Origin of the sequence: Ensifer sp. 22521 (genome assembly GCF_052044795.1) — a bacterium.
In the GTDB taxonomy this organism is placed as follows: Bacteria; Pseudomonadota; Alphaproteobacteria; order Rhizobiales; family Rhizobiaceae; genus Ensifer.
In genome coordinates, this window is sequence record NZ_JBQENM010000007.1 from 1 (window position 1) to 56,674 (window position 56,674).

51 protein-coding genes and 1 other RNA gene (1 of these 52 cut by a window edge) are annotated in these 56,674 nt (G+C 63.2%); 39 read left to right on the forward strand and 13 right to left on the reverse strand.

The genetic code is table 11. The features are described from left to right. Positions 1-282: hypothetical protein (locus ACTJKE_RS11485; RefSeq protein ID WP_440691839.1), on the forward strand; the 282-nt coding region annotated here is incomplete at its 5' end. Positions 283-525: 243 nt separating this feature from the next. Here the strand turns inward: ACTJKE_RS11485 and ACTJKE_RS11490 are convergent. From ACTJKE_RS11490 to ACTJKE_RS11510, 5 genes are all read right to left on the reverse strand, one after another. Further along, entirely contained in the window at positions 526-1,464 is a 939-nt protein-coding gene (locus ACTJKE_RS11490; RefSeq protein WP_113514411.1) for a DMT family transporter, read from the reverse strand. 514 nt (positions 1,465-1,978) lie between these two features. After that, positions 1,979-3,208, reverse strand: a complete 1,230-nt coding sequence (locus ACTJKE_RS11495) for a lytic murein transglycosylase (protein ID WP_440691840.1) — start codon at positions 3,206-3,208, stop codon at positions 1,979-1,981. 254 nt (positions 3,209-3,462) lie between these two features. Next, positions 3,463-4,248 carry a glycoside hydrolase family 25 protein gene (locus ACTJKE_RS11500; RefSeq protein ID WP_058321232.1) on the reverse strand — a complete coding sequence of 262 codons (786 nt, stop codon included), beginning with the start codon at positions 4,246-4,248 and terminating at the stop codon, positions 3,463-3,465. 252 nt (positions 4,249-4,500) lie between these two features. Continuing rightward, positions 4,501-5,169, reverse strand: coding sequence for a class I SAM-dependent methyltransferase (locus tag ACTJKE_RS11505; protein ID WP_058321233.1), 669 nt, complete (start codon positions 5,167-5,169; stop codon positions 4,501-4,503). A gap of 4 nt (positions 5,170-5,173) precedes the next feature. Continuing rightward, positions 5,174-6,424 (reverse strand): DUF3419 family protein, encoded by a 1,251-nt coding sequence (locus ACTJKE_RS11510; protein ID WP_057253435.1) that lies wholly within the window; start codon positions 6,422-6,424, stop codon positions 5,174-5,176. 176 nt (positions 6,425-6,600) lie between these two features. On the opposite strand from ACTJKE_RS11510, the gene ACTJKE_RS11515 reads away from it, so the two are divergent. Together ACTJKE_RS11515 and ACTJKE_RS11520 are read left to right on the forward strand one after the other, a co-directional pair. Beyond that, on the forward strand, positions 6,601-8,151 hold the full coding sequence (locus ACTJKE_RS11515) for a putative bifunctional diguanylate cyclase/phosphodiesterase (protein WP_440691841.1): 1,551 nt from the start codon (positions 6,601-6,603) through the stop codon (positions 8,149-8,151). 216 nt (positions 8,152-8,367) lie between these two features. Then, on the forward strand, positions 8,368-9,720 hold the full coding sequence (locus ACTJKE_RS11520; protein ID WP_113514409.1) for a serine hydrolase domain-containing protein: 1,353 nt from the start codon (positions 8,368-8,370) through the stop codon (positions 9,718-9,720). A gap of 42 nt (positions 9,721-9,762) precedes the next feature. On the opposite strand, the gene ACTJKE_RS11525 is transcribed toward ACTJKE_RS11520, so the two are convergent. The 3 genes from ACTJKE_RS11525 to ACTJKE_RS11535 form a co-directional block, all read right to left on the reverse strand. Further along, positions 9,763-10,809: a lytic transglycosylase domain-containing protein gene (locus tag ACTJKE_RS11525; protein WP_113514408.1), complete on the reverse strand. Its 1,047-nt coding sequence runs from the start codon at positions 10,807-10,809 to the stop codon at positions 9,763-9,765. Positions 10,810-10,925: 116 nt separating this feature from the next. Continuing rightward, on the reverse strand, positions 10,926-11,561 hold the full coding sequence (locus ACTJKE_RS11530; protein ID WP_113514407.1) for a LysE family translocator: 636 nt from the start codon (positions 11,559-11,561) through the stop codon (positions 10,926-10,928). Positions 11,562-11,691: 130 nt separating this feature from the next. Then, on the reverse strand, positions 11,692-12,909 hold the full coding sequence (locus tag ACTJKE_RS11535; protein WP_057253446.1) for a pyrophosphate--fructose-6-phosphate 1-phosphotransferase: 1,218 nt from the start codon (positions 12,907-12,909) through the stop codon (positions 11,692-11,694). A 429-nt stretch (positions 12,910-13,338) separates the two neighbouring features. Here ACTJKE_RS11535 and ACTJKE_RS11540 point away from each other — a divergent pair, with 429 nt between their 5' ends. The 18 genes from ACTJKE_RS11540 (at position 13,339) to ACTJKE_RS11625 (ending at position 32,816) form a co-directional block, all read left to right on the forward strand. Then, positions 13,339-14,046, forward strand: a complete 708-nt coding sequence (locus ACTJKE_RS11540; protein WP_058321238.1) for a J domain-containing protein — start codon at positions 13,339-13,341, stop codon at positions 14,044-14,046. Next, entirely contained in the window at positions 14,043-14,807 is a 765-nt protein-coding gene (locus tag ACTJKE_RS11545; RefSeq protein ID WP_058326758.1) for an N-acetylmuramoyl-L-alanine amidase, read from the forward strand. Before ACTJKE_RS11540 ends, ACTJKE_RS11545 begins: the two co-directional genes overlap by 4 nt. A gap of 223 nt (positions 14,808-15,030) precedes the next feature. Further along, positions 15,031-15,558, forward strand: a complete 528-nt coding sequence (locus ACTJKE_RS11550) for a lytic transglycosylase domain-containing protein (protein WP_057253452.1) — start codon at positions 15,031-15,033, stop codon at positions 15,556-15,558. 300 nt (positions 15,559-15,858) lie between these two features. Continuing rightward, positions 15,859-17,049 (forward strand): NAD(P)/FAD-dependent oxidoreductase, encoded by a 1,191-nt coding sequence (locus ACTJKE_RS11555; protein ID WP_058321239.1) that lies wholly within the window; start codon positions 15,859-15,861, stop codon positions 17,047-17,049. Positions 17,050-17,154: 105 nt separating this feature from the next. Further along, positions 17,155-17,555: RNase P RNA component class A (gene rnpB, locus ACTJKE_RS11560), an RNA gene on the forward strand. 609 nt (positions 17,556-18,164) lie between these two features. Continuing rightward, positions 18,165-18,605 carry a division/cell wall cluster transcriptional repressor MraZ gene (gene mraZ / locus ACTJKE_RS11565; protein WP_057253455.1) on the forward strand — a complete coding sequence of 147 codons (441 nt, stop codon included), beginning with the start codon at positions 18,165-18,167 and terminating at the stop codon, positions 18,603-18,605. 14 nt (positions 18,606-18,619) lie between these two features. After that, entirely contained in the window at positions 18,620-19,645 is a 1,026-nt protein-coding gene (rsmH, locus tag ACTJKE_RS11570; protein ID WP_057253457.1) for a 16S rRNA (cytosine(1402)-N(4))-methyltransferase RsmH, read from the forward strand. Positions 19,646-19,651: 6 nt separating this feature from the next. Beyond that, complete coding sequence (ftsL, locus tag ACTJKE_RS11575; RefSeq protein ID WP_057253459.1) at positions 19,652-20,035, forward strand: cell division protein FtsL; 384 nt, start codon at positions 19,652-19,654, stop codon at positions 20,033-20,035. Then, positions 20,035-21,783, forward strand: coding sequence for a peptidoglycan D,D-transpeptidase FtsI family protein (locus ACTJKE_RS11580; protein WP_057253461.1), 1,749 nt, complete (start codon positions 20,035-20,037; stop codon positions 21,781-21,783). Before ftsL ends, ACTJKE_RS11580 begins: the two co-directional genes overlap by 1 nt. 66 nt (positions 21,784-21,849) lie before the next feature. After that, positions 21,850-23,313, forward strand: coding sequence for a UDP-N-acetylmuramoyl-L-alanyl-D-glutamate--2,6-diaminopimelate ligase (locus ACTJKE_RS11585; RefSeq protein WP_440691842.1), 1,464 nt, complete (start codon positions 21,850-21,852; stop codon positions 23,311-23,313). Between the two features lies 1 nt (position 23,314). Next, positions 23,315-24,754 carry a UDP-N-acetylmuramoylalanyl-D-glutamyl-2,6-diaminopimelate--D-alanyl-D-alanine ligase gene (locus ACTJKE_RS11590; protein ID WP_112994790.1) on the forward strand — a complete coding sequence of 480 codons (1,440 nt, stop codon included), beginning with the start codon at positions 23,315-23,317 and terminating at the stop codon, positions 24,752-24,754. Positions 24,755-25,005: 251 nt separating this feature from the next. Then, a complete protein-coding gene (gene mraY, locus ACTJKE_RS11595; protein ID WP_057253465.1) occupies positions 25,006-26,106 on the forward strand; it encodes a phospho-N-acetylmuramoyl-pentapeptide-transferase in 1,101 nt (366 codons plus the stop codon). Positions 26,107-26,113: 7 nt separating this feature from the next. Beyond that, a complete protein-coding gene (murD, locus tag ACTJKE_RS11600) occupies positions 26,114-27,505 on the forward strand; it encodes a UDP-N-acetylmuramoyl-L-alanine--D-glutamate ligase (RefSeq protein WP_440691843.1) in 1,392 nt (463 codons plus the stop codon). Between the two features lie 104 nt (positions 27,506-27,609). Beyond that, positions 27,610-28,764 (forward strand): putative lipid II flippase FtsW, encoded by a 1,155-nt coding sequence (gene ftsW, locus ACTJKE_RS11605; RefSeq protein WP_057253468.1) that lies wholly within the window; start codon positions 27,610-27,612, stop codon positions 28,762-28,764. Between the two features lie 3 nt (positions 28,765-28,767). Next, positions 28,768-29,892 (forward strand): undecaprenyldiphospho-muramoylpentapeptide beta-N-acetylglucosaminyltransferase, encoded by a 1,125-nt coding sequence (gene murG / locus ACTJKE_RS11610; protein WP_058326755.1) that lies wholly within the window; start codon positions 28,768-28,770, stop codon positions 29,890-29,892. After that, on the forward strand, positions 29,889-31,298 hold the full coding sequence (murC, locus tag ACTJKE_RS11615; protein WP_113514406.1) for a UDP-N-acetylmuramate--L-alanine ligase: 1,410 nt from the start codon (positions 29,889-29,891) through the stop codon (positions 31,296-31,298). The genes murG and murC overlap by 4 nt, the downstream gene beginning before the upstream one ends. Before the next feature lie 2 nt (positions 31,299-31,300). Beyond that, complete coding sequence (gene murB / locus ACTJKE_RS11620; RefSeq protein WP_058321243.1) at positions 31,301-32,275, forward strand: UDP-N-acetylmuramate dehydrogenase; 975 nt, start codon at positions 31,301-31,303, stop codon at positions 32,273-32,275. Positions 32,276-32,369: 94 nt separating this feature from the next. Continuing rightward, on the forward strand, positions 32,370-32,816 hold the full coding sequence (locus ACTJKE_RS11625) for a hypothetical protein (protein WP_093233712.1): 447 nt from the start codon (positions 32,370-32,372) through the stop codon (positions 32,814-32,816). Positions 32,817-32,885: 69 nt separating this feature from the next. Here ACTJKE_RS11625 and ACTJKE_RS11630 read toward each other — a convergent pair whose 3' ends face one another. After that, positions 32,886-34,196 carry an MFS transporter gene (locus tag ACTJKE_RS11630; protein WP_057253476.1) on the reverse strand — a complete coding sequence of 437 codons (1,311 nt, stop codon included), beginning with the start codon at positions 34,194-34,196 and terminating at the stop codon, positions 32,886-32,888. Between the two features lie 323 nt (positions 34,197-34,519). Between ACTJKE_RS11630 and aqpZ the strand changes: the two genes are divergently transcribed. From aqpZ to ACTJKE_RS11680, 10 genes are all read left to right on the forward strand, one after another. Then, positions 34,520-35,206, forward strand: a complete 687-nt coding sequence (gene aqpZ, locus ACTJKE_RS11635; RefSeq protein ID WP_057253478.1) for an aquaporin Z — start codon at positions 34,520-34,522, stop codon at positions 35,204-35,206. A gap of 307 nt (positions 35,207-35,513) precedes the next feature. Beyond that, the gene (locus ACTJKE_RS11640; RefSeq protein ID WP_113514405.1) at positions 35,514-36,440 is read left to right on the forward strand and encodes a D-alanine--D-alanine ligase; all 927 of its coding nucleotides are present in this window, start codon (positions 35,514-35,516) and stop codon (positions 36,438-36,440) included. Further along, complete coding sequence (gene ftsQ, locus ACTJKE_RS11645; RefSeq protein WP_057253483.1) at positions 36,428-37,378, forward strand: cell division protein FtsQ; 951 nt, start codon at positions 36,428-36,430, stop codon at positions 37,376-37,378. Before ACTJKE_RS11640 ends, ftsQ begins: the two co-directional genes overlap by 13 nt. Beyond that, positions 37,375-38,706 (forward strand): cell division protein FtsA, encoded by a 1,332-nt coding sequence (ftsA, locus tag ACTJKE_RS11650; protein ID WP_057253485.1) that lies wholly within the window; start codon positions 37,375-37,377, stop codon positions 38,704-38,706. Before ftsQ ends, ftsA begins: the two co-directional genes overlap by 4 nt. Before the next feature lie 106 nt (positions 38,707-38,812). Continuing rightward, positions 38,813-40,600: a cell division protein FtsZ gene (gene ftsZ, locus ACTJKE_RS11655; RefSeq protein ID WP_093233707.1), complete on the forward strand. Its 1,788-nt coding sequence runs from the start codon at positions 38,813-38,815 to the stop codon at positions 40,598-40,600. A 334-nt stretch (positions 40,601-40,934) separates the two neighbouring features. Then, positions 40,935-41,888 (forward strand): UDP-3-O-acyl-N-acetylglucosamine deacetylase, encoded by a 954-nt coding sequence (gene lpxC, locus ACTJKE_RS11660; protein ID WP_058326752.1) that lies wholly within the window; start codon positions 40,935-40,937, stop codon positions 41,886-41,888. A gap of 174 nt (positions 41,889-42,062) precedes the next feature. Then, on the forward strand, positions 42,063-42,929 hold the full coding sequence (locus ACTJKE_RS11665) for an outer membrane protein assembly factor BamD (protein WP_057253491.1): 867 nt from the start codon (positions 42,063-42,065) through the stop codon (positions 42,927-42,929). Between the two features lie 37 nt (positions 42,930-42,966). Continuing rightward, positions 42,967-44,640 (forward strand): DNA repair protein RecN, encoded by a 1,674-nt coding sequence (gene recN, locus ACTJKE_RS11670; protein ID WP_057253493.1) that lies wholly within the window; start codon positions 42,967-42,969, stop codon positions 44,638-44,640. Positions 44,641-44,703: 63 nt separating this feature from the next. Then, positions 44,704-46,857 (forward strand): NAD-dependent DNA ligase LigA, encoded by a 2,154-nt coding sequence (gene ligA, locus ACTJKE_RS11675; protein WP_113514466.1) that lies wholly within the window; start codon positions 44,704-44,706, stop codon positions 46,855-46,857. 34 nt (positions 46,858-46,891) lie between these two features. Beyond that, positions 46,892-47,260, forward strand: coding sequence for a hypothetical protein (locus ACTJKE_RS11680; protein ID WP_057253497.1), 369 nt, complete (start codon positions 46,892-46,894; stop codon positions 47,258-47,260). Positions 47,261-47,353: 93 nt separating this feature from the next. On the opposite strand, the gene ACTJKE_RS11685 is transcribed toward ACTJKE_RS11680, so the two are convergent. Both ACTJKE_RS11685 and ACTJKE_RS11690 read right to left on the reverse strand, forming a co-directional pair. Next, positions 47,354-47,761, reverse strand: a complete 408-nt coding sequence (locus ACTJKE_RS11685) for a VOC family protein (protein WP_057253499.1) — start codon at positions 47,759-47,761, stop codon at positions 47,354-47,356. Between the two features lie 165 nt (positions 47,762-47,926). After that, entirely contained in the window at positions 47,927-48,820 is an 894-nt protein-coding gene (locus tag ACTJKE_RS11690) for a LysR family transcriptional regulator (protein ID WP_058321248.1), read from the reverse strand. A gap of 124 nt (positions 48,821-48,944) precedes the next feature. Between ACTJKE_RS11690 and ACTJKE_RS11695 the strand changes: the two genes are divergently transcribed. The 3 genes from ACTJKE_RS11695 to ACTJKE_RS11705 are packed head-to-tail and all read left to right on the forward strand — an operon-like array spanning position 48,945 to position 51,826. Next, the gene (locus tag ACTJKE_RS11695; protein WP_058321249.1) at positions 48,945-49,352 is read left to right on the forward strand and encodes a (R)-mandelonitrile lyase; all 408 of its coding nucleotides are present in this window, start codon (positions 48,945-48,947) and stop codon (positions 49,350-49,352) included. Between the two features lie 23 nt (positions 49,353-49,375). Next, on the forward strand, positions 49,376-50,833 hold the full coding sequence (locus ACTJKE_RS11700; protein ID WP_113133025.1) for an MFS transporter: 1,458 nt from the start codon (positions 49,376-49,378) through the stop codon (positions 50,831-50,833). 15 nt (positions 50,834-50,848) lie between these two features. After that, positions 50,849-51,826, forward strand: a complete 978-nt coding sequence (locus ACTJKE_RS11705) for an aldo/keto reductase (RefSeq protein ID WP_113514402.1) — start codon at positions 50,849-50,851, stop codon at positions 51,824-51,826. Positions 51,827-52,149: 323 nt separating this feature from the next. Here ACTJKE_RS11705 and ACTJKE_RS11710 read toward each other — a convergent pair whose 3' ends face one another. After that, complete coding sequence (locus ACTJKE_RS11710; RefSeq protein ID WP_440691844.1) at positions 52,150-52,515, reverse strand: hypothetical protein; 366 nt, start codon at positions 52,513-52,515, stop codon at positions 52,150-52,152. A gap of 182 nt (positions 52,516-52,697) precedes the next feature. On the opposite strand from ACTJKE_RS11710, the gene panC reads away from it, so the two are divergent. The 5 genes from panC (at position 52,698) to ACTJKE_RS11735 (ending at position 56,024) form a co-directional block, all read left to right on the forward strand. Next, positions 52,698-53,573, forward strand: a complete 876-nt coding sequence (gene panC, locus ACTJKE_RS11715; RefSeq protein ID WP_113514401.1) for a pantoate--beta-alanine ligase — start codon at positions 52,698-52,700, stop codon at positions 53,571-53,573. 1 nt (position 53,574) lies between these two features. Continuing rightward, complete coding sequence (gene panB, locus ACTJKE_RS11720; protein WP_112946578.1) at positions 53,575-54,396, forward strand: 3-methyl-2-oxobutanoate hydroxymethyltransferase; 822 nt, start codon at positions 53,575-53,577, stop codon at positions 54,394-54,396. A gap of 213 nt (positions 54,397-54,609) precedes the next feature. Continuing rightward, entirely contained in the window at positions 54,610-55,326 is a 717-nt protein-coding gene (locus tag ACTJKE_RS11725; RefSeq protein WP_113514400.1) for an AzlC family ABC transporter permease, read from the forward strand. A gap of 2 nt (positions 55,327-55,328) precedes the next feature. Further along, on the forward strand, positions 55,329-55,643 hold the full coding sequence (locus tag ACTJKE_RS11730; protein WP_057253515.1) for an AzlD family protein: 315 nt from the start codon (positions 55,329-55,331) through the stop codon (positions 55,641-55,643). Positions 55,644-55,784: 141 nt separating this feature from the next. Next, positions 55,785-56,024 carry a hypothetical protein gene (locus ACTJKE_RS11735; RefSeq protein WP_113514399.1) on the forward strand — a complete coding sequence of 80 codons (240 nt, stop codon included), beginning with the start codon at positions 55,785-55,787 and terminating at the stop codon, positions 56,022-56,024. 122 nt (positions 56,025-56,146) lie between these two features. Here the strand turns inward: ACTJKE_RS11735 and ACTJKE_RS11740 are convergent, their stop codons facing one another. Beyond that, positions 56,147-56,674, reverse strand: the 3' end of a protein-coding gene (locus ACTJKE_RS11740; protein WP_113514398.1) for an aminopeptidase P family protein. Its footprint extends 1,308 nt past the window's final position; the window shows 528 of its 1,836 coding nt (coding positions 1,309-1,836); its start codon lies beyond the right edge, outside the window; its stop codon occupies positions 56,147-56,149.

The window sequence follows — 56,674 nt, forward strand, 5'->3', positions numbered from 1 at the left end:
GCTGTAGATCCGAACCCGATTTCCCGGGCGGAAATACCATCAAAAAGAAAGCGCCTGAAGATCGATCTTCAGGCGCTTTCTTGTTTGTCGCAGCGATTAGACCCTTTGCTCTCTTGGCGGTCTAGTTTGCTTGGTGCTGCAAAATGGATTTCCGGAAATTTAAGTCCCTATTCGGTTTGGACTCTCAGCAGCCGCTCATCAGATGAAGAGCATCGTGGCCACGAATACGAACGCTGCACTGATCATGAGGACATTCAGCGAATGTGTAAGGCCCATGGATGACCCTCCCTGCGTTAACGCGTTAAAACATAGGGCGAAATCACGATGTGTTAAAGCGAAACTTGTGCTGCAGTGCGAAATCCGTGAGGGGGAGCGGCCTTATTCACAGGGCTATAATATTGAGATATTTATCTTTTTCAGGCTGCCACATTTTTTTCACAATCGCTTCCGCAAGGTTAATATAAACGTTTGTAACCGTGCGTGAGCGCTTCAGAAGGGCACGAATTCGGCGGTTCGATTCCCCGTTCAGACGGCACGTTTGAGCCGCAGAATGCGGCCGTCGAGCACGGCGAGCCCAAGGGCGATCAGCGCCATTCCGCCGACATCGGCCGCCTGCAGGGTTTCGCCGAGGAAGAGATAGCCGAGCAGGATCGCGCTTGGCGGCACCAGCAAGGTGACGAGCGAGGCGTTGGTGGCGCCGGCTTCCGCCATGATCCGGAAAAAGAGGATATATCCATAGGCGGTCGAGACGAGCGCGAGGCCGAGGATGGCAAGCGTTGCTTCCATTGGCGGCATCGGCAAGGTCCAGGGCGCATCCGTGAAGGCCGCAACGGGCAGCATCATCAGCGTTGAAGCGGTGAGCTGGCCGGCGGCCGTCACCGGCGGAGCGAGATTTCGGAAGCGCTTGCCGTAGGTTGCCGCAAGGCCATAGCTGACGGCGGCCAGCACCGGAAGGACGAGCGCCCAGAGCGGAACGCCGCCCGCCGTACCGACCAGGCCGGCGGCCGCACTCGGCCCGATCAGCACCACGGTACCGGCAAGGCCGAGCAGGCAGCCGGCGATCTTGGCAGAACTCAGCTTCTCGTCCTCGGTCGCCATGTTGGCGATAATGACGGTCCAGACCGGCGTCGTGGCGTTGAGGATCGCCGCCAGGCCGGCGCCGATCTGGGTCTGGCCGAGGAAAATGAAGGCGTGCGGAATGGCGTTGTTGATCAGTCCCATCAGCGCAAATTCACGCCAGCGTCCGGAAAGTGCCTGATACATGCCGAAGCGGCCGCGGATATAGAGATGCAGCGCAAGTGCCGCCAGGCCCAGACGCAGCACCACCAGCGTGAATGGCGGCACATGGGCAACGGCCACGCGGGCGAAGAAGAAGGACCCGCCCCAGATGAGACCGAGCAGGGCGAGCAGCGCCCAGGTTCTGACGCTCATCTGATGGCCGTCGACTGTGGCTCGCGCATTCATGGGTGTGCCTGTCCGTGCTGATTGAATCGTCCGTCAGCCTCGTCCAGGCGGAGAAGAGAGATCGTGGCGCAAAAGCTGCGCCCGACATTCCCGGACCGGTTGCGATCTGACGGCTATTTCATAGCCCGGCGTCTTCGCCGGGACCACCCGGTTCTTGTCGTATTCGCGAGCAAGAGGGCGTTCGGGCATGGGCGGTCCCACCGGTGGTCGTAGCGCCTGGACCGCAGATACAGAAACCCCGGAGATCGCTTCCGATCCCCGGGGTGATAGACCCTGCTTACGAGCCACATCGGTGGCCCGAGGTTCACCTAAAGCGCGTCGCGATTTTTCAGATTTGCTCCGTGCGCTTTAAGTTCTTGATATTTCGCATGTCGTTGTCGCAAAACCGCTGCGCACTTTTGCGCGACAGGCTTTAGAGCATTTCACTGTTTCATTGAAACGGCGAATTGCTCCAACTGTTTGAAATTGCGCAATTCCGGACGGAAAACCGTTTCACACTTTTCCTGGAATTGCTCTAGAGCGCGTTCAAGAGTTCCAACGTGGCCCAGCCGTCGGCGGGACGTCCGAGGCGGAGCTGCTCCTTCTGGAGTGCGGCGCGGGTGCCGGAGCCGAGGATGCCGTCGACCTTGCCGACGTCGTGGCCGAGCGTCTGGAGCTTGGTCTGCAGCGCCTTCATGGCGACATCGTCGAGGCCCGGTTCCGGGTTGCCGCCTTCATAGGTCGGCGCGCCGGCGAGGCGGGTTGCGAAGTAGGCGGCCGAGGTCGTGTAGATGAACGACTGGTTCCACTCGAGATAGACGTTGAAGTTCGGGTAGGTCAGGAAGGCCACACCCTTGCGGCCCTGCGGCAGCACCAGCGAGGCTTCGAGATTGCCGTTGGCGGTGTTGCCGTCGCGTGGGCTGACGTCGAGCGCGAACCAGTCCGAAGCCTTCATGCCTGTCTGCAGGCCGGTCTTTTCCCAGGGGAGTTCTTCGGGAACGCTGACTTCCTGGATCCAGGGCTGGCCAGCCTTGAAGCCGAGGCTCTGGATGAACTTGGCCGCGGTCAGGATCGCGTCAGGCGAGCTCTTCTTCAGGTTGACGTGGCCATCGCCGTCGCCATCGACGCCATAGGCGATAATGTCTTCCGGCAGCATCTGCACCTGGCCGATCTCGCCGGCCCAGGCGCCGGTGGTCGTTGCCGGGTCAAGATCGCCGTGCTGGACCATCTCGATGGCCGCGATCAGCTGCGGTCGGAACATTTCCGGGCGGCGGCAGTCGTGCGAGAGCGTCACCAAAGCATTGCGGGTGTTGAAGTCGCCCTGCACGGCACCAAAGTCGGTTTCCATCGCCCAGAAGGCGGTGATGACGGGGGCCGGCACGCCGAATTCCTTCTCGGCGCGGGCGAAGACGTCGGCATATTCCTTCATCTTCTGCTGGCCGATATCGAGGCGCGACTTGCTGACCGTGCGCTTGGAGAACTCGGTGAAGGTCTGCTTGAAGACGCCCTGGGTGCGGTCGCGGCTCAGCACCTTCTGGTCGATCACGGCGCCTGCGAGCGCACGATCGGCGACATCGGCCGGAACACCCTTGGCGACAGCTTCGGCCTTCACGCCCTGAAGAAACGCGCCGAGGTCGCCGCCGCAGGCAGCAGCCGGAGCGGCGCTCTGCGTGCCCGTCTGGGGCGCGGTCTGGGCGAAGGCGGTGGAGGCGGTAAGCGCCAGGAGGGCGACGGAGGCCAGGGCGTGCCGGGTAGTCCGGATCATCATAATTCCTTTCTTTGGCCGCGGGGTGCGGGAGACACCACCACGGGCAGCAAATTGCTGGATGACCTGCATAACGCCTTAAATCGTCACCGATTTAGGGACAAATCATGCAGCGGTTCAAAAATGTTACAGCGACCTTTGCGCGTCCTTGGAGATGTGCGGGCGCTGTAAATCTGCCTTTGCTCTTCCAGAGCATTATGACCGAAAGAAGAAAATGGGGTGCCTTGCCGCGGTTGCCGGCAAGAATGCCGGTCTTACTTCGGCTGTGAGACTGCTGCGACCCAGTTCTTCCAGTTTTTCGCCGAGCCGGCGAAGGCATTGATATCGGTACTGCCGTCGATGCCCGGGATAACGCCGGTGCTGGTGTACTGCCAGAAGGCCCAGCGGCGCTCGACATAGACGTCTTTCGGGTGCTTGGCGGTCGAGCGCACCCAGAAGTGATAGTCCTTGAACTGGTCGACGAGATTGTCCCGGTGGAAGTCGACCGAGGTGTAGATGATCGGGCGTTTGCCGTAATGGGCTTCGAGGCGATCCATGAAGTGCTTCATCTCGGCGCGGACTTCGCCTGGCGTCGGGCGGTGGCGGCAGGTCTTCGATTCGCCGTTCCATTCGACGTCGAGCACCGGAGGCAGATAGACCGCGCTTTTCGGCACATTGGCGATGAACCAGTCGGCCTGATCGTCGGCGGTCGAGCAGAAATAGTAGAAGTGATAGGGCGCGTAGGGGATGCCGGCGGCACGCGCCCGCTGCCAATATTCGTTGAAGCGCGTGTCGACCCTGTCCTTGCCCTCCGTCGCCTTGATGAAGGCGAAGGAGACGCCCGAATTCTTCACCTTCATCCAGTCGATATCACCATTCCATTTGGAGACGTCGATGCCGTGGATGTTGTGGTGCTGCGGGGTGCGGTCGCCGAAGTTCTGCGGGTCCGTATCCTGGAAACGCGGCGGGATCGATGCCGTCTGCATCAGGTCGTAATCGGTCGACGAACAGGCGGAAAGGAGGGTGGCGATGGGGAGCAGAGCCAGAAGAAGCCGGCGCATGAGGTACCTGTCTAGAGACGAGCGACGATCCTGCCTCACACGATGGCTTTCATATCGGTGATTTCCCCCGCGAGGCGTGAACCTCATCTTCACCATATCATCGTAAAAATTGGGTTAGCTCAAGCGGGAATTGCAGGTGGGCGGGAGTTCGCCGATTTCTACTCCAACGCGAAATCCCCTTGGTGATTTCGGTGCTCTCGGGCGACGTGAGATAGGGGCGATCCCTGCCGACCGCGCGACGGGTTCCCGGTTTCAGGCGGCGATTGCGACGGCCGGGCGGTGATAGACCGCAAGCCAGGCGTAGCCGCGACCGATCGCGCGGCGTTCGAGATCGGCGCCGTTTACTCTCGCCTTCTCGCGCAGAACCTCGAAGAGGTTTGCGCGTGGCGTGACATGGAAGCGATCGAGCCAGCCGTGCAGCGCGCGGCGGAAGCTCGCCGGCAGGCGCTCCTGCTGGCCGAAATCGGCGATGTGCAGCGAGCCGCCTGGATTGAGCGCGGCGATGGCCGCTTCGATCGCCTTCTGCCAATCGGGGATCATCGACAGCGAATAGGAGATGACGATGCGATCGAAGCCGCGCTCGCCGAAGATGGCGGGGTCGAAATCCGTGGCGTCGGCGACCTGAAGTTCGGCACGGCGCTTGCCGCTACGGTTGAGCTTTGCATCGGCGGAGGTCAGCATTTCCGAGGAAATGTCCAGGCCGAAGAGACGGGCCGAAGGGAAGCAGCGGCCGATCAGCGCCAGATTGCGCCCGGTGCCGCAGCCGACTTCGAGCACAGAGGCACCGGGGGCCGGGTTCATCTCCCGGATCAGCGTGTCGCGGCCGAAGAGATAGTACTTCCGCGTCAGATCGTAGAAATGCCGCTGGTAGCGGTACATGTGGTCCATGCGCCGCGCGTGCGAAATCCCGGCCTCACGCATCGGCTCAAGCCTTCTTCCGATAGATGTGGAAACCACCATAGATGGCGGAGCGGTCTTCGGCGCCGAGCTTGACCGATGCTTCGGCATCGTAGTGCCACTGGTCGAGCAGGGCCGAGGAGACACGGCCGGGCAGGATGCTGTCTTCTGCCGCCGTGCGGAAGATGACGATCGCGCCGGTATCGGCCGTGCGGGTGATCTCGGTCCAGAGATCGTTGAGCTGCTGGTCGGTCATCCAGTCCTGGGCATCGAGCAGGATGTAGCGGTCGACGGAAGCCGCCGGCTTGCTCGCCAGGAGCTCGGTGTAGCTTGCGTGGTGGACCTCGACACGCTCGGCATTGTTGCGGATCGCCTCGTAGGCGCGGGCATTGAGGTAGGGCGGCAGCTCGCCTTCGTGCGGCAGCGGATAGCGGCGGCCAAAAGCCTGCCAGGCGAAGTAGTTTTCCCGCAGCGGGAAGTGACAGGTGAGCTTTTCAAGCCGATGGCGCAGCACGGCTGCGAGCGATTTCTCGCTGCTGAGGCTTGCAAGCTCGTCGAATTGCTGCGGCGGAATGCCAAGCCCGAAGAGCGAGCTCTTGCGACCGGTGATCCAGCGGATAACGGGGCGGTCGAAAAGCGGCGCCAGGCGCTCGTCGAAGAACTGCCGCTGTTCGCGCATCGAGCCGGCCTGGACGAATTCTTCCGGGTTGACGCCGTGCAGGCGGGCGAGCAGGTGGCTTGCGGCAATGAAGCGGCCGAGCAGGCCGGTGCGATAGATGTTGCGGCCGAAGACGCCGATGCGGCGGCGGCCGGTCAGGTCGCGGCCGTTCCAGTAGCTGCGCGTGGCGGTGTCGAGCTTCGGCGCAATGAAGAGGTCGAAGGCCTGGACGTTGGTGGCCGTGCCCTGGGTCGCCAGGAAACGCGTGACATCCTTGTGGCTCGGCAGATGGCGGAAGGCCGCGAGCTTGAGGCGGTTAAGCGCGATGTGGTGTGGGTTGAGGTCGACGACGTCGATCTTGCGCGGGCCGGCCGACAGATAGGTCAGCATATTGCAGCCGCCGGAGCCGATGGTGACGATCCGGTGCTCCGGGCCGAGCTGCATCGCTTCCATGTCGACGATCGGATCTTCCCAGATCTGCGGGTAGACAAGACCGGAAAAAAGCAGGCCGAAGAGACGCTCCGAGAGGCCGGCAAGGGAAAAGGTCTTGTGCTGGAGCAGGGCGTTTTTCAGCTTCGGATTTTTTCTGCCAAAGCCGACGTCGGGGGCTAGTTCGGTCATCTCTGCCGGTCATCCAGTTGAAACTTAGCCGCTTCTAAAGTGACTCCGCTACACTTTGATGACGAGGTTTCCACAGCTCACAGAGCGCGCTCGAACGGCCGCCATACTATTTTTCACCCATAAGAAATCATTAAACCCTGGCGTGCTAGCACCGGCGTACATTCGGGGGCGTCGACATGATGTTAAGAACGTTTCTGCCGAAGCCCGAGCAGCGATTTGCGGCTGCCGGCGCGGCATTGGGGGCTCTGGTTTCCGCGGCGTGGCTGGCGACGGAAACCGTGCTCACAAAACAATCGCATTGGGATGTTCCGACAATGCTTGCGGCTGGCGCCATACCGTTCCTCCTCGGCGGGTCCTTCTATCGCTGGCGCTACTCGCGCCGCCTCGAACACGAGTTGCATGCAGCGCGCCGCGCCGAGCGGCGCTTGCGCCACGAGGTCCACCGCGACAAGCTCACAGGTCTCGCAAATCGCGCGGCGCTGGAAGCGGACATTCGTCAGGCGCTTTGTGCCGAAGGGCCGGCCTTCGAGCGCAATGCCCTGCTTCTACTTGATCTCGACCGGTTCAAGGCGATCAACGATACGATGGGTCACGATGCCGGCGACCGGTTGCTAGCACTCTTCGGCGCCCGGCTGAGGCGCGCCTTTTCCGGGGAGGCAACCATCTACCGGCTCGGGGGCGATGAGTTCGTGCTTGCAGCGGCCGATGCCGCGTCACAGGTCGAAGCGGAAATACTCGCAATGCGGGTAAAGGCATTGTTCGAAGCGCCGTTCGATCTTGGCGATGCACGGGTCGCATCCGGCTGCAGCATCGGCATCGCCTTCGTCGAGCGAAGCGATACGGCGACGGGCGACGTGCTGAAGCGTGCGGACCTGGCGCTCTACGAGGCGAAGGCGATGAGCGGCAACAGCCACGCCTTCCACTCGGAAACGCTGACCCACGCCGCCCGGCAGCGGGCGGAGGCCGAGCGCGATGTGGCACGCGGGCTCGAGGACGACGAATTCTTCCTCGAATTCCTGCCGATTGCCGGGACGGCAAGCGGAGCTATCCGCGCCTTCGAGGCGCTGCTGCGCTGGCGGCACCCGCTTCGCGGCGTCATCGGTGTGGAGGCCGTCATAGAGCCGTCTGAGCAGAGCACGAGTGCGCTTTCGCTTGGCTATTGGACACTTCAGGCGGCCTGCACGGAGGCTGCCCGCTGGGCTTCGCCGACCGGGCTGACTGTCGCGCCCTTCGCCCCGCAACTCAAGGATCGAGACTTTGTTGCGCAGGTCAGGCAATGCCTCGCCGAAGCGAGCTTGCCACCGGGACGTCTGACGATCGAGATCACCGGCGATTTTTCGACCGAGGATCTCGCCCTGATTTCCGAAAATCTCCAGGGGTTGCGCGCGCTTGGTGTGCGGATTGCGCTTGGCGGCGGTGCCGGTTCATCCTTGCCGTTGAACCTGATTGCCGAACTGCAGCCAGACCAGGTGACCATCGATCTTACCGCCATCCGGGCGACCCACGGCAGCGAGCGCAGCGTTGCGTTGCTCGCCTGCCTCATCAAGACCGGCCAGGTCCTGCGCCTGCCGATCGCCGTGCGCGGCATCGAAAAGGAAAGCGAGATGGATTGCGCGCGGGCAAGCGGCGCCGCGGAAGTTCGCGGTCCGTGGATATCGCCGGCGCTCACGGATGTGGCGGCATTGCCTGAGACAGGCGAAGCGGCGGATTTGCGACGCTCGGCCTAACGCCGCGGGACCAGTACTCCCCAGGGTCCCCATTCCCCAGAAATTGGAAACTTGCAGTCTGCGGGCTTTTCCTGTCGGCGAAATGCTGGTTCTCTCTGCAACTCGACAGCGACCGCGCGTCCCATCGGACCAGCACTACCGCTGTTTGAATTGCTGCATCTTTCTGTCCTTGGTCGGCATGACTCCAAGGATATTTGAGACGGCCGGAGGGAACGCATGAGACGCGTATTGAGGATATCAGGTGCGGCGCTGGTGTTGGGTGTCGTCGCGCTGTTCGGTTGGCTCGCGCTCGCGCCGCCGGAATTGCTCAAGGTCGGCGATGGGTACGCTGCGAAGATCGTCTGCTCCAATGTCTTCATCGCGCGACGCGATGCCCAGTCGGTGCTGGCCGATGATGTCCAGGCGCCGGGACACCCCTTGCTGAAGCTGGTGAAGGTTGCCGTCGAACCGGAAAAACAGATGGTGACCGCACGGATCCTCGGCTTTGCAGCGGCGGGCTACGCCGCCTACCGGCCGGGCGCAGGATGCACGAGCCTGCCGGATGGCGGCGGAACGAGCCTGCCGCCGATCACGACCGCGGCGGCTGTGGCGGCGCCGGCTTCCGAAGCACCTTGGCCGGAAGGCGAGGGAGCCGCGATCGATCCCGCCCTGCAGAGACTTATCGAAGATGCCGATCTCGCCGGTCCGGGCGCGCGGGCGATTGCCGTCATTCGCGATGGCCGCCTGGTCGCCGAGAACTATGGTCGGGGCTTTGACCGCTCGACGCCGTTGCTCGGCTGGTCGATGACGAAATCGGTCACGGCGGCGCTGATCGGACTGCGTGTGGCCGAGGGCCGAATGGAAGTGGCGCGTGCCGGGCTCCTGCCGGAGTGGGCGAGCGACGAACGGGCCAGCATCACGCTTGCCGATCTGATGGGCATGCAGAGCGGTCTCGAATTCAACGAGAACTATGGCGACGTCACCGACGTGACGCGCATGCTCTATCTCGAGAAGGACATGGCGGGTTATGCGGCCACCAAACCGCTGACGTCCGATCCCGGCGCGACGTTCAGCTATTCCAGCGGCACGAGCACGTTGCTGTCGCGTATCTGGATGCGGACCTTCGATGATCCAGCGGCCGCACTTGCCTTCCCGCATGACGCGCTGTTTGCGCCCTTGGGCATGAGCAGCGCCGTGCTCGAAACCGATGCGAGCGGCACCTTCGTCGGCTCGTCCTATATGTATGCCACCGCGCAGGACTGGGCGCGCTTCGCGCAGTTCCTATTGCAGGATGGCGTCTGGAAGGGGAGGGCCATGCTGCCGAAGGACTACGTCGCCTTCATGCGCGCGCCGGCCAAGGCTTCAGGTGGCAAATACGGCCAGGGCCAGGTGTGGCTGGAGGAAAACGGCGTGCGCGCCGGTTCCGGCAGTTTCCCGGCGGACGCCTTCTGGATGCTCGGCCATGACGGCCAGGCGATCATGCTGGTGCCTTCGCTGAAGCTCGCGGTGGTCCGGCTGGGGCTCACGCCTTCGAGGCTCGGCTACGACGTACAGAAGCTCAACGCCAAAATAATAGAGGCGCTCGATTGAGCGCCTCATAAAACGGTTCGAATATCAGTAAGCGGGCTTCGCTTACTTCATGCCGAGTTCGTCGAGAAGTCCCTTGCGCTTGGCGTGGTAGTAGTAGCCGCTGGCATAGAGCTTGACCGCGCCGTCGTGCTGGTTGTCGGCCACCATCCAGGCGCCGTGCAGATACTTCGTCGCGTATTTGAGGTTGGTTTCGGCGTCGAACAGGCCCTCCGCCGGACCGTCATAGCCGAGGCCCTTGGCGGTATTGTAGCGGATCTGCATCAGGCCGTAATTGCCCTTGCTGTAGGCGCGCGGATTGTAGTTGCTCTCGCGCTTGACGACGCGGTGAACCAGCTCGACCGGAATATCGTTCAGATCGGCATAATACTTGATCAGCTTGTCGAGGTCGGGACGCGAGCTGGTCGGCGCCTTGGTGAGCTTCATCGAATCCGGAATGACGCTGGCAACGGCTGCGACCGTCGAGCCGATGACACCGGTCTTCGGACGCTCGGTCGGCACGATCATGCGGTTGGCGACCAGCGTTTCGAGACCGACGGGCTCGCCGGTGTCGAAGTCCGATTCCATCGCGGCGGCAACTGCGAGCGTCGAAACCGGAAGATCCTGGACGCGGGCCGTCTTGGTCGCGGCGGGCGAAGCGGCCGCTGCCGCCAGTTGCGTCGCGTCGCCCGACAGCGGGGTTCCGGCGGCGGCGATGGCAGCGGTCGCATTCGTTTGCGTTGTCGGAGCAACCATGGCAAGCGCCATGGAGTCGCCCGGCTTGGCAGCGGGGACCGCGACCATCGAGGGGGCGGCTTCGGCGCCTTGCGCCAGGTCAGCCGCGACCGGATAGGTGACCGCGATGCCCGATGCCTGGGCTGCCGTCTGTGCCATAAGCGCAGCGCTCGTTGCGGTGGCCACACCATCAGGCGTGGGCAGCGCGTAGGCCGTCATTTCAGTGCCGGGCTTTGCGAGCGGGGTGACCGTCTGCACGGCCGTCAGTTCTTCGAGCGACGTGTGCTCTACCGTTGAGCATCCCGAGACGATGGTCGCCGACAGTATAGCTGCCACGCCAAACGTCTGTTTGGTAAGGGAAATACGGTACTTCGCCATTCTGTCACTTTCGTGCTTCTGGGCCCCGTAGCCCCTGCAAATCAGCGGTTGCCAGCCGCCAAGAGTGAATCTCCATTAACCTATGAGGCTGGCGGCGGCAAGCACGGGCGACGATTTCACGCCGAGGCGCGCTTCATCGTTGCCGTCAGAAGCCCCGCGCCGATGAGCATGGAGCCGCCGGCGCGGTTGACGATGCGGCGAATATTAGGCCGCGAGATCGTGCTGCGCGCCGCGGTCGCAAGGGCCGCGTAGAGGCTGGCATTGAGGATCGCGAGCGTCAGGAAAGTGAGCTCGAAAATCGCCATCTGGGTAAAGAGCGGCTGACCGAGGTCGAGGAACTGCGGCAGGAAGGCGACGAAGAAGACGATGCTCTTCGGATTGAGCGCGGTCACCGCATAGGTGTGGAAGAAGATGCGCAGCGGGCGCTCGGTGGGGGTGGTTTCGACGTCGGCGTCGCCACCGGCTGCGACCGGGGCGCGCCAGAGCTTGATGCCGAGCCAGATGAGATAGGCGGCACCCACCCATTTCAGCACGGTGAAGATCGCCGCCGAGGTGGCGAGGAGCGCGCCGAGGCCAAGCATGGAGGCGGTCATCGCGGTGAAATCGCCGAGCGCGACGCCGGCGACGGTGGCACCTGCGGTCTTGCGGCCGTGGCCGAGCGCATAGGAAATGACGAGAAGAATGGTGGGGCCGGGGATGGCGAGCAGCACGGCAGAGGCTGCGGCAAAAGCAAACCAATGTTCAAAGGACATGAAAAAGCTCCGCGTTTAACTAGATCTCGGCAATGAATTGGCCGAGCCAGCCATGGAAACGCGGAGCCGTCAATCTTTTAAATCAGGCGTTGTCGGCGGGCGGCATACGCATCCGCCGGGGTTCGCATGGTCAGTGCTTCTGCGCCTGCCACTTCTGGCCGATGACGTCCATCACGTCGCCGAACCACTTGACCGAGGTGTCGAACTGCTTGCCGCCCTTGATGCGCGGGAATTCGATCGTGCGCAGCTTGCCGCCCTGGTCCTCGTCGTGACCGGTGACGCCGGAGACCTTGTTGAGCGCGCTTTCGACGGCGAGGTCGACCATGCTCTGGATCAGGCGCAGGTCGTCGCCGTTGGCCGGTGCGGAGCGCGCGTAGTAGCCGGACTTCTGCACCATCGCGCGCTCGGCGCCGAGCAGTGCTGCGAACTGCTTCGAGAACCAGTTGCCGACATTGATCGTGTCGATCTTCACGTGGCCGAAGGCATCGCGCTTGATCGTTTCGCCGGCCGCTTCCCGCTCAGTGACGATCGCGTCGAGGCATGCGCCTTCACTGACGAACAGCGTCACGAAGCCGGTGCGGTCCATGATCTTACGCAGGCGATCGGCTTCGCCCTGCAGATCGAACTTCATCTCCGGCAGGTAGAGACCGTCGATGTTCTTCATCTGGCGGTTCATCATGAAACCGTCGACGAACTCCTTGTCGTCGATCGTCTGGATATAGGAGCGGGCGGTGGCCGCGGTCAGCCAGCCGCAATGGCGGCCCATGACCTCATGGACGACGAGCGTGCGTGGTGCGGCGCTCTGCTCGTTGCTGACATTGTCAAAGAAGCGGGCACCGTATTCGGCCGCCGTCCAGGCGCCAAGCGTCTGGCGGATCGGCACGACGTCGTTGTCGACGGTCTTCGGCAGGCCGACCACGGTCAGGTTGTAGCCGTTGGCGCCGAGATAGGCGGCAAGGTCGGCCGCCGTCGTGTTGGTGTCGTCGCCACCGATCGTGTGGAGGATCGAGATGCCGTCATTGGCAAGCCGCTCTGCGGCGATGCGCAGCGGGTTCTCGCCATCCTTGACGAGGCCGCGCTTGACGCAGTCGGCCGCGTTAGTGAGCTTGACGCGGCTGTTGCCGATCGGCGAGCCGCCATGGCGGTGCAGGAGATGCGCCTTCTCGCGCATGTCGCGGGTGATCTCGATGCGGTCGCCTAAGAGCACGCCCTGGTAGCCGGAGCGATAGGCGACCAGCTCATATTCGGGCGCGACGTCCGTGTAGCGCTCGATCAGTCCCCCAACGGCAGATGACAGACAGGGCGCGAGCCCGCCGGCCGTCAGCATTGCGACTTTTTTCTTGGCCATGTTTCCTCCTCGGGACTTTGGCATGCGATGGGTGGGGCCTCCATAACGCAAATCGGATGGAAATTAAATGACGGGTCTGTGGATGTTGTGTCGAGCTGCTGCCGAAAGGAGCCATTGAGCGCCGGAATGGCGGGCAGGGCAGGTGCGCGCGGATTGTCGCAGGGCGCGCTGCCCGCGGGCGCGCAGGCTGGCTGTTGCGAACGGTGGAATTGCTGCCTTTTCGGGCCGCGATGACATCTCTTTTTTATTTGATGGCTGTTCCCACGGGAACAGCTTTCCATCGGCTGACTGTCGCAAGTTCCAATCGATGGATTGACAATAGTGAGGGGCCATCACAAATTCGTCATCCTTGTGGTTCGGGCCGTCCACCGCTTGCAATTTGCCACCACATCGGTCCATGCTATAGAGTGGAGAGACAGGGAACCTCGCATGTCATTTTGGGACAGCCTCCTCAAGATCGTTATCGCCACCGGCAATGCGCTTGCCGGAGTGGTCGAGGCCGTGCGCACCCTGTTCGAGGGCGATCCGGAAACACGGCGCAAGGTGGCCTTCTCCGTCGCCATGATCGCGCTTTCGGCCAAGATGGCCAAGGCCGACGGCATCGTGACCGAGGCCGAGGTCGACGCCTTCCGCGACATCTTCCAGTTTCCGCCGGATCAGGCGCAGAACGTCGCGCGTCTCTATAACCTGGCGCGCCAGGACGTCGCCGGTTACGAGGCCTATGCGGAGAAGATGGCGTCGCTGTGTTCGTCCTGCGAAAAGAATTGCCCGATCCTCGAGGATATCGTCGACGGCCTGTTCCACATCGCCAAGTCGGATGGCGCCGTGCATGAGCGCGAGCTCGCCTTCCTGCTGCGCGTGGCAGACATCTTCGGCATGGACGAGGGACATTTCGAGCGCATCATGGCCCGACATGTCCATGGTGACGGCCGCGACCCCTACCAGGTGCTCGGCGTTTCGCGTAAGGATGATTTTGCCGATATCCGCAGGCGCTACCGGGTACTCGTTTCGGAGAACCACCCGGACATGCTGGTTGCGCGCGGCGTACCGCACGAATTCCACGCGATCGCCAATGATCGCATGGCGGCATTGAATGCCGCCTATGAGGCGATCGAGAAAGAACGCCGAGCCGCATGACCTCCAAATACTGCGACTATCCGGGTGCACGCTTCATGCCGTCGCCCAATTTCGGCGACCGCGTCGACCAGCGCGCCCCGGATATGATCGTTCTGCATTATACCGGCATGCCGACGGGCGCTTCGGCGCTCGAATGGCTTTGCCGCGAGGAAAGCCAGGTCTCCAGCCATTACTTCGTCCACGAGGATGGGCGCGTCGATCAACTCGTGCCGGAGGCGCGCCGTGCCTGGCATGCCGGCAAGAGCTATTGGAAGGGCGAGACCGACATCAATTCCTGTTCGATCGGAATAGAGATCGCCAACCCGGGTCACCCGGGCGGTCTGCCGGACTTTCCGGAAAAACAGATCGCGGCAGTTGTGGAATTGTGTCGGGACTGCGGCGACCGCTGGTCGATCGCGCCCGAGAGAGTGCTCGCACACAGCGATATCGCCCCCATTCGCAAGGTCGATCCGGGAGAAAAATTTCCCTGGCACATTCTTCATCGCGAAGGGGTCGGGCACTGGGTGGAACCGGCCCCGATCGGCGGCGGACGCTTTTTCCAGCGCGGCGACCAGGGCCAGCCGGTGGAGGCCATCCAGTCGATGCTGTCGCTCTACGGTTATGGCATTGATGTAACTGGCGAATTCTGTGAAAAGACCGAGGGCTCGGTCGCGGCGTTCCAGCGGCACTTCCGACAACAAAGGGTCGATGGCATCGCCGACATCTCAACCCTCGATACGCTTCACCGATTGCTTTCCGGCCTGCCGCAATTTACCGCCTGACGCGGAAGATTTTTTCGTCAAAACGGCACTTCTGCAGATATTCTTGGCATGTTTTTTTAGCTTTGCCACATGTTTACCATGATGCGGCATTCATTTCCGGCCCATTGGAACTGCAGGGGTATCAGGGCGCAACGCTCACTTCCTGTGAATGAAACGATCGGGAAGTGAGGTTCGAAGCGGGGTGCGCTTCGGTCCATTCCCCAGGCCGGAGAATTCAAACTAAATGAGAATATCGTCTGTTGCTGCGGTGGCGGCATGCCTTGGCATGTTCTTCGCCGGGATGGGTACGTCGTATGCGGGGAATGTCGATAAGACCATCAAGACCTCATCCATCCAGTCCGTCACCCGGACCACAGGCTATCCCAAGCCGGATCTCGTCTCGAACGTCCAGTACACGGGTCTGATCAAGTCCTACGCCAAGCAATACGGCGTTCCGGTCGATCTGGCGCATGCGATCGTCAAGGTCGAAAGCAATTTCAATCCCAAGGCACGCGGCAGCGCCGGCGAAATCGGCCTGATGCAGATCAAGCCTGCTACCGCTCGCATGATGGGCTATTCCGGTTCCTCCAAGGGTCTCTACGATCCGGAAACCAACATCAAGTTCGGCATGAAGTACCTCGCCATGGCGCATGAGCTCTCCGGCGGTACGACGTGCGGCACGGTTCTCAAGTACAATGCCGGCCACGGCGCCAAGCGCATGAACCCGGTTTCCAAGCGCTACTGCGGCAAGGTGCAGAACATCATCGACTGATCGATTGCATGACGAGCGCCGGCGCGTTCTTTCGCTTGGCGAAAGCGCCGCGCGTCTTATCAGACGCGCAAAGGTCGCTGTAGCACTTTGATTTTCTGCATGTTTTTGTCCGTTAACCGGCTACGATCAATGGAAACATGCAGTCAACGAAGAGCTTCATCCGCCAGCCATATCCGGCGATGGCGGATGCTCTAGCCGGACAGGTCTCGCGTTCCGGCGCACAGGGAAAAACCCTACAACCATCGTGTCATACAGGCGCAGGCATGCTATCTCCCTTGAGCAAAAGGGACGAGGACCGGCATGTCGGAAAGCTTTGATTTCATTGTCGTCGGCAAGGGCATGATGGGTGCTGCGGCCGCCCGCCACCTGGCGCTTTCGGGAGCCAAGGTCGCGCTGATCGGACCTGATGAGCCGACGGACTGGGCCAATCATACCGGCGTCTTTTCGAGCCACTACGACAATGCCCGCATCACCCGCACGATCGATGACGATCCAGTGTGGGCGCGGCTCGCCAGACGCTCGATCGAGCGTTACGGCGAAATCGAAGACGAAAGCGGCATCGGCTTCTACCACGAAGTCGGCTGCCTGATCGCCGGGCCGGCGCCCGGATCTTCCTACGACTATATCGAACAGGTCGAGAAGGCGCGCGACGCGCTTGGCGTCGAGGCGCCGCTCTACGATGGCGAGGCGCTGTCGCAGCGTTTTCCCTGGTTCCGTTTCCCCGATGGCACCGCTGGCGTTCACGAGAGGCGCGGGGCCGGCTACATCAACCCGCGGGCGCTGGTCGCGGCGCAGACGGTATGCGCCGAGAAGGCGGGAGCCCGGATCGTGCGCAGCGAGGTTGTGACCGTGGCGGAGGAGCGCGACCGTGTGGTTGTCGCGACCGTCGACGGAAAGCGTTTCGTGGCAGGCCGGGTGATCGTTGCCGCCGGCGGGTTCTCGATTTCCGCAGCACTCCTGCCGCGGCCGATCGATCTCACCGTTAAGGCGCGAACCGTATTCTTTGCCGAGGTGGCAAGCAGCGATCTGTCTGGTTTCGAGCGCATGCCGTCGCTGATCGGCGCGGCGCCGGAGCAGGAGAAAAGCTACTACCTGCTGCCACCGGTCGGCTATGCGGACGGCAAGCATCACATCAAGATCGGCGGCGATCCGACCGACAGGATCCTCGAGGGCGAAGCGGCGGTGCGGCAATGGTTCCGCGGGCCGGGCAGCGCGACAACGGCGGAGCATCTGCGCGGGCTGCTGGCCGAGGTGATGCCCGGCTTCCAGCCGGTCTCCACCCACTTTTCGCCCTGCGTCACCTCGTTCACCCGCCACGGGCTGCCCTATATCGGCTTTGCCGAGGGGAGCCGTATCGCCGTCGTCACCGGCGGCAACGGCCAGGCGGCGAAGAGCTCCGACGAGATCGGTCGGCTCGGCGCGGTCCTCGTGCTCAACGGCCGGATCGACGAGCCCGACTACGATGCGGATTTCTCCGTCGCGTTTCGCTAGATCGGGTGCGCCAGGACCGCCTTGCTCCGATCTGCCCTGTTGGCAGCTGAAAAACCCTGCCGTTTTTTCTGGCGCGCTGCGGCGGGCTGGTTTAAGGAGCGCGTGCCAGTTGGCCGGGCAGCCGCTCTCCGCAAGTGCCGAAAGGCCGCGGGGGGAGGAAAGTCCGGGCTCCACGGAAATACGGTGCCGGATAACGTCCGGCGAGGGCGACCTCAGGGAAAGTGCCACAGAAAGCAAACCGCTCCGCTTGGCGGAGTAAGGGTGAAAGGGTGGGGTAAGAGCCCACCGCGGACATGGCGACATGGACGGCACGGCAAACCCCACCGGGAGCAAGACCGAATAGGGATGACGCGGGCGCGCAAGCGTCCAGCCTGTTTCCGGGCCAGTCATCCGGGTGGGTTGCAAGAGGCTGCGTGCAAGCGCAGTCCCAGATGAATGGCTGCCACGTTCCGTTGCCTTCGGGCTGCGGGGCCATACAGAACCCGGCTTACAGGCCAACTGGCGATTTCTCCTTTGTTTTGTCCGGCACAGAGCCGTCTCGAATTCTCTTTCGAAGCGGACCCGAGGGTCGACGTCTGCCGGGGTAAGGCGTCGACGTTGCCGACGCCCGCAACATCAGGTCGGCCGACAGGCAAATCATGCGTTTCGGCTGCTTCGCGCCGGCTTGATCTGGCCCGCATTTTCCATGCGTGTCCGTTTGGAAATGAACCGGCCCGTCTCGGTGAGCTGTTTTTTCGCCCCGTGCCGGAGGCATAACTGCGCTCTTTCTCACATTCTGATTTTCCAACGATTTGAAGCCGTTCCGCTGTCGCATTCCCGGACGGTGGGGGTCTCTTCGTAACCCTTCGTTAAACTTAACAACCTATCAATATTTGATCAGCCCGACGGCTGTTTACGAGCTCATTCCCATTGACGCCCATATGGTCCCATGATATCCCATAATGGCACTGCGCAGGGGCTGCTTCGCGGCCCAACATCGCAAGAATCCAGTGCCTTCCGGCTTCGGAGGGTAGGCGGACATTCCGGTGTCCGGCAGGGGTGTCTTGTGTGTGCGGTTACGTGTTCTCGCGGGTCGATGATTGTGGCCCGTCAGTCTTGGGCGGCCGTTTCGCGTTATGAACCGCTTCTTGTCACATGCTGCCAATCGGATCGATGCGAAGGGGCGGGTTTCCGTTCCCTCGGCGTTTCGTTCCGTGCTGTCGGATGGGGGCGTCCGGGAGCTATACTGTTTTCAGGATTTCGTCTTCCCGGCGATCAGCGTCGGCGGGCCGGAGCTCCTGGATCGGTTCGAGAAGCAGATGGCGGCCGAGGATCCGTTTTCCTCGGAGGCCAACGAGATGTCGCTGCTCGTTCATGGGGGTGGCGTCTTCGTGAAGCTCGATCCGGAAGGCCGGTTGATGGTGACGGATTTCATCCGCGACTTCACCGGAATCTCGACCGACGTGATGTTCGTCGGGCGGGGCGATTATTTTCAGCTCTGGGAGCCGCAGGCCTTTGTCAAGGCGCAGGCGGTGGCCCGGGAAGGGCGCAAATCACGGGGGTTGCGTCCAGACTAGAATGGAGAGGCGGAATGGTGACGGAACAAGGCGGAGGTATTCCTGAAGCCGAAGGCGGACCGGTTCGTCACATTCCCGTCCTCCTGTCGGAGGTTCTCGCGGCGCTCGAGCCTGCGCCCGGCAAGGTCATCCTCGATGGCACCTTCGGTGCGGGCGGCTACAGCTCCGCAATCCTCAAGGCCGGCGCCGACGTCATCGCGCTCGACCGCGACCCGACGGCGATTGCCGCCGGCGAGAAGCAGGTCGCCGAGTGGGGCGGACGGCTGAAGCTTATTCATTCGCAGTTCTCCGAACTTGCCGCCTATGCGCCGGCCGAGGGGCTGGACGGCGTCGTGCTCGATATCGGCGTTTCCTCGATGCAGATCGATGAGGCAGAGCGCGGCTTCTCCTTCCAGAAGAAGGGGCCGCTCGACATGCGCATGTCGGCCTCGGGCGTTTCGGCCGCCGATGTCGTCAACCGTGCCAAGGTCTCCGATCTCATCCGCATCTTCGGTTTTCTCGGCGAAGAGAAGCAGGCGGGCCGCATTGCCCGCGCAATCGAGAAGCGCCGGGCCGAGCAGCCCTTCGAGACGACCCGCGACCTTGCGGGCCTGATCGAGGTGGTGACGCCGCGCAAGGCAAAAGACAAGATCCATCCGGCGACCCGCGTCTTCCAGGCGCTGCGCGTTTTCGTCAACGACGAACTCGGCGAGCTCGCTCAAGCGCTGTTTGCCGCCGAAAAGGCGCTGAAGCCAGGCGGCCGTCTTGTCGTTGTCACCTTCCATTCGCTCGAAGACCGCATCGTCAAGGCCTTCTTCCAGGATCGCTCCGGCAAGGCGAGCGGTTCGCGCCATCTGCCGATGGTTTCGGCGCGCGCGGCAACCTTCACGCCGGTTGGCAAGCCCATGGTGGCAGCCAGCGAGGAAGAAGCGTCCCTCAATCCGCGTGCCCGCTCTGCGAAGCTGCGCGCCGGCATCCGCACGCAAGCCGCGTCGCCGGGAAACGATCTATCCATTTTCAATCTGCCGGAACTGGCAAGCCTTGCACGGTTGGGGGGCTGACAAGACATGCTTCGAACGCTCGATATCGTTCTGATCGTCGTCATGACGGCCGCCGCGACGGTGACCTATACGATCAAGCATCGCGCCGAAAACAAGCTTGAGGAAGTCCGCAAGCTCGACGTGGCGATCAAGCTTGAAGAGGACACGATCGATCTGCTTCGCGCCGACTGGGCGCTCTTGACGCAGCCGAACCGGCTGGAGCGTCTGGTCGGTACCTTCGGTGCCGACCTGCAGCTTGCGCCGACGCCTTCCACACAGCTCGCCCAGCCGCAGGAACTGCCGATGCTGAAGGCGGATCTGCCGGTGCCGGAAGACAAGTCGGCGAAGGACGGTATCGCCTCGATCATCAACAAGACCGATAACATGGCAACTGGCTCGGTGGCGCGCTGATGTCGTTTCTCTCCCGCATCATGGTATTGAAGAGCAAGGCGCATTTCTCGGCAGGCGGCAACAACCGGCCGGCCGAAAGCGGCCTCAACGTCACCTTTCAAGGGACGCGCAAGAAGACCACCAATCAGGCGAAGAACCGCGTCGCCATCGTGATCGCGAGCTTCGGCATCGTCTATGCCGTCATCGGCGGGCGCCTGGTGCAATACGGCATGGCGCAGCCGGAAACGGTTTCCAGCATCGGCCGGGCCGACAACCTGATGGCCTCGCGTCCAGACATTCTCGACCGCAACGGCGAGATCCTCGCGACCGACATCCGCACCGTTTCGCTCTATGCCGAGCCGCACAAGATCGTCGATGCCGACGAGGCAGTCGAGCGCCTGTCGACGGTTCTGCCTGATATCAATGCGCGCGAAATCTACAACAAGCTGAAGTCGAAATCGCGCTTCCAGTGGCTGCGCCGCCAGTTGACCCCGAAGCAGCAGAGCGAGATCCTGGCGCTCGGCATTCCCGGCGTCGGCTTCCGTCCGGAAAAACGCCGCTTCTATCCCGGCGGCCACACCGCCGCGCATATTCTCGGCCACGTCAACATCGACAACCGCGGCGTTGCCGGCATGGAGCGCTACATCGACAGCCAGGGGCTCGCCGACCTTGCCGCGATCGGCATGACCAGCGACGCCAAGCTCGAGCCGGTGAAGCTCTCGATCGACGTGCGCGTGCAGAACATCGTGCGCGACGTTATCGACGCCGGTATGAAGAACTATCAGGCGCTGGCCGCCGGCGCCGTCGTGCTCGACGTCAACACCGGCGAAGTTCTGGCGATGGCGTCCGTTCCCGATTACGACCCGAACAAGCCGGCCGAAGGTGCGGAAGAGGGCTGGATGAACCGCATGTCGAACGGCACGTTCGAAATGGGCTCCACCTTCAAGACCTTCACCATCGCCATGGGGCTGGATTCCGGCAAGGTGACGCTCAACGACAGCTTCGACGCTTCGGCGCCGATCCGCATCGGCGGCTTCACCATCAAGGACTTCCACGGCAAGCGCCGCGTGCTGACCGTGCCTGAAATCTTCCAGTATTCGTCGAACATCGGCACGGCCAAGATCGCTGACCTCATCGGCATTCCCGGCCACAAGGAATTCCTGACGCGCATCGGTCTGCTTTCGAAGCTGCCGACCGAGCTGCCGGAGGTGAAAACCCCGACGCAGCCGCGCGAATGGAAGAAGATCAACTCGGTCACGATCTCCTTCGGCCACGGCGTCTCGACGACGCCGCTGCAGACGGCGGTTGCGGGTGCTGCACTCGTCAACGGCGGCAAGCTGATCGAGCCGACCTTCCTGCCGCGCACCGAGGAGCAGGCCAACGCAGTCGCCACGCCGGTGGTCAAGAAGAGCACTAGCGACGACATGCGCTTCCTCTTGCGCTGGAACGGCATTGCCGGCTCGGGCAAGCGTGCGCTGGTGCCGGGCTTCAACGTCGGTGGCAAGACCGGTACGGCCGACAAGGTGGTCAATGGCCGCTATGCCAGCGACCAGAACTTCAACGCCTTCCTCGCGGCCTTCCCGATCGACAACCCGAAATACATCGTGCTGACCTTCATCGACGCGCCGAAGACCGGCGAGGGTGGCGGGCGCACGGCAGGCTCGAACGCTGCTCCCATGGTTCGCGACATCATCAGCCGCTCCGCGCCGCTGCTCGGTGTCGAACCAAAGTTTGGAGAAGACGGTTCTGCCTTGCTTGTGTCTTATTAGACATGAAATGAGAAAGCGGACGATTCGCGATTCTTGCGGATCGAAATCGATGCGAGACGTGCGTTCATGAAGATCAAAGACCTGGCGGGATCGAACTTCCCGGAACTTTCGGCGCAACTGGGCGGCGCTGCCGCCGATATCGACGTTGCCGGACTGACGGCCGATAGTCGGCAGGTTCAGCCAGGGGATCTCTTCGTCGCAGTTACCGGCAGCAAGGCCAATGGCAGCACCTATATTGCCGACGCGCTGAAGCGCGGCGCGGTCGCCGTCGTCACCGAAGCGGGCTCGGACGCCGATGCCTCGTCGGCGCCGGTCCTGAAGCTCTCTGAACCCCGCGCTTTCCTGGCGCGCGCCGCTGCCGCCTTCTATGGCCGCCAGCCGGAAACCATGGTCGCCGTGACCGGCACCGCCGGCAAGACCTCGGTCGCCTCCTTCACCCGCCAGATCTGGGCGCATTCGGGCTTCGCGGCCGCGATGATCGGCACGACCGGTGTCGTCGCTCCAGGCCGCAACGATTACGGCTCGCTGACGACGCCCGACCCGGTGTCGCTGCACAAGCTCTTGGCCGAGCTTGCCGATGCCGGCGTCACCCATGCGGCGATGGAAGCCTCCAGCCATGGCCTCGACCAGAGCCGTCTCGACGGCGTTCGCCTTTCGGCCGCCGCCTTCACCAATCTCGGCCGCGACCACATGGACTATCATCCGACGGTCGAGCACTACATGGCCTCCAAGATGCGGCTGTTCAATGCCCTGCTGCCGAAGGGTGCGCCGGCGGTGATCTTTGCCGACGACCAATGGTCGGACCAGGCGATCGCCGCCGCCCGCAAGGCAAAGCTCGAAGTACGCACGGTCGGCCGCAAGGGCGACTACATTTCACTGAAGCGCGTCGAGCACTTCCGCCACAAGCAATCGGCCGAAGTGCATGTCGGCGACGACATCTTCGAAATCCACATTCCGCTCGCCGGCGATTTCCAGGTGGCGAACGCGCTGGTCGGGGCGGGTCTCGCCATGTCGACCGGCATCAGCCCCAAGGCCGCCTTCTCCGCGCTTGAAAAGCTGCAGGGCGCCTCCGGCCGCCTCGAACTGGTCGGCCAGACCAAGGACGGCGCGCTCGCCTATGTCGACTATGCCCACAAGCCGGATGCGCTGGAAAATGTGCTGGCCTCGGTGCGTCCGTTCACGACCGGCCGCGTCGTCGTGGTCTTCGGCTGCGGCGGCGACCGCGACAAGGGCAAGCGCCCGATCATGGGCGAGATCGCGACAAGGCTTGCCGATGTGACGATCGTGACCGACGACAATCCGCGTTCGGAGATCCCCGAGGTGATCCGCGCCGAAATCATGACTGCTGCCAAGGGCGCGATCGAGATCGGCGACCGCGCTCAGGCGATCCGCACGGCGGTCGGCATGCTGAAGACCGGCGACACGCTGATCGTTGCCGGGAAGGGACACGAGGAGGGTCAGACGATCGGCTCCGTGACGCTGCCCTTCTCGGATCATGCGGAGGTCCGCAAGGCATTGGGAGGCTTGTGATTTGAACTGGCTCTGGACAAGCAGCGATCTCCTGGCCGCGATGAACGGCCGGCCTGTCGGCAACCTGCCGGAAGGCATCAGCGGGATCTCCATCGACAGCCGCTCGATCGGCAAGGGCGAAGCCTTCTTCGCGATCAAGGGTGACCGCGTCGACGGCCACGACTATGCCGGCATTGCGCTCGCCAACGGCGCGGCGGTGCTGGTCGTCAGCGAAGGCAAGCTGCCGGCGCTCGGACGCCTCAACGCGCCGATGATCGTCGTCGACGATGTTCTCGAAGCGATGATCCGGCTGGGTTGCGCGGCGCGTGACCGCAGCGCCGCCAAGATCATCGCCGTCACCGGTTCGGTGGGCAAGACGACGACCAAGGAGATGCTGCGCCATGTGCTTAAGCCCCAGGGCCGCGTGCATGCTTCGGTCGCATCCTTCAACAATCACTGGGGCGTGCCGTTGACGCTCGCACGCATGCCCGAGGCAACCGACTTCGGCATCTTCGAGATCGGCATGAACCATCCGGGCGAGATCCGGCCGTTGACTGCCATGGTACGGCCGCACGTGGCCATGGTGACGAGCATCGCCGCCGCCCACCTCGGCAACTTCAAGAGCCTCGATGAGATCGCCGAGGCCAAGGCCGAGATCTTCGAAGGTGTCGTCAATGGCGGCCATGCGCTGATCATTCACGACAGCCCTCAATACAAGCTTCTGGAAAATGCCGCGGCTACGGCCGGCGTCAGCCACATCCATTCCTTCGGCGCCAATCCCAAGGCCGAATTCCGCCTGGTCGAATTCAGTGGCGGTCCGGAAGGCTCCATTCTCTGGGCCGGCATCGGTGGTCGGACGCTGGAAGTGGCGATCGGCGCGCCCGGACGGCACATTGCCGAGAACGCGGTGGCCGTTCTGGCAGCGGTGAAGCTTGCCGGCGGCGATCTCGACTATGCGGCTTCGGCCCTTGCGACCATGCAGGCGGAAACGGGCAGGGGGCGACGCCATACGCTAGTGATCGGCACCGGCACGCTGAAGGTGATCGACGAGAGCTACAATGCCAATCCGAGCTCGATGCGGGCGGCGATCGCGCTCCTGCGCGACAGCGAACCGCCGGTCGGCGGCCGCCGCATCGCCGTGCTCGGCGACATGCTGGAAATGGGCGAACACGCCGTCGAGGTGCATGCCGCACTCGCCCGTCCGCTCGTCGAAGCCGGTATCACCGATGTCTGGCTTGCCGGACCTTTGATGGCGCATCTCCGTGATGCGCTGCCTGCAGAAGTTTCGGTGATCTACCGCGAGAGCGTCGAGGACCTGAAGACGTATGCGTTGGCCGCCGTCGCGCCCGGCGATGTCATCATGATCAAGTCGTCGAAGGGGACCGGCTGCGCCAAGATCGTGCAGGCGCTGATCGAGACCTATCCAGCAGCGGATGCCGAGGGACCTGAAGCCGAGGAATAAGCCGGCGACACCACCCATGATGGGCGCGGTGGATACAGCCTGGGGTTAGGTGGGCGCGCCCGAACACTTTCGCATGCTGCTGCATACCTCCTTAAATCGGAATCGATTTAGGGGAAAAATTATGCAGCGGATCAAATTGTTACAGCGACCTTTGCGCGTCTAGTTAGACGCGCGGCGCTGTAATGCGTATCGTTTTTCAGATGATTCTGTTGGACGACGTCTATTGCTAAACCTTTGGGGAAAGGTCCCTTATGCTCATTTGGCTCGTGGAACTGGCGGACCACTTTCAGTTTTTCAATCTTTTTCGCTACATCACCTTCCGCACCGGCGCGGCGCTCTTCACCTCGGCCATGATCGTCTTCCTGTTCGGCCCTGCGATGATCGCTTCGCTGCGCATCCGCCAGGGCAAGGGCCAGCCGATCCGTGCCGACGGGCCGCAGACGCATTTCAAGAAGGCCGGCACGCCGACCATGGGCGGCCTGATGATTCTGGCCGGCATCGTCGTCTCGTCGCTGCTCTGGGCCGATCTTTCCAGCGTCTATGTGGTCTCGACCCTGCTCGTCACCCTCGGTTTCGGCGCCATCGGCTTCTATGACGACTACCTCAAGGTCACCAAGCAGTCGGACAAGGGCTTTTCCGGCAAGGCGCGCCTCGGCTTCGAATTCATCATCGCAGCGATTGCGGTGTTCTTCATGATGCAGGCTTCGCTTTCGAGCGGTACCGCCGGCTCGACCTTCGGCTCCTCGGTCACGTTCCCCTTCTTCAAGGACCTGGTGATCAATCTCGGCTATTTCTTCGTGCTGTTCGGTGGCTTCGTTATCGTCGGCGCCGGCAATGCCGTGAACCTGACCGACGGTCTCGACGGCCTTGCGATCGTGCCGGTCATGATCGCCGCCGCTGCCTTCGGCCTGATCGCCTATCTCGCCGGTAACGCGGTCTTTGCCAACTACCTACAGATCCATTTCGTGCCTGGTACCGGCGAGCTTGCCGTCATCCTCGGCGCCGTCATCGGCGCCGGCCTCGGCTTCCTCTGGTTCAACGCGCCGCCAGCCGCGATCTTCATGGGCGACACCGGGTCGCTCGCGCTCGGCGGCCTGATCGGCACCGTTGCCGTTGCCGTCAAGCATGAGATCGTCATGGTCATCATCGGCGGCCTCTTCGTGATGGAAACCCTGTCGGTGATCATCCAGGTGTTCTGGTTCAAGCGCACCGGCCGCCGCGTCTTCCTGATGGCGCCGATCCACCACCACTTCGAAAAGAAGGGCTGGACGGAAAGCCAGGTCGTGATCCGTTTCTGGATCATCGCCGTCATCCTGGCGATGGTCGGCCTCTCCACCCTCAAGCTGCGGTGAGCGGACGATGATCCCGGTCACCACATTCAGCGGTGGGAAGGTCGCTCTTTTCGGGCTCGGCGGCTCGGGGCTTGCGACAGCGCAGGCGTTGGTCGCGGGTGGCGCGGACGTCACCGCGTGGGACGACAACCCGGACAGCGTCGCCAAGGCTTCCGCCGCGGGGGTGCCGACGGCGGACCTGCGCACGGTCGAGTGGTCCGGCTTTGCCGCCTTCGTGCTTTCGCCGGGCGTGCCGCTCACCCATCCGAAGCCGCACTGGACGGTGGATCTCGCCCATGCTTCGGGCGTCGAGATCATCGGCGACGTCGAGCTCTTCGTGCGCGAACGCCGCGCCCATGCGCCCGATTGCCCGTTCATCGCGATTACCGGCACCAACGGCAAGTCGACGACAACGGCGCTGATCGCGCATATCCTGAAGGAAAGCGGTCGCGACACCCAGCTCGGCGGCAATATCGGCACGGCGGTTCTGACGCTCGATCCGCCCAAGGCCGGCCGCTTCTACGTGGTCGAGTGCTCGTCCTACCAGATCGATCTGGCGCCGACTCTCAACCCGAGCGCCGGCATTCTCCTGAACCTCACGCCCGACCACCTCGATCGCCACGGCACGATGCAGCACTACGCCGACATCAAGGAGCGGCTGGTCGCCGGCAGCGGCACGGCCACCGTCGGCGTCGACGACAGCTTCTCGGCCCTGATCGCCGACCGGGTGGAGCGCGCGGGCACGAAGACGGTCCGAATCTCGCGCCGCCATGTGCTTGCCAATGGTCTTTATGCCGAAGGCTCGCGCATCCTGAAGGCAGAAGGCGGCACGTCCAGCCTGTTCGTCGATCTCGACGGTATTCAGACTTTGCGCGGCGGCCACAACGCCCAGAACGCGGCGGCTGCCATTGCCGCCTGCCTCGCAGTTGGCGTCAGCGCGGTGGAGATCCGCGACGGGCTGAAGAGCTTCCCCGGTCTCAAGCACCGCATGCAGCCGGTTGGGCGTAAGGGCGCGGTCGTGTTCGTCAACGATAGCAAGGCGACCAATGCCGACGCGGCAGCGCCGGCGCTTTCGAGCTATGAGCGCATCTACTGGATTGCCGGCGGTCTACCGAAGGAAGGGGGCATCACGACGCTTGCGCCCTTCTTCCCGAAGATCGTCAAGGCCTATCTGATCGGCGAGGCGGCGCCTGCCTTTGCGGCGACGCTCGGCGAGGCGGTTCCTTACGAAATTTCGGGCACGCTGGAGCAGGCGGTGGCGCATGCGGCCGCAGAGGCAGGCAAGGACGAAGCCGGCCCTTCGGCGGTGATGTTATCCCCGGCTTGCGCAAGCTTCGACCAGTATAAGAACTTCGAGGTGCGCGGCGATGCGTTTGTCGGCCATGTGCGCGCGATCGATGGCGTGACGATGCTGATTTAGTCCGTCACCGTCAGGCTGGTGCTGAAGGCACCGGTCGAAAACGGAAGCGGGTGCAGGTATTCGGACGTGGGGCGCAAGAGGCGCCGGAGAAGGGGACTGACAAGATGGTAAGCCGAGCCGAACGTGGCCCCGTGGCCGACTGGTTCTGGACGATCGACAGGTTCTTTCTGGCGACCTTCATCCTGTTGATGGGCGTCGGCTTCATGCTGTCCTTCGCCGCAAGCCCCGCCGTCGCCGAGCGCATCGGCCTCGACAGCTTCCACTTCGTCAAGCGTCACGCGCTCTTCCTCTTGCCGTCACTGGTGGTGATGGTCGGTATCTCGTTCCTCTCGCCGCGCCAGGTCAGGCGCGCTGCGATCCTGCTTCTCGGCGGCTCGCTCGCGATGATGGTGCTGGTGCTCTTCATCGGCGAGGAGGTGAAGGGCTCGATGCGCTGGCTTTCCATCGCCGGCATCTCGATCCAGCCCTCGGAATTCATGAAGCCGGCCTTTGTCGTCGTCTGCGCCTGGCTCTTCTCCGAACATGCGCGCCAACCGGAAATCCCCGGCAATCTCTTTGCCATCCTGCTCTTCGGCATCGTCGCAGCGCTTCTCGTCGCCCAGCCCGACCTTGGCCAGACGATCCTGACGACCGCGGTCTGGGGCGGCATGTTCTTCATGGCCGGCATGCCCTGGCTGTGGATCATCCTGCTCGGCGGTGCTGCGCTCGGCGGTTTCTTCGTCGCCTATACGATGCTGCCGCACGTGGCGGCCCGTATCGACAAGTTCCTGACCGGCGAGGGCGACACCTTCCAGATGGATACCGCACGCGAGGCGATCATTCGCGGCGACTGGTTCGGCCGGGGTCCTGGCGAAGGCATCGTCAAGCGCATCATCCCGGACAGCCATACCGACTTCGTCTTTTCCGTTGCGGCCGAGGAATTCGGCATCGTCTTTTGCATGGTCATCGTGCTGATCTTCGCCTTCCTGGTGATGCGCGGCCTCAACCATGCCTTCCGCGAACGCAACGACTTCAACCGGTTCGCCGTTGCCGGCCTGGTTCTCCAGATCGGCATCCAGTCGATGATCAACATCGGCGTGAACCTCGAACTGCTCCCGGCCAAGGGCATGACCTTGCCGCTGATCTCCTATGGTGGCTCGTCCATGGTGGCGATCTGCGTCACTGCCGGCTTCATCCTGGCTTTGACTCGTCACCGTCCGGAGAAGCGCGCCGTGGAGCGCAGCCTGTTTCGGTCCGGCATTGGTGTGCCGGCGGAGTAAAACATGACTAAAGGCATCATCCTGCTCGCCGCCGGCGGTACCGGCGGCCACCTGTTTCCGGCGGAGGCGCTGGCCCACGAACTGAAGGCCAATGGCTATTCGGTCCATCTCGTCACCGACAGCCGCGCAGAGCGTTATGCCGGCAAGTTCCCGGCCGACGAGGTGCATGTCGTGCCCTCGGCGACGATCGGCTCGAAGAACCCGATCAGTGTTGCGAAGTCGCTGTGGACGCTGTGGACCGGCATGCGTGCGGCGCGCAAGCTGATCGCGCGGCTGAAGCCCAAGGCTGTCGTCGGCTTCGGCGGCTATCCGACCGTTCCGCCACTGCTTGCCGCCACCGGCATGGGCGTGCCGTCGATCATCCACGAGCAGAATGCCGTCATGGGCCGGGCCAACAAGGCACTGGCTTCGCGCGTCAAGGCGATCGCCGGCGGCTTCCTGCCGGAGGGTACGGGCGCCTTTGCTGCGAAGACCGTGACAACCGGCAATCCGGTGCGCCCGGCCGTGCTGGCCGCTGCCAATTCGCCCTATGCCGCCGCCAGCGGCGACGCGCCGTTCCATCTTGTCGTCTTCGGCGGCAGCCAGGGCGCGCAATATTTCTCCAAGGCAGTCCCGCAGGCGATCTGCCGGCTCGAGGACGACGTTCGTCAGCGGTTCCAGGTCACCCAGCAGGCGCGCCCGGAAGACAGGGACGGCGTGATCGCCACTTACGAGAAGCTTGGCGTACCGGCCGAGGTTTCGCCGTTCTTCACCGACATGGCCGAGCGCATCGCCGGTGCGCAACTCGTCATCTGCCGCTCCGGCGCCTCGACGGTTTCCGAGCTTGCGGTCATCGGTCGCCCGGCGATCCTGGTGCCCTATCCCTATGCGCTCGACCACGATCAGGCGGCCAATGCCGCAGCACTCGCCGCCAAGGGTGGCGCGCGGGTGATCGCTCAAGGTGAACTCACGGCCGACCGCCTTGCAGGCATCCTCAAGGATGCGATCGGCAACCCGCAATCGCTCGCCCAGATGGCGGCAAACGCCCGGGAAACCGGCAAGCCGGACGCAGCAAGCTTGCTTGCATCCCTCGTAGAGGCTATTGCCAGCGGTTTGACAGTCGAGAAATTCAGGGAAACACGCTCATGAAAATGCCGAAAACCATCGGGCTGGTCCATTTCATCGGTATCGGCGGCATCGGCATGAGCGGCATCGCCGAGGTCCTTCACAATCTCGGCCACCGCGTGCAGGGTTCCGACCAGGCCGACAGCGCCAATGTGCAGCGCTTGCGCGCCAAGGGCATCGAGGTCTTCGTCGGCCACAAGGCCGAAAATCTCGGCGACGCCGAAGTGATCGTCGTTTCGACCGCGATCAAGAAGGACAATCCGGAACTGATCGTCGCCCGCGAGAAATTCCTTCCCGTCGTGCGTCGCGCCGAAATGCTCGCCGAGCTCATGCGCTTCCGCAACGCGATCGCGATCGGCGGTACGCATGGCAAGACGACGACGACTTCCATGGTTGCGGCGCTGCTCGAAGCCGGCAATCTCGACCCGACGGTCATCAACGGCGGCATCATCAATGCCTATGGCACCAATGCCCGCATGGGCGAGGGCGAGTGGATGGTGGTGGAGGCCGACGAATCCGATGGCACTTTCCTGAAGCTGCCGGCCGATGTGGCCGTCGTCACCAATGTCGACCCCGAACATCTCGACCACTACGGCAATTTCGACGCGGTGCGCGCCGCCTTCCGACAGTTCGTCGAGAACGTGCCGTTCTACGGTTTCGGCGTGCTCTGCCTCGATCATCCGGAAGTGCAGACCATGGTCGGCAATATCGAGGACCGCAAGGTCGTGACCTACGGCGAGAACCCGCAGGCCGACGTGCGTTTCCACAACATCCGCATGGAGAACGGCACCTCGATCTTCGACATCGAGATCCGCCGTCGCCGCACCGGTCAGGTGATCCCGATGAAGGATCTGCGCCTGCCGATGCCCGGGCGCCACAACGTATCGAACGCGACTGCGGCGATTGCGGTTGCGCAGCGCCTCGGCATCAGCCCGGAAGCGATCGCCAGGGGGCTTGCCTCTTTCAGCGGCGTCAAGCGCCGCTTCACGCTGACCGGCGAATGGAACGGCGTGCGCGTCTATGACGACTACGGCCACCATCCGGTCGAGATCAAGGCGGTCTTAAGGGCCGCGCGCGAGGCCTGCCAGGGGCGAATCATCGCCGTGCACCAGCCGCATCGCTACTCGCGCCTTTCGAGCCTGTTCCAGGAATTCTCCGCCTGCTTCAACGATGCCGACACGATCCTGATCGCGCCGGTCTATGCGGCCGGCGAAGAAGCGATACCGGGCGCGACGGCCGAGGAGCTGGTGGATCGCATCAAGGCCGGCGGCCATCGCGACGCCCGTTACGTCTCCGGTCCGGAAGCGATTGCCCCGGTTGTCAGCAAGATTGCACAGCCCGGCGATTTTGTGGTTCTCTTGGGGGCTGGCAGCATCACCTACTGGGCGGCTGCCCTGCCTAAGGAACTCGCGGATATTTCAGGAATTTGAGCATGAAACAGGTCAACGGTCAGAAACTACTGGAATCGCTCGGAAGCGGTGTCAGCGCTGTGCGCGGCCGCATCACGCCCGACGCGCCGATGGATCGCGTCACCTGGTTCCGCGCCGGCGGCCTTGCCGAGCTGATGTTCCAGCCGCACGACACGGATGATCTCGTCACCTTCCTGAAGCTGGTTCCGGCCGAAGTGCCGGTCATGGTGGTCGGTGTCGGCTCGAACCTGCTCGTGCGCGACGGCGGCATTCCCGGCGTTGTCATCCGCCTCTCGGCCAAGGGCTTCGGCGATCTCGAGCTCGTCGGCGAAAATCGCATCAAGGCCGGCGCCATCTGCCCGGACAAGAACATCGCGGCCATGGCGCTCGATCACGGCATCGGCGGATTCTACTTCTTCTACGGCATCCCCGGCTCGCTCGGCGGCGCACTGCGCATGAACGCCGGCGCCAACGGCACGGAGACCCGTGAGCGTGTCGTCGAAGTCCATGCCGTCGACCGCCAGGGCAACCAGCATGTGCTGTCGAATGCCGATATGGGCTACGCCTATCGCCATTCGTCGGCACCAAAGGATCTGATCTTCACCCATGCGGTGTTCGAAGGTTACGCCGAGGACAAGAACAAGATCCGCACCGACATGGATGCAGTGCGTCAACATCGCGAAACGGTCCAACCGATCCGCGAAAAGACCGGCGGTTCGACCTTCAAGAACCCGGAGGGCCATTCCGCCTGGAAATTGATCGACGAAGCGGGGTGCCGGGGGCTCATGGTCGGCAGCGCCCAGATGTCGCCGCTGCACTGCAATTTCATGATCAATACCGGCCAGGCGACCGGCTACGAGCTGGAATACCTTGGAGAAACGGTGCGCCAACAAGTTCTCGAACATTCGGGCGTCCGGCTCGAATGGGAAATCAAGCGCATCGGTACCTTCATGCCGGGCTACGAGATCAAGGAATTCCTCGGCCGCGGCATCGCCTGAGGCTGTTGCGAGGATGTTTTGGAGAGGCCGTGGCGGCGACGCTGCGGCCTTTCGTTTATCTGGCAAGCGGCATCGCCGCGCTTTTGGAAGGACTATGGAACAAGAAACTCTGGCGCAAATTTCGGCCGCACTGAATGCGGGCTCGACGAATTACTCCGTCTTCCTGAGGCTGTACGAGGTGCAGCCTGTCCATCCGGTAGATTCAGACGCACTTGTGCAGATGGCGCTAGGGACAGGGGCCGAACTGGGCGGAATCGAACAAATTCAGCCTGAGCTCGTGTGGCCAACAGTGAAGGACGCTCTGCTCTATGCAGGGGATGCCGGCGCTGGTCCGTCCGACCTGGTACTCAAATCCGGAAAATTCAGATCGCTGATCGATCTTTTGGGGGAGCAGATCCATGCGATGGTCAAGGGCTCGACCATGATCGAGTCCTTCTGGCTTAGGAGCGGACATCCGGCCTATCCCGTGTTTTGGGACTTCGCGCTTATCTTCCGGCATGAGGAAGGTGCAGCCATCTTCATTGGCGCGAGTTCAGACTAGGCGGAGGTTTTGCCGACAAAGCCTGCCAAAAAGGAGAGCCGCAGCGTTGCCGCTGCGNCCAGTCCGATATCAGGCCGAGACCTCGTCTTCCGTCGACAGCACGAGGCAAAGCAGCGTGATGGCGGCGGCGGCCAGCAGGTAGTAGCCGACGTAATCCAGGCTGTAGTTGGTGGCGAGCCAGGTGGCGATGTAGGGCGCCAGAGACGCGCCGAAGATGCCGGCGAGATTAAAGGTCATGGACGCGCCGGTGTAGCGCACCGAGGTCGGGAAGGGGGCGGCAAGCGCTGCGCCGATCGGGCCGTAGGTGAGGCCCATGAGGCCGAGGCCGATGATCGAGAACAGGAAGGCGCCACCGATGCCGCCGGCCAGCAGCGGTGCCATGAAGAGGCCGAAGACGCCGATGCCGATGGTGGTGACGATCAGGATCAGGCGGCGGCCGAACCGGTCCGAAAGGATGCCGGCGACCGGGATCATCAGGCCGAAGAAGACGACGCCGGTCATCTGTACGACGAGGAACTGCTCGCGCGAGTAGCCGAGCTTTGCCGTGCCCCAGGAGAGCGAGAACACCGTCATCAGATAGAACAGCACGAAGGTCGCCAGCGCCACGAAGGTGCCGAGCACCAGGCTGCGCTTGTGGAAGCGGAAGATCTCGGCGATCGGAACCTGCACGCGCTCGTGCTTGTCTACCGCCTTCTGGAACTCCGGCGTCTCGGTGATCTTCAGCCGGACATAGAGGCCGACGGCGACCAGCAGGATGCTGGCGATGAAGGGCACGCGCCAGCCCCAGGCGAGGAAGGCTTCGTTGCTCATGACTTCGCCGAGGATCAGGAAGGTGCCGGCCGACAGGATGAAACCGATCGGTGCGCCGAGCTGCGGGAACATGGCGTACCAGCTGCGCTTGCCCTCGGGCGCGTTTTCGGTGGCGAGCAGCACAGCGCCACCCCATTCGCCGCCGAGGCCGAGGCCCTGGCCGAAACGGCAAAGGGCCAAGAGCAGGGGCGCTGCGACGCCGATCGTCGCATAGGTCGGCAAAAGGCCGATCACGACGGTAGATATGCCCATGGTCATCAGTGCCGCCACGAGCGTCGCCTTGCGGCCGACCTTGTCGCCGAAATGGCCGAAGATGACGGCGCCGAAGGGGCGGGCGAAGAAGGCAATCGAGAAGGTCGCGAAGGACTGCAGCATTGCCGAGGTCGGGTCGGCGGTCGGGAAGAACAGGTGCGGAAAGACCAGCACTGCGGCGGTGGCGTAAACGTAGAAGTCGAAGAATTCGATGGTCGTGCCGACGAGGCTTGCGAACAGCACCCGGGCAGGGGAGTTCACTGCCGCGTGCTTCGACGCATTGTCCTTCGGCGACAGGGAGGTTGTCGCGTCTGTCATTATGATGGTTCCTGATATGGATTTCATACCGTCTTGGGAGGCGGTTGAGGGCTATTAACGCAAGTTTCGGCATGGCGAAACCCGGAAACCGTAAGAAATGCGAACGATATCGGCGTCATGCGCAGCATTATTCCGCTGGTGCATGGCTCTCTGCGGCTGAGGTTGGGTCTGCCTGTTCCTTGGGCAATATATTGAGCTGCGCTTGGTCGATTTCACCTTTTGCGCGCGTTTGACATCGCCTCACAACCCATCTTGACCGGAATCAAATTGTGGCAAACTCTGGGCACTTGAAGCGATCGGCTTCGTTTTTCAGGAGCGAATGCATGTTCAAAAGGCTTTCTGCGGAATTTCTGGGTACATTCTGGCTCGTTTTCGGCGGTTGCGGCAGCGCGGTGCTGGCGGCTGCCTTTCCTGAGGTCGGCATCGGCCTGCTCGGCGTTTCTTTTGCTTTTGGTCTCACCGTACTCACCATGGCCTATGCGGTCGGCGGCATCTCCGGTGGACACTTCAATCCGGCCGTTTCGGTTGGGCTGATGGTCGCCGGCAAGTTTCCGTCCCACAAGCTCGTCGGCTACGTTGTCTCCCAGGTGCTGGGCGCGATCGCCGCTGCCGGCGTGCTCTATCTGATCGCCAGCGGCAAGGCCGGTTTCCAGCTCGGCGGTTTTGCCGCCAATGGCTATGGCGAACATTCGCCGGGCGGCTATTCGCTGACATCAGCGCTCGTCGCCGAGGTGATGCTGACCTTCTTCTTCCTGTTCATCATTCTCGGCTCCACCCATGGCCGCGTGCCGGCCGGCTTCGCGCCGATCGCCATCGGCCTGGCGCTCACCCTTATTCACCTGGTCTCGATCCCGGTGACGAACACTTCGGTCAACCCGGCCCGCTCGACGGGGCAGGCGCTCTTCGTCGGCGATTGGGCGCTGGCACAGCTATGGCTGTTCTGGGTGGCGCCGATCGTCGGCGCGGCAATCGCCGGCATCGTCTGGAAGATCGTCGGCGACGACGACTAATCCCTCATCGCATCGTCAGATTGGAGCCCGCCGCCTCGTTTGCGGCGGGTTTTTCATTTTTTTCGCTTGTTACGCATTCGATTCAGGATTGCTCCGCAACCCTTTGATCTCCCGCCAAAATGCCCTGTCGACTACGCGCGTGCACGCACGGCGCGTGTTTCGTTTCCCGACTAAGGTTAACGAAAGTAAACGGTTCGTTAACCATAATGCCGTTCTAGTGACCCAATGGCACCGGTGACTCGCGGGGACCGGAATCAGCCAGACGCAAGGAAACCTTGCGATAGTGGCGTATTGTTTGGGGGTTTGAATGAGCGGCAAGCATGTGGCTGTCCTGATGGGCGGATTTTCTTCGGAGCGACCGGTTAGCCTGTCGTCCGGGGCTGCCTGCGCGGATGCCCTTGAGGCTGCCGGCTACCGCGTCACCCGAATCGACGTCGATCGCAACGTTGCCGAGGTGCTCGCGGCACTCCGGCCGGACGTCGCCTTCAATGCTCTTCACGGTCCGTTCGGCGAGGACGGCACGATCCAGGGCATCCTCGAATATCTGGAAATTCCCTACACCCATTCCGGCGTACTCGCCTCGGCGCTCGCCATGGACAAGGCGCAGGCCAAGCACGTTGCGGCCGCCTCCGGCATTCCGGTTGCCGACGCGCAGGTGATGGATCGCCATGCCTTCGGTCCGAAGCACCCGATGAAGCCGCCCTATGTCGTCAAGCCGGTCCGCGAGGGCTCGAGCTTCGGCGTCGTCATCGTCAAGGAAGATCAGTCGCATCCGCCGCAGGTGGTGACCTCGAGCGAATGGCGCTACGGCGACCGAATCATGGTCGAGCGTTATGTCGCTGGCCGCGAATTGACCTGTGGCGTCATGGGCGACAAGGCCCTTGGCGTGACCGAAATCATCCCGCAGGGCCATGCCTTCTACGATTATGACTCCAAGTACGTAAAAGGTGGTTCTCGCCACGTCATTCCGGCACAGATTTCACCAAATATTTACCAAAAAATACAAACACTCGCTCTGAAGGCGCATCAGGCAATCGGTTGCCGGGGCGTCAGCCGATCCGACTTTCGTTTCGATGACAGTTCCTCCGGTGAGGGCGAGCTGATCTGGCTGGAAATCAACACCCAGCCCGGCATGACGCCAACCTCCCTGGTGCCCGAGATGGCCGCGCATGCCGGCTATAGTTTCGGTGGGTTTTTGAGTTGGATGGTGGAGGAAGCGTCGTGTTTGCGTTGAGGGGCAGAAGGGGCAAGAGGGTTCGTCACCTCGATGGCGCTGCAGCCGTCGATGTGGACGGCGGCCGTGTGCTGCCGCGTCCGCTCCGTCGTGTCGTGCGCTTCTTCGTCAGTCTTGGTGCTGGCCGCGTTCGCTTTCCGGCCCATACCGGCACGATCTCGGCGCTCGCCTTTTTTGCTGCGACGGGCTTCTACGGCATGTCGCTCGGCGGTCATACGCAGAACTTCGCGCAAGCTTCGACCACCGCCGCGGGATTTGCGATCGAAGACGTCAAGGTTTCCGGCAACGACCAGACCTCGGAGATCGACATCCTCCAGCAGCTCGGCCTGGACGGCACGACGTCGCTGGTGGCGCTCGATATCGCCGAGGCCCGCAAGCTGATCGCGGAAATGCCCTGGGTTCAGGGCGTGACGGTGCGCAAGGTCTATCCCGGCACGATCGAGGTCAACCTTACCGAGCGCAAGGCCTTTGGCATCTGGCAGCACGGCTCCGATCTTTCGCTGATCGAAAGAAGCGGCAGCGTGATTGCGCCGCTGCGCGACAACAAGTTTGCGGCGCTGCCGCTGTTCGTTGGCCGCGATGCCGAAACGGCGGCCGCCGATTTCTACGACGAGTTTTCCCGCTGGCCGGAGATCCGCTCGCGGGTGAGGGCCTTCGTTCGCGTCGCCGGTCGCCGTTGGGACCTGCGCCTCGATAACGGCATCATCGTCAAGTTGCCGGAGCACGACGTCGCCCAGGCGATGCAAGTGCTCTCCGACATGGAAAGCCAGCACCAGCTCCTGGAGCGCGACATCGCGGCCGTGGATCTGAGGCTGCAGGATCGAACCACAGTTCAGTTGACTCCGGGTGCAGTCACCCGGCGCGAAGTTGCCTTGAAGGCGAGGGACAAAATGCTGAAGGCGCAGGAGACCGAAAAGAAGAAAGAGGGGCGGATATGAGTTTGTTCGGTTCCTCCAGCTTTGGCTTGCCGCGCCTGAAGCCGCTTTCTTCGAAGCGGTCTCACGTTGTCTCGGTGCTGGATATCGGTTCGACCAAGGTGGTCTGCATGATCGGCCGGCTGACGCCGCGCGCCGAGAGCCAGATCCTGCCGAACCGCACCCACAACGTCGAAATCATCGGCATCGGCCATCAGAAGTCGCGGGGCGTCAAGAACGGCGTCGTCGCCGATCTCGATGCGGTCGAAAGCGTCGTGCGGCTCGCGGTCGACGCGGCCGAGCGTATGGCCGGGCTTACCATCGACAGCATGATCGTCAACGTTTCGGCCGGCCGGCTGCAGAGCGACGTCTACACCGCGACGATCGATCTCGGCGGCCAGGAAGTCGACGCCAACGATCTGCGCAAGGTTCTGTCGGCCGCCGGCCAGCAGTCGCTGCGCTCCGACCGCGCCATCCTGCACTCGCTGCCCACGGGCTTCTCGCTCGATGGTGAGCGCGGCATCCGTGATCCGCTCGCCATGTTCGGCGACGTTCTCGGCGTCGACATGCATGTGCTGACGGCCGAGCGTGCAGCGCTCAAGAATCTGGAACTCTGCGTCAACCGCGCTCACCTCTCGGTCGAGGGCATGGTGGCGACCCCCTATGCTAGCGGTCTTGCAGCGCTCGTCGACGACGAAGTCGAGCTCGGCTGTGCCGCGATCGACATGGGCGGCGGCACGACGACGATCTCGGTCTTTGCCGAAGGCAAGCTCGTTCATGCGGACGCTGTCAGCCTCGGCGGCCACCACGTGACGACGGACCTGGCGCGCGGTCTTTCGACCCGCATCGAAGACGCCGAGCGGCTGAAGGTCGTGCACGGTTCGGCACTGCCCAACAGCGCCGACGAACGCGACATCGTCTCGGTTCCGCCGATCGGCGAGGACGACCGCGATCAGCCGACGCATGTGCCGCGCGCGCTCGTCTCGCGCATCGTGCGCGCCCGCATCGAAGAGACGCTCGAATTGATCCGCGACCGCATCCAGCGCTCGGGCTTCAGCCCGATCGTCGGCAAGCGCATCGTTCTGACGGGCGGCGCAAGCCAGCTCACGGGCCTGCCGGAAGCGGCGCGCCGCATCCTCGCCCGCAATGTTCGCATCGGCCGTCCGCTCGGAGTTTCCGGGCTGCCCGCGGCTGCCAAGGGGCCGGCCTTCTCCACGGCGGTCGGCCTGATGATCTATCCGCAGGTCGCCGACCTCGAGACCCATGCCGCCCACGGCGGCATGTTCTCGGCGCTCGGCGCCGGCAACGGTCGCATCGCCCGCATGGGGCAGTGGCTGAAAGAGAGCTTTTGAGTGACGTTCGGCGCCGACAGGGACGGCGTCGGATGAAGGAAATGTTGGACTTTGAGAGATTTGGCCGGCTCGGCAAGGCGGCCAGAAAACAGAAGGAACGGGTACAATGACTATCAACTTGCAGAAGCCGGATATCACGGAGCTGAAGCCGCGCATCACCGTCTTTGGCGTGGGTGGTGGCGGTGGCAACGCCGTCAACAACATGATCACTGCAGGCCTCCAGGGCGTCGATTTCGTCGTCGCCAACACCGATGCCCAGGCACTGACCATGACCAAGGCCGAGCGCATCATCCAGATGGGCGTCGCCGTCACCGAAGGTCTCGGCGCCGGTTCGCAGCCGGAAGTCGGCCGCGCGGCCGCCGAAGAGTGCATCGATGAGATCATCGACCACCTGAACGGCACCCACATGTGCTTCGTCACCGCCGGCATGGGCGGCGGCACCGGCACGGGTGCAGCCCCGATCGTTGCCCAGGCCGCCCGCAACAAGGGCATCCTGACGGTCGGCGTCGTCACCAAGCCGTTCCATTTCGAAGGCGCGCGCCGTATGCGCCTCGCCGACCAGGGCATTGCCGAACTGCAGAAGTCGGTCGACACCCTGATCGTCATCCCGAACCAGAACCTCTTCCGCATCGCCAACGACCGCACGACCTTTGCGGACGCCTTCGCGATGGCCGACCAGGTTCTCTATTCGGGCGTTGCCTGCATCACCGACCTCATGGTCAAGGAAGGCCTCATCAACCTCGACTTCGCCGACGTCCGCTCGGTGATGCGTGAAATGGGTCGCGCCATGATGGGCACCGGCGAAGCTTCGGGCGAAGGCCGCGCACTGGCCGCTGCCGAAGCCGCGATCGCCAACCCGCTGCTCGACGAGACCTCGATGAAGGGCGCCCAGGGCCTCCTGATCTCGATCACCGGTGGCCGCGACCTGACGCTGTTCGAACTCGACGAAGCCGCAACCCGTATTCGCGAAGAAGTCGACCCGGATGCCAACATCATCCTCGGCGCGACGTTCGACGAAGAACTCGAAGGCCTGATCCGCGTCTCGGTCGTCGCCACCGGCATCGACCGTACGGCCGCGGAGGTGGCGGGTCGTTCCGCTGACTTTCGTCCGGTAGCAGCCAAACCGGTCGTCCGTCCGTCGGCCGCCATTCCTGCCCAGCAGCCGCAGCCGGTTGCCCAGCACCAGCCGGCCCCGGTTCATCAGCCGGTAATGCAGCAGCCCGTCGCCCAGCCGGTGCAGCCGGTTCAGCAGCAGCCGTCTGTCGATCACATCGCGGCTGCGATCCGCGAAGCCGAAATGGAGCGCGAGCTCGATATCGCGACCCGCGCCGCCCAGGCACAGGTCCAGGCTCCGGCTCAGCAAGCGCATGAAGAGAACTTCCGTCCCCAGAGCAAGCTTTTCGCCGGTGCAGCACCGGTAGAGGCCGCTCCGGTCATGCGCCAGCCGCAGCCGCAGATGCAGCCGGTTCAGGCCCAGCCTCAGCCGCAGCCGGTGATGCGCCAGGAGCCCGTTGCTCCGGTCATGCGCCAGCAGCCGGAACAGGTTCGTATGCCGAAGGTCGAAGACTTTCCGCCAGTTGTGAAGGCCGAGATGGACCGCCGCGCCCAGCCGGCAGCCCCGATCGCGGAAGAGCGTGGCCCGATGGGTCTCCTCAACCGCATCACCAGCTCGCTTGGCCTGCGTGAGCGCGAACAGACCCCAGCGGCCGCCGACATGACGGCTTCCGCACCGACCGCTGCTTCCCAGCAGCGCCGGCCGCTCTCGCCGGAAGCGAGCCTCTATGCGCCGCGTCGCGGCCAGCTTGACGATCACGGTCGCGTTTCGCAGCAGACGCGCCCGCAAGAAGATGATCAGCTCGAAATCCCGGCGTTCCTGCGCCGTCAGTCGAACTGATTGGAAGGCCCGTTCCTTCACCTTGCCGAATGCCCGGGCAACTGCCCGGGCATTTTTGCATTTTCTTCATCATTTCAGATGTTTGATTCGATGTTGCGGACCGTCGCAAATACGTAACAAAGCGAAACGAACAGTGATTTGGAATGGTGCCTCCAAACTCCTATTTTCAGACTCGGAATTGGGGACGCATGCGATTCGATCAAGCGCTGTCTGTTCGAAACGCAGAGGATCGGATTTTGCTCCGAGACTCTCGGGCGCCTTGTTTGTGCCCTGAAGTTCGCTGCGTCCGCCAGCAGGTTTTGGCCATCGGCCACAGGTATTGAAAGTGACGAGAATGGGAATCGAATTGCTCGGGTTTCAGACGACGATTGCAAGCCCGGTAACGCTGAAGGGAAATGGCGTTCACTCGGGTGCAGAAGTGTCGATCACCTTCCATCCGGCGGAAGCCGATGCGGGCATCGTGTTCCAGCGCGTTCTCGCCAATGGCCGGCTCAGCGAATACAAGGCGGTTTCCTCGCAGGTCGGCAACACCGATCTCTGCACCGTTCTCGGCATGTCGCCGGCGACGTCGATTGCCACGATCGAACATGTGATGGCCGCGATCTATGCGCTCGGCCTCGACAACCTGACGGTCGAAGTTCACGGCGCCGAAATGCCGATCATGGACGGCAGCTCCGAACCCTTCATCGACGCGATCGAGCAGGTGGGCGTTCGCGCCCTTGCAGTCAAGCGTCGCTACATCCGCATCGTCAAGCCGGTGCGCATCGAATCGGGCGCGTCCTGGTCGGAGTTCACGCCCTATGACGGCATGCGCTTCGAGGTCGAGATCGACTTCGATTGCCCGCTGATCGGTCGCCAGTCCTGGAAGGGCGACATGACGCCGTCCGTCTTCAAGCGCGAACTGTCGCGCGCCCGCACCTTCGGCTTCATGCGTGATGTCGAGCGGCTCTGGGCTGCCGGCTTTGCGCTCGGCTCCTCGCTCGAAAACTCGGTCGTCATCTCCGACGACAACACCGTCATCAACGTCGAGGGCCTGCGCTACACGGACGAGTTCGTTCGTCACAAGACGCTCGATGCGGTCGGCGATCTCTCGCTCGCCGGCGCGCCGTTCATCGGCTGCTACCGTTCCTACCGCGGCGGTCACAAGATGAACGCCAACGCACTGAAGGCGCTTCTCAGCGATCCGACGGCCTACGAAGTCGTCGAAACGGCGACCCCGCGTCAGCGCACCCGCGCCCGCGACATGGTTGCAGTTGCAGTTCCGGGCTTTGCGCCCTGGTCCGCATAAACAAAAAAAGTCATCATCTCCTCCAGTCGCCGGCCGAAAGGCCGGCATTTTCATGATAGGGCCGCCACAAATTTGCATGAATCACCGATCATGACGTTGCGGTCTCAAGGTAACTTGCTCTAAAAGCGCATGTCTGGCGGGGTCCAAGCCCGCAGCGTGGAACGGGAATATCCGATGGTTCTTGCAGTTTCTGTTGATCTGAGAAAGTCAGCGCGCGTCGCCGCCGTGATCGTCGCGGCCATTGCCGGCAGCGCCCTGATTACCGCCTGCCAGAACGATCCCGATATCGACATCACCAAGTTGACGGCGGAGACGGATCCGCCGGAAGTGCTCTACAATCAGGGCCTTGCCAACCTCAACGCCGGCAAGACGACGGAAGCGTCGCGCAAGTTCGAAGCGCTCGACCGCCAGCATCCGTTCTCGGAATATGCCCGCAAGGCGCTGGTGATGAACGCCTTCGTTTCCTACCGAAACGGGCAGTACCAGGAGGCGATCAACGCCACCGGTCGTTACCTCAATCTCTATCCGCAGTCGGAAGACGCGGCCTATGCGCAGTACATCCAGGGGCTGGCCTATACCAAGCAGATCCCCGCGGTGACGCAGGACCAGAAGCCGGCGATGAGAGCGATCGAGGCCATGCAGGCCGTCGTCGATCGCTATCCGGACTCCGAATATGTCGACGACGCCAAGTCGAAGATCCGCTTTGCCCGCGACCAGCTCGCCGGCAAGGAAATGCAGGTCGGTCGCTACTATCTCGAGCGCAAGGAATATCTCGCGGCCGTATCGCGCTTCCGCGTCGTCATCGAGCAGTATCCGAACACCAACCAGGTGGAGGAAGCGCTGGCGCGCCTCACCGAGGCCTATTACGCGATGGGCGTGACCCAGGAGGCGCAGACCGCTGCTGCCGTTCTCGGCCACAACTATCCGGACAGCCAGTGGTACTCCGATTCCTTCAAGCTGCTGCAGTCTGGCGGCCTGGAGCCGCGTGAAAGCGGCAACTCCTGGATATCGCGCGCTGCCAAGAACCTCATCGGCGCCTGATCCTTATCAGCGCCCGTCAAGGAAGATACGAACCCGGATGCTCGCCCAGCTTTCGATCCGCGATATCGTCCTGATTGAACGGCTTGATCTGGCTTTCGACGCCGGGCTCTCGGTGCTGACCGGTGAAACCGGCGCCGGTAAGTCCATCCTGCTCGACAGCCTGTCGCTGGCCCTTGGCGGCCGTGGCGACGGCTCGCTGGTGCGCCATGGCTCCGACAAGGGGCAGGTGACGGCGGTCTTCGACGTGCCCGTCGGTCATTCGGCGCGGCTGATGCTGCACGAAAACGGCATCGACGATGATGGCGACCTGATCTTCCGCCGCGTGCAATCCGCTGACGGCCGCACCAAGGCCTATGTCAACGACCAGCCGATCAGCGTCCAGCTGATGCGCCAGCTCGGGCAGACGCTCGTCGAAATTCACGGGCAGCACGACGATCGCGCGCTTGTCGACATCGACGCGCACCGCACCTTGCTCGACGCCTTCGGCGGCACCTCCGACGAGGCGCAACATGTCGGCAATCTCTATCGCGCCTGGAAGGACGCCGAGCGCGGTCTGAAGAAACACCGCGAACGCGTCGAGGCTGCCGCGCGTGAGGCGGATTTCCTGCGTTCTTCGGTCGAGGAACTGGAAAAGCTCAGCCCGCGCGACGGCGAAGAGGACGAGCTAGCCGAGAAGCGGGCGCGAATGATGAAGTCCGAGCGCATCGCCGGCGACATCAACGAAGCCTCCGAATTCCTGAATGGCAATGGTTCGCCGGTTCCGCTGATCGCCTCGCTTGTGCGCCGGCTCGAGCGCAAGAGCCATGAGGCGCCGGGTTTGCTGGAGGAAACCGTCGAGCTTCTCGACGGGGCGCTGAACCAGCTCTCGGACGCGCAGATGGCGGTCGAGCGGGCGCTGCGCAACACCGAGTTCGACCCGAAGGAGCTGGAGCGGGTGGAAGAACGGCTGTTTGCGCTTCGTGGTGCCAGCCGCAAATATTCCGTCCCGGTCGCCGAGCTTCCGGCGCTCGCCGTGCGCATGATCTCCGATCTTGCCGATCTCGATGCCGGCGAGGAAAGACTGAAGCAGCTCGAAGGCCAGGTCGGTGTTGCCAAGGCAGCCTTCGACGCGTCGGCGCGCTCGCTCTCGGAAAAGCGGCAGCGCACGGCGTCGGCACTCTCCGCCGCCGTCATGGACGAATTGCCAGCGCTGAAGCTCGAACGTGCACGCTTCATGGTGGAAGTTCAAAGCGATGCGACGCAGGCAACGGCCGACGGCATCGATCTCGTCGAATTTCATGTCCAGACCAATCCCGGCACGCGGCCGGGGCCGATCATGAAGGTCGCCTCGGGCGGCGAGCTCTCGCGCTTTCTCTTGGCGCTGAAGGTGGCGCTTGCTGATCGCGGCTCGGCGCCGACTCTCGTCTTCGACGAAATCGACACCGGTGTCGGTGGTGCCGTGGCGGATGCCATCGGCCAGCGGCTGAAGCGGCTTTCCGGCACCGTCCAGGTGCTTTCCGTCACGCACGCGCCGCAGGTGGCGGCGCGGGCCGCAACGCATCTCCTGATCTCCAAGGGTCCCTCGGCCGAGAAGGCCGAGACGATCGCAACCCGCGTCGCCCGCATGGACGACAAGGCGCGCACCGAGGAAATCGCCCGCATGCTCGCCGGCGCCTCGATTACCGAAGAGGCGAGGGCCGCAGCGGCGCGCCTGCTCGCCGGCAACGGCTAAGCTCTCTCTTTTCTTTCGCGATAGTTGCTCTACAAAACGACTCCGAATCCGGAGTCGTCGCGCATGTCCAATGAACTGAAACCCGTCGAGAATCTCAACGAATCGGAAGCGGCCGCGGAGCTGGCGTTTCTCGCCGCCGAGCTTGCCCGCCACGATGCGCTCTATCACGGCCAGGACGCACCGGAGATTTCGGATGCGGACTATGATGCGCTGAAGCGGCGCAACGACGCGATCGAGGCGCAGTTTCCGGCGCTCATCCGCGAGGACAGCCCGTCAAGGAAGGTGGGGGCGGCACCCTCCGTCACCTTCCAGCCGGTCGTCCACGCCCGGCCGATGCTGTCGCTCGACAACACGTTCTCAGACGAGGACGCCCGCGATTTCGTCGCATCGGTCTATCGCTTCCTCGGGCAGCTTCCGGACAATTCGATCGCCTTTACCGCGGAGCCGAAGATCGACGGTCTGTCGATGTCGCTGCGCTACGAGAACCGCCGGCTGCTGACGGCTGCCACGCGCGGCGACGGCACGACCGGCGAAAACGTCACTGCCAACATCCGCACCATCGGCATGATCCCGCAGACGCTGCCGGCGGGCGCGCCCGATGTGGTCGAGGTGCGCGGCGAAATCTACATGGCGAAATCCGACTTTGCCGCGCTCAACGCCGAAATGGCGGCGCAGGGCAAGCCGCTCTACGTCAACCCGCGCAACACCGCCTCAGGGTCGCTCCGCCAGCTCGACGCCAAGGTGACGGCGAGCCGCAAGCTGCGGTTCTTCGCCTATGCCTGGGGCGAGATCTCGGCGATGCCGGCCGACACGCAGATGGGCATGGTCGAAGTGTTCAAGTCCTGGGGCTTCCCGGTCAACCCGCTGATGCAGCGGCTGACGTCTGCCGACGCGCTCTTGGAGCACTATCACCACATAGAGCGCGAACGGCCGGATCTCGACTACGATATCGACGGCGTCGTCTACAAGGTCGACCGGCTCGACCTGCAGGCGCGCCTCGGCTTCCGCTCGCGTTCGCCGCGCTGGGCGACGGCGCACAAGTTCCCGGCCGAGCAGGCCTTCACCCGGCTGACGGCGATCGACATCCAGGTGGGCCGCACCGGCGCACTGACGCCGGTGGCGCGGCTGGAGCCGATCACCGTCGGCGGCGTCGTCGTCACCAACGCGACGCTGCACAACGAGGACTACATCAAGGGCCTCGGCAATTCCGGCGAGCCGATTCGCGAGGGCCGCGATATCCGCATCGGCGACATGGTGATCGTCCAGCGCGCCGGCGACGTCATTCCCCAGATCGTCGATGTGGTTATGGACGAGCGCAAGGAAGGGGCCGAACCCTACCGCTTCCCGACCACATGCCCGGTCTGCGGCAGCCATGCGGTGCGCGACATCAACGAGAAGACCGGCAAGGTGGATGCGGTGCGCCGCTGCACCGGCGGTTTCGTCTGCCGGGCCCAGGCCGTCGAGCACTTGAAGCATTTCGTCTCGCGCAACGCCTACGACATCGAGGGCCTCGGTTCGAAGCAGATCGAGTTCTTCTTCGAAAGCGAAGACCCGACGCTCATGATCCGCACGGCGCCCGATATCTTCACGCTGGAGAAGCGGCAGGAGACGTCGCTGACCAAGCTCGAAAACATCGACGGCTTCGGCCGGGTCAGCGTGCGCAAGCTCTATGAGGCGATCAACACGCGCCGCTCGATCGCACTTCATCGCTTCATCTATGCGCTCGGCATCCGCCATGTGGGCGAGACGACGGCGAAGCTGCTTGCACGCTCCTATGGCAGCTACGAGCACTTTGGCACGGCGATGGGCGAAGCGTCGGCCTTTTCGGGCGACGCCTGGAACGAACTCAACAGCATCGACGGCATCGGCGAGGTTGTCGCCCGCGCCATCGTTGAGTTCTACAAGGAGCCGCGTAACCTCGAAGTGGTCACGCGTCTGCTGTCCGAGGTGACGCCGGAGGCGGCGGAAGCACCGGTTGCAAGCGACAGCCCGGTCGCCGGCAAGACGGTGGTCTTCACCGGTTCGCTCGAAAAGATGACGCGCGACGAGGCCAAGGCCAAGGCGGAAAGCCTCGGCGCCAAGGTGGCAGGCTCCGTGTCGAAGAAGACCGATATCGTCGTTGCGGGTCCGGGTGCCGGCTCCAAGCTCGACAAGGCCCGCGAACTCGGCGTCGAGACCATGGACGAGGACGAGTGGCTGGCGCTGATCGGCGGGTAGGGGCTTTCTTGGTGTTCGGGGGGAAAGCAGAGAGATGTCTGACTTCCTAGAGTTCGTTCTGGCCAAGGGGCCGGAAGGCCGCATCACACATGATGATGTGGTTCGGTGGGCAGGCGCTTTGGACAACTGGGAGTTCTACAACGCCGCTGCTGTCGAAATCGCAAGGAAATACCATCACGGCGCGCTGACCTATAGCTTCTGCGACGGCGTCATGAACGATCTCTGGCGCGCGGTGCAGGCGGGCTTCACAGCCGGCCGCAATGCGCTGCCTGAGCCTTTTTACGTCGTTTATGAAGCGTTCGATGCCGGGGAGTACCACCGGGCAGAAGACGGGAGCGATGACCCGATTGCCGACCTTACCGATCCGCTCATCGCGGAGTTGGTGGCGCGCCTCGGCCCCTAGCAGCAGGGCATGGTTGGCTATCGACACAAAGCAATCGGCCCGGGCTTGGGAAGGCTCGGGCCGATTGTCTTAACGTTCTCTTGAATTGGGCCATCAGCCCTGCTGCTGCGCCGCTTCCTGGTCCATCCACATGAACTCCCAGACGTGGCCGTCGAGGTCCTGGAAGGAGATGCCGTACATGAAGCCGTAGTCGATCGCCGGCTTCCAGGGCTTGGCGCCAGCGGCGAGCGCCTTGGCGAGCATGTCGTCGACTTCGGCGCGGCTCCCGGCCGAAAGGGCGGTGATGACTTCGGTTCCCTTCCGGGCGTCGCTGATCTCGCCGGTGATGAAGTCACGGAACTTCGGCTCGGTCAAAAGCATGACGAAGATATTGTCCGAGATCACCGTGCAGGCGGCGGTGTCATCGGAGAACTGCTCGTTGAAGGTGAAGCCGAGGGCAGCGAAGAACGCGCGCGAGGCCTTCAGATCCTTGACCGGCAGGTTTACGAAAATCATGCGCATGAAATGCTCCTTGGGAATGGATTTTGTGTCTACGGACTAAGGACGAATGCCGATCGACGATTCCGACACCGGCTCAAACATTTTTTTAGCTGGAGAGATGTGGGGCGCAACCCCGGGTTTTCAACAGCAATTGCGGGTCGTGCGGAGGAGCCGGTCTTGCCGCCATTACCCCCGATACCGCAGCGCCTCCACCAGCACAGCAAAGGCCGGTGAGGACTGGCGGCGGCTGGGGTAATAGAGGTGGTAGCCGGGGAACGGGTCGCACCAGTCTTCGAGCACGCGGATGAGGCGACCTTCGGCGATGTGGGTGAGGGCCGATTCCTCCGGGACGAAGGCAAGGCCGAAGCCGGCGAGGCAGGCGGTAAGCCGATGCGCCAGCCGGCTGAAGACGAGCTGTCCGTCGACGCGGACTTTTAGCTCGCGGCCGTCCTTTTCGAACTCCCAGGCATAGATGCCGCCGTAGGTCGGAAGCCTCAGGTTGATGCAGCGGTGCTGGGTCAGGTCCTGAGGGACGACGGGCTTCGGATGCTTTTCGAAATAGCTGGGCGCGCCGACGACCGCCATGCGCATGTCCGGCCCGATGCGCACGGCGATCATGTCCTTGGCGACCTGCTCGCCAAGCCGGACACCGGCGTCGTAGCGTTCGGCGACGATATCGGTGAGGCCGTAGTCGATGACGATCTCGACCTTGATATCGGGATAATCGGGCAGAAGCTTTTCGAGCTTCGGCCAGAGCACGGTCTCTGCCGCGTGCTCGGCAGTGGTGATGCGCACCGTGCCTGCGGGTTTGTCCCTCACGTCGCTCAAGGCGGTGAGCTCGGTTTCCAACTGCTCGAAGTGCGGGACGAGGGTGGCAAGCAGCCGCTCGCCGGCCTCGGTCGGGGAGACGCTGCGCGTGGTGCGGGTGAGCAGGCGCACGCCAAGCCGTGCTTCGAGCGCCCGCATGGTGTGGCTGAGCGCCGATTGCGAAACGCCGAGCTGGGCGGCGGCCCTTGTGAAGCTGCGCTCGCGCGCCACCGCCGCGAAGGCGATCAGGTCATTGATGTTCTCGCGCAGCATTCATGAATCTCTCTCATAGGTCCATGCCGTTTATACCATCTAATTGTTGGCGGCGGCCATCGCTAGATTGTGCACAGCAACAGAACGGGCGGCGGGTCGTCCGGTTCGCCAAGGAGAAGACCTCATGGAGATCAAGAGAAGCGGTTCGCAGCCTTCGGCCCGGGGGACAGAGGACTGGTTCAGCGGCACCGTGCGCATCGACCCGTTGTTTCCCGTGCGCGAGCCGGCGCGCACTGCCGGCAATGCCGTCACCTTCGAGCCCGGCGCCCGCACGGCCTGGCATACGCATCCGCTCGGCCAGGTCCTGATCGTCGTTTCCGGCTGCGGCCGGGTGCAGCGGGAGGGCGGGCCAATCGAGGAGATCCGGCCGGGCGATGTCGTCTGGTTCGAGCCCGGCGAGAAGCACTGGCACGGGGCGGCACCGACGACCGCCCTGACCCATATCGCCATCCAGGAGACGCTCGACGGCAAGGCGGTCGACTGGATGGAAAAGGTGACGGACGCGCAATACGGCGCTGCGCAGGCGGAGTAGGCACGGCGATGGACGTCACGTCGATGAAACACCTTTCAGCCCGCAAGACGGCGGTGCTGGCGATCGTCATCGTCAGCTACCTGATGATCGTGCTCGATATCTCGATCGTGATCACCGGCCTGCCGAAGATTCGCGACGAGCTGCAGTTCAGCGACGCCGGGCTTTCCTGGGTGCACAGCGCCTATACGCTCGCCTTTGGCGGCTTCCTGCTGCTGGGCGCGCGGGCGGGCGACATTCTCGGCCGGCGTCGGCTGTTCATTGCCGGGCTTGCCATCTTCACAGCGGCCTCCGTCGTGATCGGGCTGGCACCGTCGCCGGAATGGCTGCTTGGCGCGCGCGCCGTGCAAGGCTTCGGCTCGGCGATCCTCGCCCCCGCCACGCTGGCGCTGATCCAGACGTATTTTTCCGAGGGACCTGAACGCACGCGGGCGGTCGCCTATTACAGTTCGGTCGCCGGCATCGGCGCGAGCTTCGGCATGGTGCTCGGCGGTCTGCTTGCCGGCTGGCTCAGCTGGCGGGTCGGTTTCTTCATCAACCTGCCGATCGGCATCGCCCTGATGCTCGCGGCGCACAAGTACGTCGGCGAAACGGAACGGCGCACGGGTGAATTCGACCTTGCGGGCGCCGTAAGCTCGACGCTCGGCATGACGGCGCTGGTCTATGGCATCGTCCGTTCGGCGGAGGAGGGGGCGTACGATCCGCTGACGCTCGCAGCGCTTGCCATGGGTCTTCTGCTTCTTGCCGTCTTCGTGGTCAACGAGCGTCGCGCCCGGCAGCCGATCATGCCGCTCCGGCTCTTTGCCAACCGCGAGAGGGTCGGCGCCTATCTGGCGCGTGTCCTGTTCCTCGCCGCGATGATCGGGTTCTTTTTCTTCTTCACCCAGTATCTGCAAGGTGTTCGGCACTTCGACCCGCTTGCCTCCGGCCTTGCCTTCATTCCGGCAACATCAGTCAATTTCGTTGCGGCGATCTTGGTTCCAAGGCTTAGCCCACGTTTCGGCAACCGCCGCCTGCTTGCCTTTGGCCTGATCTCCGCGCTGATCGGCATGGTCTCTATCAGCCAGATCTCGGCCGACACGTCCTTTCTCTTCGGCATGGCGCCGCCCTTGATGCTGATCGGGCTTGGCCAGGGCTTCACTCTGAGCCCGCTGACGGTCGCCGGCATTGCCGGTATCGCTCCCGGTGACGCGGGGGCGGCGGGCGGTGTGGTCAATGTCGCCCACCAGCTCGGCAACTCGCTCGGTCTCAGCGTGCTGGTCGCTGTCGCAGCACTCGGTGCCGATGGGCTTGATGGCAGCGCTCTGCTTGCCCATCGGGTCGATAATGTTCTCATCGGTTGCACGGTCCTGCTGGCGCTGGCGCTTGCCGTCGTCGCGCTGATCGTGCGGCCGCACAATGCAAAGCGGGTGGAGCGTCCGGCGATCGGACGGTCCGTCGCCTGCCAGAATTGCCGCTCGGTTTCCCCAGACCTCGCGGCCTGATCAAGGAGCAAGACAATGCAGAAACGTAGGCTAGGAAAAAGCGATCTCGAAGTCTCGGCCATCGGCTTTGGCTGCATGGGCCTCAGCTACGGTTATGGCCCGGCAACGGAGCGCAGTGAGGCGATCAGGCTGATCCGCGCGGCGCATGAACGCGGCGTGACCTTCTTCGACAGCGCCGAAGCCTATACCGGTAACGAGGATCTGGTCGGCGAGGCGCTGGCCCCGTTCCGCGGTGAGGTGGTGATCGCCACCAAGTTCGGCTTCGTCAACGGCGATGTCAGCCAGGGCATGGACAGCCGGCCACAGCGCATCCGCCATGTTGCCGAAACCGCGCTGAAGCGGCTGCGGACAGACCGCATCGACCTCTTCTACCAGCACCGCGTCGATCCGAACGTGCCGATCGAGGACGTCGCCGGCACGGTGAAAGACCTGATCGCCGAAGGCAAGGTCGGGCATTTCGGCCTGTCGGAGGCAGGCGCCGATTCGATCCGCCGGGCGCACGCGGTTCAGCCGGTGACGGCGCTGCAGAGCGAATATTCGCTCTGGTGGCGGGAGCCGGAAACCGAAATCTTGCCGCTCCTCGAAGAGCTCGGCATCGGCTTTGTGCCCTTCAGTCCGCTTGGCAAGGGATTTTTGACAGGCGCAATCAACCAGAACACGACCTTCGACCAAAGCGATTTTCGCACGATCGTGCCGCGATTTTCGCCGGAGGCGCGCAGAGCCAATCAAGCGCTGGTCGACCTGCTGGGTGTGATTGCCGCGGCCAAGGGTGTGACGAAAGCGCAGATCGCGCTTTCCTGGCTGCTGGCGCAAAAGCCATGGATCGTGCCCATCCCCGGCACGACGAAGCTGCATCGGCTCGAAGAAAACCTCGGTGCTGCCGATGTCATTCTGACGGCCGAAGAGCTTGGCGACATCCAGACGGCGCTCTCCGCCGTCGAGGTGCAGGGCGCGCGCTATCCGCAGCATCTGCAGCAGCGCGTTGGGAAGTAAGCAGCGTGGCGCGTAGGGGATGGGCGTCGCTTGCTGAAGCGGGCATCGCGTTCTCGGCGTAAGTCGCGGAGAGAACTCGGCTTTGACACCACCCTCCCTCATTCCTGTGCTCGTCACAGGAATCTCTAGCAGTTCCAATGGAACTGCGGGGGCAGCCCAAGTCCTTGGGCTGAGAAGTCCTTTGACCCGACCGACGTCGGGTCGCTGGATACCCGCCACGAGGTCGAGTATGAGGGAGAATGATGCGCCATTAGCGCCAAACAGCCATCGTGGGGGCTTTAGGCGAGGCGCTTGGTAGAAGGGAGTACCTCGCGCCTCGCTGATTACTTCAGCGTACAGACACCATTGGCGCCGCCCTTGCCGGTGTAGGAGACGCTGGGTGAGCTGTCGGGATTGATGCCCAAGGAGATGGTGACGCCGGCGCCGTGCGCCTCGTAATAGTTCTCGTTGAACACCTTGAGCTTGGCTTCCTTGCCGTTGATATAGACCCGGCCGCCCTTATCGGCGTGGACCTCGATCTTGCCGGGGCAGGTGGCGTTGACGAGGGGGACTTCGCTACGGCCGCACCGGCGAAGGCCAGCGTCGGGAGAGCAATACCAAGAATACGCAAGCCGGCTTTCATGTCGCTCTCCAGCGTGGGTTGCAGTGGCGTTGATGACCAGCCGTGACAGGCTGCCGATGGAAGTCAAGCGCGGCCGAGCGTCATCAACCTGTCATCAATCCGATTGTTTTTTTGCGCTGCACAAGATAGAGGATTGCAGCCGAATTTTGTGCAAATGCCTTTTCGCGGAGCAGGGTCGTCGCCAGTCCCGAAGGCAGCGCGCCAGCACCCTTAAGGGCAGGGCGCCGGCGCGGATTGGAGGGTCCGGACATGAAGACTTTCACCACTATTGCCGAGCTGCGTGCAGCACTTGCCGAACATCGCCGGGCAGGCAAATCGGTCGGTTTCGTGCCGACCATGGGCTACCTGCATGTCGGCCATATGGAGCTGATGCGCCGCGCGCGTGAGGAAAACGATATCGTCGTCGCCAGCATCTTCGTCAATCCGCTGCAGTTCGGTGCGAATGAGGACCTTTCCAAGTACCCGCGCGATCTCGCCCGCGATCAGGCGATGCTGGACGAAGGCAAGGTCGACTATCTCTTTGCGCCCGGTGTTGCCGACATGTATCCGCGGCCGATGGAAACGGTCGTCGATGTGCCGACGCTTGGCAGCGAGCTTGAGGGCTCGGTTCGTCCCGGCCATTTCGCCGGCGTTGCCACCGTCGTCACCAAGCTCTTCAACATCGTCCAGCCGGACCGCGCCTATTTCGGCGAGAAGGATTTCCAGCAGTTGCAGATCATCCGCCGTATGGTCGCTGACCTCGCCCAGCCGGTGACGGTCATCGGCGTGCCGACCGTGCGCGAGGCCGATGGGCTCGCCTGTTCGTCGCGCAATGTCTATCTGACGGCAGAGGAGCGCCGCGCTGCGGCGATCGTGCCGAAGGCGCTGGACGAGGCGCAGCGCCTGGTGGCGTCGGGCGTCAGCGACGTGGCGGCGCTCGAAAATGCCGTCACCGAATTTCTGTCGAGCGAACCGCTGGCCAGGCCAGAGGTCGTGGCCGTGCGCGATCCCGAGACGCTCGAAACCATCGAGACGATCGGCGACCAGCCGGTGCTACTCCTGCTCTTCGTCCGCTTCGGCACGACGAAGCTGCTCGACAACCGCGTGATCGCCCCGAAATCCGCGTTATTTGCAAAGGTTGCCTGACATGAGCGTCCAGACCGCCAAGCGCCGGCTCAGCCCCGCCAACATCGAAGCGCTGAAGGGCGAGCGCCCGATCGTCAGCCTCACGGCCTATACGACGCCGATCGCAAGGCTGCTCGATCCGCATGTGGATTTCCTCCTGGTCGGCGATTCCGTCGGCATGGTGCTTTACGGCCTCGACACCACGGTTGGCGTAACGCTGGAGATGATGATCGCTCATGGCCAGGCGGTCATGCGTGGCTCGGAGCGCGCCTGCGTCGTCATCGACATGCCCTTCGGCTCCTATCAGGAATCGAAGGAGCGGGCCTTCCGCAGCGCCGCGCGGATCCTGAAGGAAACCGGCTGCAGCGCGGTGAAGCTCGAAGGCGGCGCCGAGATGGCCGAAACGGTCGAGTTCCTCGTCAGCCGCGGCATTCCGGTGCTCGGCCATGTCGGGCTTATGCCGCAGCTGGTCAACACGACCGGCGGTTATCGCTCCGTCGGCCGCAACGACAAGGAAGTGGCAAAAATCCGCCGCGACGCCAAGGCGATCGACGATGCCGGCGCCTTTGGCATCGTCATCGAGGGCACGGTCGAACCGGTCGCCCGCGACATCACCGCGGAACTGCGTTCGCCGACCATCGGCATCGGCGCGTCACCCGCCTGCGACGGGCAGATCCTCGTCTCGGACGACATGCTCGGCCTCTTCAACGACTTCAAGCCGCGCTTCGTCAAACACTTCGCCGAGCTCGCGCCGGCGATCTCTAGGGCTGCCGAAGACTATGCGGCCGAAGTGAAGGCGCGCACCTTCCCGGGCATCGAACACACGTTCCAGGTCAAGAAGTAGGACGCCAGCCCCGCACGGGCCTCCGAATTGCACCTGCAAAACGCACCGGTTTCCCGATCGGTGCGCATTTTGTTCAAGCCTTGTTCGGGCAAGGCATCATAAAATTCAATCAATGTATCAGCGCATTTGAATTGTTGCCGGGGGCGCAAGCGCCTATCAGTCCGGCACCGGCCGCAGCGTGCGATGTCATCGCTTCGGCCGGCGGAGGTTTCCATGACAAAAGACGATTTCTGGGAAGGCGTGCGTGGCGGCTTTCCCATCATGCTGGCGGCGTCACCCTTTGGCGCACTGTTCGGGGCGCTCGCGGTCGACAACGGCTTTACCATTGCCGACGCGGTGTTCATGAGCGCGTCCGTCTATGCCGGCGCCAGCCAGATGGTCGGCATCGAGCTCTTCGGCAATCATGTCCAGCCCTGGCTCGTCGTGCTCTCGGTCTTTGCCGTCAACTTCCGCCACGTGCTCTATTCGGCCTCGATCGCCAAATATGTCCGGCACTTCACCTTCGGGCAGAAGCTCCTGGCTTTCTTCCTGCTGGTCGATCCGCAATATGCCGAGACCGAAAAGCGCGGCGAGCGCGGACTGCCGATCACATTCTCCTGGTATCTCGGATTCGGCCTCGTCATCTACATCCCCTGGATCATCAACACGCTGGTCGGGGCGATCTTCGGACAGATGATCGGTGATCCCAAGGCGATTGGCCTCGATGTGCTGCTGCCGGTCTACTTCATGGGGCTGGTCATGGGCTTCCGCAAGCGCGACCGGTTCCTTCCGATCGTCACAGTCTCGGGGTTGGCATCGGTCGCCGGCATGCATTTCGTCGGTTCGCCCTGGCATGTGAGCATCGGCGCACTCGCCGGCATCGTGCTTGCCGCCTGCCTGCCGCCGAGCGGGACGGCCGCTGCACCCACCGGCGTCGAGAAGGAAGCCTGAGCATGGATCCGCAACACCTCAACCTCATCTACCTGATCATCGCGGCAGCGGTCGCGACCTTCCTGACGCGCGTCGGCGGCTACATCCTCATCACCCAGATGAAGCAGATCCCGCCACGGCTGGAAGCGGCGCTCAACGCCGTCCCGGCGGCGGTTCTGACGACGCTGGTCGCGCCCGCCTTCGTCTATGGCGGGCTCGATGTGACGATCGCGATGTTCGTCGCCTTCGCCATCGCGCTCGGCCTCAACCTGTCGACCCTGCGCATGCTGGTAATCGGCTGGGTGGTGGTGATGCTGATCCGGCATGTGGTGATGTAGGGCGCCCGTCCGCGGCGCCCGTTTGGCTGCGCATGCATCCTGGATTATGATCCTTCCACTGCCGGAGAGGCACGACAAAGCCGCACGCGCCATCTGCGCTGCCTCTGCAAGGCGCGGCCTCCCGGCGGTGGAGGAGCGACCATGTTGACCAGGATCTCGATTGCCCTTTTGCTGGCGCTCGCGCCGGCAACCGCCTTTGCCAATCAATGCCCGACCATGATGGCTGCGATCGATGCGGCGATGCCGACTGCGAACCTATCCGAGGCCGACATGGCCAAGGTCAAAGAGTTGCGTGCCAAGGGCGAGGAACAACACAAGGCCGGTGATCACCCTGCCTCAGAGGCGACGCTCAGCGAAGCGAAGAAGCTGTTGGGAATCTAAGTGCAGAGGCCGGGTTCTCCGGCCCATTGCCGCCCCTTGAGCCTCGTAGCAAACAAGCGGCTGCGGGCGCGCAATGCCTGTTGCCTGGGCTCCCATTCAGGAGCCCAGGCGGAACGCCTGACTCAGCGTGAAAGCGCTGCCGTTGCGGCCTTCAGCCAGTCGCGCGTTTCGTCGTTGACAAGCAGCGGCATCAGCTTTTCGCGTGTCTCGGCGTGATAGGCGTTCAGCCAATCCAGCTCCTCGTCCGTCAACAGCGCCGGCAGCACCAGGCGGTGGTCGATCGGGCAGAAGGTGAGGGTGTCGAAGCCGAGCATCGGCAGGTCGCCGCCTTCCACCATGGTCGCCGTCTGCACCACCACGAGGTTTTCGATGCGGATGCCGAAGGCGCCGGGGCGATAGTAGCCGGGCTCGTTGGAAAGGATCATGCCGGGCAGCAGTTCCTGGGTGGAAAGCCGGGCGATGCGCTGCGGGCCTTCGTGCACCGAGAGATAGGAGCCGACGCCGTGGCCGGTGCCGTGGGCGTAATCCGCGCCGGCCTTCCAGAGCGCGATGCGGGCCAAGGGGTCGAGATCGACGCCGCGCGAACCCTTGGGGAAGCGCGCTATGCTGATCGCGATCATCCCCTTCAGCACCAGCGTGAAGAAGCGCCT

Excerpts from the sequence above, each read along its gene's own strand:
- murB (WP_058321243.1), top strand. The coding sequence starts at position 31,301 with ATGAAACAGGTCAACGGTCAGAAACTACTGGAATCGCTCGGAAGCGGT.
- ftsW (WP_057253468.1), top strand. The coding sequence starts at position 27,610 with ATGGTAAGCCGAGCCGAACGTGGCCCCGTGGCCGACTGGTTCTGGACG.
- ACTJKE_RS11625 (WP_093233712.1), top strand. The coding sequence starts at position 32,370 with ATGGAACAAGAAACTCTGGCGCAAATTTCGGCCGCACTGAATGCGGGC.
- rsmH (WP_057253457.1), top strand. The coding sequence starts at position 18,620 with ATGGTGACGGAACAAGGCGGAGGTATTCCTGAAGCCGAAGGCGGACCG.
- ACTJKE_RS11530 (WP_113514407.1), bottom strand. The coding sequence starts at position 11,561 with ATGTCCTTTGAACATTGGTTTGCTTTTGCCGCAGCCTCTGCCGTGCTG.
- ftsA (WP_057253485.1), top strand. The coding sequence starts at position 37,375 with ATGAGTTTGTTCGGTTCCTCCAGCTTTGGCTTGCCGCGCCTGAAGCCG.
- ACTJKE_RS11585 (WP_440691842.1), top strand. The coding sequence starts at position 21,850 with ATGAAGATCAAAGACCTGGCGGGATCGAACTTCCCGGAACTTTCGGCG.
- murC (WP_113514406.1), top strand. The coding sequence starts at position 29,889 with ATGAAAATGCCGAAAACCATCGGGCTGGTCCATTTCATCGGTATCGGC.
- ACTJKE_RS11500 (WP_058321232.1), bottom strand. The coding sequence starts at position 4,248 with ATGCGCCGGCTTCTTCTGGCTCTGCTCCCCATCGCCACCCTCCTTTCC.
- ACTJKE_RS11695 (WP_058321249.1), top strand. The coding sequence starts at position 48,945 with ATGGAGATCAAGAGAAGCGGTTCGCAGCCTTCGGCCCGGGGGACAGAG.
- ACTJKE_RS11550 (WP_057253452.1), top strand. The coding sequence starts at position 15,031 with ATGAGAATATCGTCTGTTGCTGCGGTGGCGGCATGCCTTGGCATGTTC.
- ftsL (WP_057253459.1), top strand. The coding sequence starts at position 19,652 with ATGCTTCGAACGCTCGATATCGTTCTGATCGTCGTCATGACGGCCGCC.
- ACTJKE_RS11545 (WP_058326758.1), top strand. The coding sequence starts at position 14,043 with ATGACCTCCAAATACTGCGACTATCCGGGTGCACGCTTCATGCCGTCG.
- mraZ (WP_057253455.1), top strand. The coding sequence starts at position 18,165 with ATGAACCGCTTCTTGTCACATGCTGCCAATCGGATCGATGCGAAGGGG.
- ACTJKE_RS11640 (WP_113514405.1), top strand. The coding sequence starts at position 35,514 with ATGAGCGGCAAGCATGTGGCTGTCCTGATGGGCGGATTTTCTTCGGAG.
- mraY (WP_057253465.1), top strand. The coding sequence starts at position 25,006 with ATGCTCATTTGGCTCGTGGAACTGGCGGACCACTTTCAGTTTTTCAAT.
- lpxC (WP_058326752.1), top strand. The coding sequence starts at position 40,935 with ATGGGAATCGAATTGCTCGGGTTTCAGACGACGATTGCAAGCCCGGTA.
- ACTJKE_RS11735 (WP_113514399.1), top strand. The coding sequence starts at position 55,785 with ATGTTGACCAGGATCTCGATTGCCCTTTTGCTGGCGCTCGCGCCGGCA.
- ACTJKE_RS11515 (WP_440691841.1), top strand. The coding sequence starts at position 6,601 with ATGATGTTAAGAACGTTTCTGCCGAAGCCCGAGCAGCGATTTGCGGCT.
- ACTJKE_RS11665 (WP_057253491.1), top strand. The coding sequence starts at position 42,063 with ATGGTTCTTGCAGTTTCTGTTGATCTGAGAAAGTCAGCGCGCGTCGCC.
- ACTJKE_RS11520 (WP_113514409.1), top strand. The coding sequence starts at position 8,368 with ATGAGACGCGTATTGAGGATATCAGGTGCGGCGCTGGTGTTGGGTGTC.
- ACTJKE_RS11730 (WP_057253515.1), top strand. The coding sequence starts at position 55,329 with ATGGATCCGCAACACCTCAACCTCATCTACCTGATCATCGCGGCAGCG.
- ACTJKE_RS11580 (WP_057253461.1), top strand. The coding sequence starts at position 20,035 with ATGTCGTTTCTCTCCCGCATCATGGTATTGAAGAGCAAGGCGCATTTC.
- aqpZ (WP_057253478.1), top strand. The coding sequence starts at position 34,520 with ATGTTCAAAAGGCTTTCTGCGGAATTTCTGGGTACATTCTGGCTCGTT.
- ACTJKE_RS11690 (WP_058321248.1), bottom strand. The coding sequence starts at position 48,820 with ATGCTGCGCGAGAACATCAATGACCTGATCGCCTTCGCGGCGGTGGCG.
- recN (WP_057253493.1), top strand. The coding sequence starts at position 42,967 with ATGCTCGCCCAGCTTTCGATCCGCGATATCGTCCTGATTGAACGGCTT.
- ACTJKE_RS11490 (WP_113514411.1), bottom strand. The coding sequence starts at position 1,464 with ATGAATGCGCGAGCCACAGTCGACGGCCATCAGATGAGCGTCAGAACC.
- ACTJKE_RS11685 (WP_057253499.1), bottom strand. The coding sequence starts at position 47,761 with ATGCGCATGATTTTCGTAAACCTGCCGGTCAAGGATCTGAAGGCCTCG.
- ACTJKE_RS11495 (WP_440691840.1), bottom strand. The coding sequence starts at position 3,208 with ATGATCCGGACTACCCGGCACGCCCTGGCCTCCGTCGCCCTCCTGGCG.
- ACTJKE_RS11680 (WP_057253497.1), top strand. The coding sequence starts at position 46,892 with ATGTCTGACTTCCTAGAGTTCGTTCTGGCCAAGGGGCCGGAAGGCCGC.
- ACTJKE_RS11505 (WP_058321233.1), bottom strand. The coding sequence starts at position 5,169 with ATGCGTGAGGCCGGGATTTCGCACGCGCGGCGCATGGACCACATGTAC.
- panC (WP_113514401.1), top strand. The coding sequence starts at position 52,698 with ATGAAGACTTTCACCACTATTGCCGAGCTGCGTGCAGCACTTGCCGAA.
- ligA (WP_113514466.1), top strand. The coding sequence starts at position 44,704 with ATGTCCAATGAACTGAAACCCGTCGAGAATCTCAACGAATCGGAAGCG.
- ACTJKE_RS11540 (WP_058321238.1), top strand. The coding sequence starts at position 13,339 with ATGTCATTTTGGGACAGCCTCCTCAAGATCGTTATCGCCACCGGCAAT.
- ftsZ (WP_093233707.1), top strand. The coding sequence starts at position 38,813 with ATGACTATCAACTTGCAGAAGCCGGATATCACGGAGCTGAAGCCGCGC.
- ACTJKE_RS11705 (WP_113514402.1), top strand. The coding sequence starts at position 50,849 with ATGCAGAAACGTAGGCTAGGAAAAAGCGATCTCGAAGTCTCGGCCATC.
- murD (WP_440691843.1), top strand. The coding sequence starts at position 26,114 with ATGATCCCGGTCACCACATTCAGCGGTGGGAAGGTCGCTCTTTTCGGG.
- ACTJKE_RS11630 (WP_057253476.1), bottom strand. The coding sequence starts at position 34,196 with ATGACAGACGCGACAACCTCCCTGTCGCCGAAGGACAATGCGTCGAAG.
- ACTJKE_RS11555 (WP_058321239.1), top strand. The coding sequence starts at position 15,859 with ATGTCGGAAAGCTTTGATTTCATTGTCGTCGGCAAGGGCATGATGGGT.
- ACTJKE_RS11700 (WP_113133025.1), top strand. The coding sequence starts at position 49,376 with ATGAAACACCTTTCAGCCCGCAAGACGGCGGTGCTGGCGATCGTCATC.
- panB (WP_112946578.1), top strand. The coding sequence starts at position 53,575 with ATGAGCGTCCAGACCGCCAAGCGCCGGCTCAGCCCCGCCAACATCGAA.
- murG (WP_058326755.1), top strand. The coding sequence starts at position 28,768 with ATGACTAAAGGCATCATCCTGCTCGCCGCCGGCGGTACCGGCGGCCAC.
- ACTJKE_RS11525 (WP_113514408.1), bottom strand. The coding sequence starts at position 10,809 with ATGGCGAAGTACCGTATTTCCCTTACCAAACAGACGTTTGGCGTGGCA.
- ACTJKE_RS11725 (WP_113514400.1), top strand. The coding sequence starts at position 54,610 with ATGACAAAAGACGATTTCTGGGAAGGCGTGCGTGGCGGCTTTCCCATC.
- ACTJKE_RS11510 (WP_057253435.1), bottom strand. The coding sequence starts at position 6,424 with ATGACCGAACTAGCCCCCGACGTCGGCTTTGGCAGAAAAAATCCGAAG.
- ACTJKE_RS11535 (WP_057253446.1), bottom strand. The coding sequence starts at position 12,909 with ATGGCCAAGAAAAAAGTCGCAATGCTGACGGCCGGCGGGCTCGCGCCC.